Source organism: Kribbella sp. NPDC050820, from assembly GCF_040653975.1.
Lineage (GTDB): Bacteria > Actinomycetota > Actinomycetes > Propionibacteriales > Kribbellaceae > Kribbella.
In genome coordinates, this window is the sequence record NZ_JBFAHB010000069.1 from 1 (window position 1) to 50,205 (window position 50,205).

Here is a 50,205-nt window from a genome sequence, read left to right on the forward strand (position 1 = left end):
GTTCGGCCTGGTGCTGCTGGTCACGGCATGCATCGTGCTGGACGTGCTCGCCGGGCTCCGGCGGGACGATGCCCGCCGAGTGCCGCGCAGTAGGCGCAGCGTCCCCAGACACCCTCGCAGGCGTCCCGCCCACACCCTCTGGAAGGAACCCTCATGCGCCGCCTTACCCGCGCGCTGCTTCCGCTTGCCCTTGTCGCCGGGCTGTTGCCGGCCGCTCCGGCTGCCGCGTCTCGTGGTGACTTCGACATTCAGGCCCACCGCGGTGGCCTCGGGCTCACGGTGGAAAGCACGATCGCGTCGTTCTCGCACGGCCTCGAGCTGGGCGTCAGCACGCTCGAGCTCGACGTCCAGATCACCGAGGACGGCCACGCCGTCGTCACCCACGACCGCAGGATCTCCGGCACCAAGTGCAAGGACACCGCGCCCTACACCCCGGGCGACCCGGAGTACCCGTACGTCGGGAAGTTCATCAAGACCCTCACCCTGAAGCAGGTCAAGCAGCTCGACTGCGGTTCGCAGACGCTGCCGAACTACCCCGGCCAGCAGCCCGACCCGGGCGCCCAGATGCCGGAGCTGCGCGACGTCTTCGCGCTCGTGCACCGGTTCCACGCGTACGGCGTCAAGCTCAACATCGAGACCAAGGTCGAAGCCGGCGCGCCGTCCGAGACCGCGCCGCGCGAGCAGTTCGTGCAGGTCGTCGCACAGGAGGTCCGGACCGCCCGGATCGCCCGCCAGGTGACGATCCAGAGCTTCGACTGGGGCGCGCTGATGCGGATGCGCCAGGTCGCGCCCGAGCTGCCGCTGGTCGCCCTGACGAACTACGACTTCCTGCAGGTCGGCCAGCCCGGCAAGTCGCCGTGGCTGGGCGGCATCGACATCGACGACTTCGGCGGCGACCTGGTCAAGGCGACCAAGTCGTTCGGCGCGGCCGCGATCTCGCCGGTGCACGGCTTCCCGCAGGACGGCAAGATCACCGACCCGACGTACCGGCCGTACGTCACCGAGGAGATGGTGAAGTCGGCGCACGACGCCGGGATGAAGGTCGTGCCCTGGACGGTCGACGACCCGGCGACGATGGAGTCGCTGATCGACAAGGGTGTCGACGGCATCATCACCGACTACCCGGACCGGCTGCGTGAGGTCGCACGCTCCGAGGGCTTCCGGCTCCCCCGGTCGTACGACGCTCCCGCCGTACGCGCGCTGCCGGCGGCGCACGCGCACAACGACTACGAGCACCGGCGGCCGCTGCAGGACGCACTGGACCGTGGGTTCAACAGCGTCGAGGCGGACGTGTGGCTGATCGACGGTGAGCTGCGGGTCGCGCACGACCTCGAGGACGCCGTGCCCGGGCGGAACCTGGAGAGCCTGTACCTGAAGCCGCTGGCCGACCGGGTCCGGGAGAACCACGGGCAGGTGTACAAGCACGGGCGGGACTTCCAGCTGCTGATCGACATCAAGAGCGACGGGCCGTCGACGTACGCCGCCATCGACCGGGAGCTGACGAAGTACCGCGGCATCAGCACGGTGTTCATCAACGGTCGCGTGGTCAAGGGCGCAGTCACCTCGGTGATCAGCGGCAACCGCCCGCTCGACGTGCTGAAGGCGCAGAAGGTCCGGTACGCCGGGTACGACGGCCGGCTCGCCGACCTGCCGTCCGGGATGCCGGCGTCGCTGATGCCGCTGGTGAGCGACAACTGGACCAACCACTTCACCTGGACCGGCATCGGCCCGATGCCGGCCGCCGAGAAGACCAAGCTGCACGACATCGTCGTCCGGGCTCACCACGTCGGCTACCGGGTCCGCTTCTGGGCGACACCCGACATCCGCGGCGCGGCCCGCGAGGCGCTGTGGGGCGAGCTGGCGGCCGCAGGCGTCGACCACATCAACACCGACGACCTGCACGGACTCGAAGCGTTCCTGCGGACCTAGGGTTTGACTTCCGTGAGGGCGATGAGGTTTGCGCCCTCACGGAAGGCCCTGCGTTGGCGGACGGCTCCGTTGCCGGTGCTTAGTACCCGCTGGATGCCGTCCTCAACCATGTCTGCCGCGTCGAGCTCCTGCAGCGCCGGCTGTACGTGCTGCTGCAGCCGCTTCAGGACGTCAGGCATCGGCAGCGGCTCCGCCGTACGGACGTCGAGCCCGTCACCTGTCAACCCGTCCCGCGCGGCCAGCCAGTAGGCGGCGCGCAGTACCTCCGGCTCGAGCGACGGGCCCTGTGATCCGTCGTCGACGGCCGTCATCACCAAGGCGCGGACGAGGGTCGCCAGGAGCACAGTCTCGTCCACGGTGAGCGGGATGTCGCTGACCCGCACCTCGACCGTCGGCAGGTGTGTCGACGGCCGGATGTCCCAGTAGACCATCTGCTCGTCGATCAGCGTGCCGGCCGCCAGGTGCATCGCGACCAGTGCGTCGTAGTGCTCGATCGACTCGAAGTACGGCGGGGGCCCGGCGCACGGCCACCGCGACGTCATCAGCCATCGCCAGCTCGCGAAGCCGGTGTCCTGGTCCAGGTAGATCGGTGAGTTCGCGGTGAGTGCCAGCAGCACCGGAAGCCACGGCCGGACGTGGTTGCTCGCCCGGATCGCCGCCTCCTTGTCCGGTACGTCGACATGCACGTGGCAACCGCAGACACCCTGCTCCCGCGCCAGCAACCCCCACTTGTCGGCCAGCTCCTGGTAGCGCGGCTTCCGCGTGATCGACTGCGCAGCGCGTCCGTGCGGCGGCACGGCAATGGCCAGCAGGCGGCCGCCTTCCTCCGCTGCTGCCTTGGCGAGCTTGGTACGCATCTCGGTGAGGTGGCCGTGCAGCTCGTCGGCGGTCTCACAGACCGGGGAGTTGATCTCCACCATGGCTCTGGTCAGCTCGAGGGCGATGTCGAGGTCCTGGACGTCCGCTACGACCGCCTTGCTGCGTGGGAGGGGTTCACCGGTGGCGGAGACCAGCAGGAGCTCTTCCTCGACCCCGATCGAAGGGCGTTTCACCCGCCTCCGGTACCCATCGGCAAACGGCCGGCGGCTAGGCTCTGCGGCGTGAGTCTGCCGACTGTCATCGCGACCCGTTACGTGCTGCCGCTCCGGGAGGGCGGCTCGCTTCCTGGTGTTGTCGAGGGCAACGATCTCGGCACCTACGTGCTGAAGTTCCACGGCGCCGGCCAGGGCCCGAAGGCGCTGGTCGCGGAGGTGATCGTCGGCGAGCTGTTCCGTCGGCTGGGGCTGCGGGTGCCGGAGCTCAAGCTGATGCAGCTCGACCCCGCGATCGGCAAGTCCGAGCCCGACTTCGAGATCCAGGAGCTGCTGCTGCGCAGCGCCGGGCTGAACCTGGCTGTCGACTTCCTGCCCGGCTCCTTCGGGTACGACGGGTCGGCCGGAAACCCCGGCGACGAGGGGATGGCCCGGATCCTGTGGCTGGACGCGTTCGTCGCCAACGTCGACCGGTCCTGGCGCAACACCAACCTGCTGGTCTGGCACAAGAATCTCTGGCTGATCGACCACGGAGCCGCGTTGTACTTCCACCACTCCTGGATGCCCGCGGAGAAGTTCGCCGCACTCCCGTACGACGCCTCGGACCACGTGTTCTCGGTCGCGGCGCCCGACGTACCGGCGCTCGACGCCGAGCTGGCGGCGGCGATCACGCCCGAGCTGCTGACCGAGGTGATCGGGCTGGTGCCGGGCGAGTGGATCGACGACGGGGACCGGGAGCGCTACCTCGGCCACCTGCTCGCCCGGCTGGACAATCGCGCCGCCTGGCTGCCGGGAGGTGCCCGATGAACGCCGACCTCGTGCCTTTCGACTACGTGATCCTGCGGGCGGCGCCGCGGATCCACCGCGGTGAGTACATCAACGTCGGCGCGGTGCTGTACTGCCGGGCGCTGGACTTCCTCGGCGCGGCCTGGGACGTCGAACCGTCCCGGCTGAAGGCGCTCGACCCGGCGGTCGACGTCGACGTGGTCTGCGCGTCGCTGGACCACATCCGGGCGGTCTGCGCGGGCGATCCGGACGGCGGACCGGCCGCGGCGACCAAGATCGGCGAGCGATTCCGCTGGCTGGCGGCACCTCGCAGTACCGTCGTGCATCCCGGACCGATCCACAGCGGGCTCACCAACGATCCCGCTGCGGACCTGGACCGCCTGCTCGACTCCTTCGTGCGCTAGCCGAGCGCCTTCGAGACGGCCTCTCGCGCCTGGACGAATACCTGCTCCAGGTGCTCGGCGCCCTTGAAGGACTCGCCGTAGATCTTGTAGAGGTCCTCGGTGCCGGACGGGCGCGCGGCGAACCAGGCCGACTCGGTGGTGACCTTCAGTCCACCGATCGCGGCGCCGTTGCCCGGCGCGGTGGTCAGCCGGTCCACGATCGGTTCCCCAGCCAGCTCGGTCGCCGTGACCGCATCCGCCGAGAGCTTGGCCAGCTTGGCCTTATGGTCCCGCGTGGCCGGTGCGTCCACCCGCGAGTACGCCGATGCACCGAAGCGCTCGACCAGCTTCGCGTGGGCCTGTGAGGGCGTCTCACCGGTGACCGCAGTGATCTCACTCGCCAGCAGCGCGAGCAGGATGCCGTCCTTGTCGGTGGTCCAGACCGTCCCGTCGAAGCGCAGGAAGCTGGCCCCGGCCGACTCCTCGCCGCCGAAGCCGACCGACCCGTCGATGAGTCCGGGGACGAACCACTTGAAGCCGACCGGCACCTCCCACAGCCGCCGGTCCAGGTCCGCGACGACGCGGTCGATCAGCGACGACGACACCAGGGTCTTGCCGACCGCGACCTCTGGACCCCATTGCCGGTTCGTGAACAGGTACGAGATCGCGACCGCGAGGTAGTGGTTCGGGTTCATCAGCCCGGCGTCCGGGGTGACGATGCCGTGTCGGTCCGCGTCCGCGTCGTTGCCGGTGGCCACGTCGTACCGGTCCCGCTGCGCGACCAGCGAGGCCATCGCGTACGGCGAGGAGCAGTCCATCCGGATCTTGCCGTCGTGGTCCAGCGTCATGAACGACCAGGCCGGGTCGATCGCCGGGTTCACCACGGTCAGGTCGAGGCCGTGCCGGTCGGCGATCGCGGCCCAGTAGTCGACGCTGGCGCCGCCGAGCGGGTCGGCGCCGATCTTCACTCCGGCACTGCGGATCGCGTCGAGGTTCAGCACCGACGGCAGGTCGTCGACGTAGTGGCCGACGAAGTCGTACTCCCCCGCCGCCGACCGGGCCTGCTCGAACGGCTTGCGCCGTACCTCCCGGTTGCCACCGGCGATCAACTCGTTCGCCCGGGCCGCGATCCAGCCGGTCGCGTCGGAGTCGGCCGGACCGCCGTGCGGCGGGTTGTACTTGATGCCGCCGTCCCGCGGCGGGTTGTGCGACGGCGTGATCACGATGCCGTCCGCACCGGCTCCGGCGCCGCGGTTGAGCCGCAGGATCGCGTGCGAGACGCCAGGCGTCGGCGTGAGCCGGTCGGCGCTGTCGACCAGGGTCTGTACGTCGTTGCCGGCCAGCACCTCGAGCACAGTCCGCCAGGCCGGCTCGGACAGGCCGTGGCTGTCCCGGCCGACCAGCAGCGGCCCGGACGTGCCCTCACCGGCGCGGTACTCGCAGATCGCCTGGGTGATGGCCAGGATGTGCGCCTCGTTGAACGCAGCGTCCAGGCTCGAGCCGCGGTGTCCCGACGTACCGAAGACGACCTTCTGGGCGGGGTTGTCCACGTCCGGGGTGAGGTCGTCGTACGCCTTCAGCAGCGCGTCGACGTCGACGAGGTCCTCGGGCTGAGCGGGTTGGCCTGCGCGTGGGTGCATGGTGCCATGCAACAAGCCCGGGCCCGCGAGCACAACTCCAGCGGTCGCCTGCTCAGCTGGTGAACGGCGTCAGCAGCTGGTCGACCGGCGCGTAGTCGTCGGTCAGGACCGGCGCGTCGCCGACGAAACCGTCCAGGTCGGGTTTCAGCTCCATCGTCGGCCCGAGCCGGGACGCGATCGCCTGCTCGTCGATCGGCCGGTCCGAGGCGACCAGCACGAAGTTGCCGCCCTCGTCGTTCTTCCGGGCGATCACGCTGACGTGCGCGAACTCCTCCTGCAGGGTCCGGATCTCGGCCTTGGCGAACGCGGCCTCGCCGAAGTCGATGGCGTTCACCACGTACAGGCCGTCCGGGCGCAGCACCCGGCGGATGTCGGCGACCACCTCGCGCGTGGTCAGGTGCCACGGCACGGACACCCCGCTGAACGCGTCCATGATGATCAGGTCGTCGCTGTCCGTCGCCTCGGCGCGGATGCCGAGCCGGCCGTCGCGGACGGTGACGTCCAGCTCCGGCCCGGTCCGGACGCCGAGCTCCTGCTTGTCCAGCTCGACCACGGCGCCGTCGATCTCGTACACCTTGTTGTGGGTGCCCGGCCGGGTGGCGGTCAGGTACCGCGGCATGGTGAGGCCACCGCCGCCGATGTGCAGCGCGTCCAGCCGCCGGTCGTCCGGCCAGGTGGCGTTGATCGCGGCGGCGAAGTTCTTGATGTAGTCGAACTCCAGGTACGTCGGATCGTTCAGGTCGACGTACGAGTGCCGGAGCTGGTCCAGGTACAGCGTGCGCCCGCCCTCGCGGTTCGGGTCGGCCACCACCCGGGCGCAGTGGTACGCCGTCTCCACCTCACACGGCCGTGGCGCGACCAGGGTGAGCGTGGCGCCGATCAGCGCGAGGGCCACCGGCTTCACGGCCGTCCGAGCACCTCGCAGTACGACGGTCAACACCGCACCGGCGAGCACGAGCAGACCGCCCAGCGTGAGCACAATCGTGCTGATCGGGATCTTCGACACGAACACGAACCCGGTCAGCACCGTCCCCGCGATGCCACCGACGGTCGCGTACGCCGACAGACGGCCGACGACCGTTCCCGTCTGGGCCAGCGTCGCCAGCCGCAGCTTGGTCACCATCGGTGTCACGGCGGACAGCAGCGCGGCCGGTGCGAACAGGGCCACTGCGAGCACCAGGAACACCAGATCGGTCCCGCCGCTCAGCGACTCACCGGTCCAGCGCACTACCGGCAGGATCAGCATCACCAGAGCGCCGCCGATCAGCACCAGCGGCCCCAGCGTCTTGCGCGGAGACACTGTGTCCGCATATCGCCCACCCAGCGCGGCACCGGTCGCGATCGCGGCCAGCGCGACCCCGATGACCGCCGTGTTCGTCTCCAGCGTCAGTCCGATGTACGGCGCCACCAGCCGCAACGAGACGAGTTCCAGCACCATCACGGCCGCCGAACTGCCGAACGCCAACGCGATCGCCAGCCGCGACCCAACGTCACCCATGCTCACCGCGTCACCCTATCTGTCGATCTGAAGCGGGCCCGTTCGTCAGTCCTGTGAAGGAGGTAGTCATGGATCCTGCGACCAGCGCCGCCCTGTACGCCGGGACCCGGGAACGGGTGACTCACGCGGTGCGTTCCCTGAGCCCGGCCGACCTGGACCGCACTGTCCCAGCCTGCCCGGAGTGGACTGTGCGTGACCTGGTCTCCCATCTGACCGGTGTGGCGACGGACTTCGCCACCGGCAACCTCGACGGGGCGCCGGAACCGCCCTGGACAGCCGTGCAGGTCGAAGCGCGCCGGCGGCTGCCGATCGACGCCGTACTCGAGGAGTGGGCGGCCAGCGGGCCGGCGCTCGAGGAGGTGATCCTGGCGGGGACGAGCGAGCACCCGCTGGTCTGCAACCCGTGGGCTGACGCGGGGACGCACGAGGCGGACCTGCACGGCGTCCTGGGGTTCGGGCGGCCGCCGCGTGACCTCTGGCTGGCGACGCTCGATTGGGCGCTGTCCGAGTCGGATCCGTCGGACTTTGCCTTCGGGACCCTGTCGATGGAGACACCCGACGCCACGTACGAGCTCGGCCGCGGTACTCCCGTCGCGGCGGTGCGCACGTCGACGTACGAGCTCTTCCGGGGTGTTTTCGGGCGCCGCAGCGTCGAGCAGATCCGGTCGTGGACGTGGTCGACGCCTGAGTACGCCGAGGCGTGGAGCCGGCAACTCCCTCGGCTGCCGCAGGCCGCGCGGCCGTTGTCGGATTGACCCTGACGTAGCGTCAGGCTCGACGATCGCAGGCATGAACACGTACACCAGTCCTGTTCCGATCCCGGCCCTCGACGCGACCGCTCCCGAGGTCTACCGGGAGATCTACGGCATGCCGATGTTCGTCACCATCCCGGCCGCGGAGCTCGCGGTGTCCAAGGACTTCTGGATCCGGGGGCTCGGGTTCATCGACCTGTTCTCGGCGCCCGGTGGGCAGGTGACCCACCTGCGCCGATGGGCGTTCCAGGACGTCCTCCTGGTGCCTGGGGTGCCGGCTCCGGCTGCTTCGGCGCAGGCCATCAACTTCGCGGCCGTCCTCAGCCAACTCGACGAGATCGCCGCCCGGTGCTCGGAGTTGGTCCCTGGCTGCGTTGAAGGCCCCGAGGTGAAGCCGTGGAACTCGGTCGAGCTGACCGTGACCACGCCGGAGAACGCCCGAGTCACCATGACGGCGGCCCGACCGCTCGACCCGGCGAGCCCGCAGGCCGAGAACCTCCGCAAGATCGGGATCCCGCATCCCGCTGACAAACTGAGGGCGTGACTTCGGACGAGTTGACGGTCGGCCAGGCGGCCGCCCTGGTCGGTGTCAGCGTGCGGACGCTGCACCACTGGGACGCGGTCGGCCTGGTCCGGCCGAGCGGACGCACGCCGGCCGACTACCGGGTCTACTCGGGCGACGACATCGCCCGGATCCATCAGGTGCTCGTGTACCGGGAGCTCGGCCTGCCGCTCGCCGAGATCGGCCGGTTGCTCGACGACCCGGCTGCAGATGCTCGCGAGCATCTGCGTCGGCAGCGTGCTCAGCTCACCTCCCAGATCATCCATCTGGAGTCGATGGTGCACGCGGTGGACCGGATGCTGGCGGCGACGTCGTCCGGTATCAAGCTGTCGCCCGAGGAGCAGGTCGAGATCTTCGGCACCGACTGGCGGCCGGAGTGGGTGCAGGAGGCCAAGGACCGCTGGGGCGACACCAAGCAGTGGGCGCAGTACGTCGAGCGGACGAGCGCACTCGCTCCGGACGAGTGGCGCGAGGTGGCTGCGTCCACGGAGGCGCTGAACGCTGAACTGGCGGCGGCTGTGGTGGCGGGCGTCGTACCTGGTTCAGCTGAGGCCAACGCCCTGGCCGAGCGCCACCGCGAGTCCTTCGCGCGCTACTTCGACTGCACGCACTCGATGCATGCCTGCCTGGCCCGGACGTTCGTCACCGAGCCCGGCTACCGCACCTACTTCGAATCCCTCGCTCCCGGCCTGACCGACTGGCTGCACGCCACGATCTTCGCCAACACCGCAGCCCACGGCGTGGATCCGGCGTCCGCGACCTGGAACTAGAGAGCGTCCAGCTTGGCGATCAGGGTCTTCGGGGCGATCTGCCGGTAGGCGCTCTCGACCAGGTCCTCGAGGTGGTCCCAGTCCACGCCGTCGACGTCGAGGTAGACCCCGAGCCAGCCACGATGACCGACGTACGGCGGCCTGAAGAAGTGCTCCGGGTCCCCCTCGACCAGCGACTCCTGCACCCCGGGCGGCGCCGCGCACCAGAACCCGACGCGGTCGTCGTGGTGCTGGTTCGCGAACATCACGAACACCTTCTTGTCCCGCACGAACCACGTCGGCTCCCCGTGGCTCGGCCGCTCCGTCGTCTCCGGCAGCGCGAGACACAGTCCCCGCAGCCGCTCGAGCGCCTCCATGCGTCCTCCCTCAGTGGCGTGGGCCCGGTGAGACCACACCGGCTTCGTACGCGTAGACCACGGCCTGCGCGCGGTCCCGCAGGTCCAGCTTGGTCAGGATGTTGCTTACATGCGTCTTCACGGTCTGCTCGGCCAGCACGAGCTCCGCAGCGACCTGCCGATTCGACAGCCCGCGCGCGACCAGCCGCAGTACGTCGGTCTCACGCGGCGTCAGGTGGACCGGAGTGATCGGCACGACGGGCTGGACGCGAGCGAAGTCCTCCACCAGCCGACGCGTCACGGACGGCGCCAGCAAGGCATCTCCAGCAGCGACGACCCGGACCGCGTTGGCCAGCTCGTCCGGAGTCGAGTGCTTCAGCAGAAACCCACTAGCGCCGGCACGCAAGGCCGCATACACGTAGTCATCGAGATCGAACGTCGTGAGCATGACGACCCGTGCGGTCCCGTTCTCCAGGATGCGACGGGTCGCGGCGAGGCCGTCCATCACGGGCATGCGGACGTCCATCAGGATCACGTCGGGACCCAGCTCGGCCGCCAGCGCCACCGCCTCGGCGCCGTCACCGGCCTGACCGACGACCTCGAGATCGGGCTGCGCGTTCAGCAACGCCGTGAACCCGGCCCGCACCATTTCCTGGTCATCAACCACGAGCACCCGGATCGCCACTCGCCACCTCCTCCACCGGTATGACCGCCTCCACCAGATAACCGCCCTCGGGGGTCGGCCCGTTGCTCACACTCCCATCCAGCAGTGCCACCCGCTCCCGCATCCCGACCAGGCCCTGCCCGCTGCCGGGCTGCCCTGCGGACTGCCCTGGACCGTTTCGAACTGTCAGCTTCAGCGCGTGGTCGTCCCGCCGCACCGTCACTTGCACCACTGACTTGGGCGCATGACGTACTGCGTTGCTGAGTGCCTCCTGCACGATCCGGTACGCCGCCAACTCCACAGCCGGATCCAGTCCGCTCGGCACGCCCTCGTCGAGGCGCACATCCGCTCCCGCTCGCCTCGTGGTCGCGACGAGCTCGGGGAGCTGCTCCAGGCCCGGCTGCGGCCCCAGCTCGTGCGTTGGCGGCTCATGATCGCGCAGCAGCTGCAGCACTCGCCGCATCTCGGTCAGCGAAGCCCGCGCCGCATCAGCGATCTCCACGAACTCCGCTCGTACGTCGTCCTGCAGGTCCGGGAGTCGGTGCGGCGCACTGTCCGCCCGGACGACCACGACAGACAAGTGGTGTGCGACCACGTCGTGGAGCTCGCGCGCGATGCGTGCCCGCTCCTGCAGCCGGGCGCGCTCGGCCCGCTCCTCCTTGCTGATGACCTCCTGCTCCGCCAGCCGGCGACGCGTCTCGTTCCTGGACCGCAGCAGGTCGGCAACGACGACCGCGACCGCTGACAGGCCGGCCATGACGAGCAGAGAGCCCCAGCTGCCTCTGTCCGGTGCAAGCGCGAGAGCACCGGCGCCGACGGCTTGCGTGGCGACCCACCACGCCACCAGCTCGCGTCGGCTCAGTCCGCGGGCGCCGGCGATTGCGAGGACGAACGCCGTACCAAAGGCTGCTGTCGTCCCCCACGGCCACGGCTCGCTCGGTGGGTCGGGCACTGTGAGCCCCGCGGTGATCGCACTGACGAGCAGGGAGACGACGATGGCCGCTCGGGGGCGCAGCCAGACCAGCGCCAGCCCTAGGCCGCGCGCCAGAGCCAGTCCGGCTACGGCACTCATCGGGACGCGGTAGTGCTGGTAGAGGTCCAGGGCGGTCAGGAACACCAAGGCGGCGACCGCCAGCCCGGCGACCCACCTCCATCGTCGGTTCACCCTCCGGACCCTAGTCCGCGCGGTGTCACAGCTGCTGAATCCAAGCCCAGATCAGCCCCATCCCCGCACCACCCACCGCAATCGTTGCCGGCAGCACCCATCTCCCGGCCGGCCCGTACAGCCGCCGCGCCGAGGCCACGTGCAGCCGGTGAATCCCCCGAAAGGCCAACATCAAGCCAACGATGATCGGCACCGAAACCGCCGCATGCACCGCCCAGGCCCCCGCTTTGGTAGGCCCACCCCAGGTCCCCGCCCCGTACGGCCCGTCGGTCACCACGCCGTAGAACACGCCTCTGACCACCGCCATCCCCAGCAACAGCACCAGGAACCAACTCACCACCCCCAACACCGCCGTAACCACCCCATGCCCGAACACGACCCCCGGCCTCACGGGGACCACCTCGTCGCCTGCCTTCAACTGCTTCTGCCGTTCGGGCTCCGTGCGGTGCTCCCCCAGCACGGCGTCGGCCATCGTCTGTGCGCCGACGATCACCAGGCGAACGTCGTACCAGATCGATTGCACCCAGCGAATGGGGAATGTGCTGCGCCCGGATACCGGTCTGCCCGCTGCGGTTCGCCGCGGGGTGATTGTGTCCGTCATGTCTTCTCCTCAGCTCTCAGGTCCTGAGATCGAGGCTAGAAATCAGCGGCTCGCGGGACATCCGGCCACGGAGCCAACCGGCACCCCGTACCCCGGTAGGGGCTGCTCCGTGATCGAACTGTGATCCACGTCACAGTGACCACCGTCCGTGTCACAGCGTTACACGGTCAGTGCCGGACGGCGTGCACTGGCTCAGTGCACTCCTGGGTGCCCGACGGCGCAAGCGGCCACGCCGCGCCCAACAGGAGGTTCGGACCCACATGCGCATTCGGAACCTGGTGGCGATCGCCACGCTGCTCCCGGCTGTGATGTTGGCCGGCTGCGGCAACGACGGGTCGTCCGACGTCGCCGCCTCCAGCCCGGGCGCCAAGAAGGCGTCGAAGAACGGGCTCACCGAGCAGGTCGGCAGCGCCGGCCAGGCCGACCCGGTCGTGAACGCCTACTACGAGTACCGCGTCGCCCTCGACGTGATGATGCGCAGCGGCGGCAGCAAGACCAAGCAACTCGCGCCCGTGATGACGCCGAACCTGTTCCAGGCGATCAGCGCCCAAGCGAAGCACTACCGCACCAAGAAGCTCCACAACACCGGCGCCACCAGGGTCCTGTGGGCCAAGCGCACCCTCGCCTCCAGCGGCGTCATCGTCAGCGCCTGCTACGACACCACCCTGGCGCGCACCGTCGACTCCAAGGGCCGAGCCGTCCTTCCCGCCACCACGCCGACCCGCTGGCTCGACGAGATGCGCGTCGAGCAACACCAGTCCCGCTGGCTGGTCGACGGCGGCCGCACCACCCCGAACGGCTGCTAACTCACGCGTGCCGGACCATCTGGTGCAGTAGGGCCTCGACCGCGTCACGAAGGTCGGCGTCGTGCTCCGGCCCGGACCAGACGACGACACACCCCTTGTCACCCAACCTGCTCGCAACCAACTCGCGAGCCGGCGTCGGGTCTCCCTGGTTGAGTACGACGACCAGCCGCCGGCCGTCACGCTGCAGCCGATCCAGCAGCGGCGGCAGCGTCGACCCGCGGAACACCCCGGGGTCGCTCTTCACCTTCGTCTCGACCATCACGCCGCGCCCGCGCACCACCAGCAGGAAGTCGGCCCGGTCCCGGGTGAACTCGCGGTCGTGGTAGATCCGCGCCTTCGGCCACAGCCGCTGCAACGCGAGGTCGACCTCGGCGTCGTACCGCGCCGCCAGCCGGCTCACCCGCGAACTCGTCCCGCGCGGCCGGAACGCCTCCGGCGTACGGCGTCCGGCCCGGCGCCGCCCGAACAGCGGCGCCAACCAGCGCGCGAACCTCGTGTCGATCATCGGCGGACCCCTCGACCTAGCCGGCACTCAACCCCAGTGTCCCCACCCCGGCACAGCGCCCAACCACTCCCACCCCGATCGTGATCCCACCGCCACAAACCCACAAAGAAGAGCCCCGCGGATGACTCTTGGTCACCCACGGGGCCCTCTAACTCCACCCGCTCGACACCCGGCGTCACAACGGCTGCCCCGCCAGTCGACGCGGCCGCCCGGCCTCGGCGGCTCAGCTGTTCTTGATCGCCGAGACCTCGATCTCCAGCGTGACCTTCTCGCTGACCAGCACGCCGCCGGTCTCCAGCGCCGCGTTCCAGTTGACGCCGAAGTCCTTGCGGTTGATCACCACCGAACCCTCGAGCCCGACCCGCTGGTTGCCGAACGGGTCCGTCGCCGAGCCGGTGTACTCGAACGGGATGTCCAGCGACTTGGTCACGCCGCGCACGGTCAGGTCCCCGGTGACCGTGAAGTTGGCGTCGCCGTCCTGCTTGACCGCGGTCGACACGAACGAGATCTCGGCGTGGTTGTCCATGTCGAGGAAGTCGTTGCTGCGCAGGTGGTCGTCGCGCTGGCTGTTGCGGGTGTCGATGCTCTTGGCCTGGATCGTCACCTGCCCGGACGAGTTGGCCGGGTTCTCGCCGTCCAGGTGCAGTGCACCCTCGAACTCGTCGAACGACCCCCGTACCTTGGTCACCATCGCGTGCCGCGCGACGAACCCGACCCGGCTGTGCGCGGTGTCGATCGTGTAGTCACCGGACAGAGCGGCGTACTCACTGGCCATCTACAGTTCCTCCAGAGAACTAATTAGTTGAAGGTTGCATAGTCCAGTGTTCACCTAATGCGTCGGGTTGTCCACCCCCGGTGCTTGGCCGTTGCCAGGAGCAACCAGCTGGATATTCGGTTGCAGGTGCGGCGGCGCGGCAGGTGTGATGGGTGGCCGAAGGATCGGAGGACCGTCGTGCAACCGCTCAGCGCCGAGGAGATCAGGCGCTCGTTCGTCAACTCGTCCAAGAGCCTGGTCAAGGCGATGACCCTGCCCCGCGGGTTCACCGAGCTGCCCTGGGACTCACTCGACTACCTCGGCTGGCGCGACCCGAAGGCGCCCAACCGCGCCTACCTCGTCGTACGGCGGGACAGTGGAGTGATCGGGGTCGCGCTGAACACCCAGGCGACCGGCAAGCCGCGCCGCGGGACCGGGCTGTGCGACCTCTGCAACACCGCGCACCAGGTCACCGACGTGGCGCTGTTCGCGGCCCGGCGCGCCGGTTCGGCCGGCCGGGACGGCAACACCGTCGGGCTGTACATCTGCGCCGACCTGGCCTGCTCGCTGTACCTGCGCGGGCTTCGCGAGCTCGAGGTGCCGCAGGGGGAAACCGCCTCCCCCGAGATCCGCGCGGAGCGGCTCAGCGCGCGAGTTGAAGGATTCGTAAATCGCGTCCTCGCTTGAGGGCTGGGAGTGGGTACCTGGAACTACGCTGGAGTCAGCGGCAAGTCCACACGGGCGAAGAAGGAGAGCGAGTCGCGATGACCGAGTTCAGAATCACGCACGAGATCCACGAGGTTCACCCGGACATCCGCGAGCGGCTCACCGCCACGACGATCGAGGCCATCAACGAGTCCAGCGCCCGCTCCCCCGAAGACGCCGCCCTGGTGCTGCGCCACAAGCTCGGCGAGATCGGCGTCCACATGAGCGAAGCAGCCTGCCTGGCCGCCATCGAACGCATTCGCTCCGGTAAGCAACTCCGCTTCGAGATCGAACGCGAAACAGTCGACGAAGCGGACTGATCCGCTCCCCGCGTCTCGCCCTGCGCGACCGCAGGCCTAGCCGGCGTGCGGCGCGAGGTCTGCGGCGGTGAGGAGTGCGTGCAGGGTGAGGCCGGCGTCGGTGAGGGGTGCCGGCGTGGTGTCGTTGCGGTTGATGACGCAGACGGCGTGTGCGATGTCGGCGCCCCGTGCCCGCAGCTCCTCGGTGGACAGCACGATCTGACCGCCGGTGGTGACGACGTCCTCGACGATGGTCACCCGTCGCCCCGCCGTCTCAGCCCCCTCGGCAAGCCGACGCGTCCCGTACGCCTTCGCTTCCTTCCGCACAAACGCACAAGGCAACCCGGTACGACGCCCCAGCGCCGTCACCACCGGGATCCCACCCATCTCCAACCCGGCCAGCACCTCGGTGTCCGCCGGCACCAGCGGCACCATCGCCTCCGCGATCGCGTCCAGCAACACTGGATCCGCCTCGAACCGGTACTTGTCGAAGTACTCCGTAGCGACCTGCCCCGACCGCAGCACGAACTCCCCGGTCAGATGAGCACTCGCATGAACCCGCCGCGCCAACTCCCCAATCTCCACACTGCGGACCCTACCCAGGCCCTTGGGCCGGTTCAGGCGGGGCGGCGCTCGGGGGCCTCGGTCGGGGTGGTGGGGAGGAGGCGGCGGAAGTCTTCGATGGAGATGATCGGGATGTTGTAGTCGCGGGCGGCCCGGGCCTTGACGGAGAGGCTGTCCACGTCGGCGGCGACGACGAACGTGGTGTCGGGACGGACCGCTTCCTGGGGAGCAAAGCCGGCGGCGACGGCGCGGTCCCACCACACCTCGCGCGGCTCGATCATGTCGCCGGTGAACACCATCGTGCTCCCCGGCGGGAACCCCCGCGCGCCAGGACGAGCGGGCACGACGTACCGCCCCGAGCTCGCCCGCAGCAGCGCGTCGTCCACGTCGGACACCCGATGCCCGAGCATCACCGCGACCCGGTCGAGATCGCTGCGCTGGTCCGCGGTGATCTCGCCGTCGCCCCACGACACCGCCGCCAGCGCGGAGACGTAGTACCGATGCAGCTCCTGCACCTCGGACCGTGCCAACCCGAGCTCGGTCGCGACCTGGACGAGCTGGTCGGCGTCGGCCGCGGTGATCTCGCGGTCCGCAAGGATCCCGTCGAGCAGCGCAAGGTACGAGTCGGCCTGCGGTGGCTCCGGGACCCGCGGCAGCTGATCCACGATCCGGCTCATCCACCCATGCCGCCCGCCCGCATGCACCGGCCGCACCGTCGGCGTGAACTCCACTCCCGGCAACGCCGGCCACGGCAGCCGCCGGATCTCCTCAAAGGCCCACTGCCACGGCGGCGGCGACGGAAAGGCCTGCAAGTACCGCCCGAACAGCTCGGCCGTCGCACGCGTGTCCGCCAGCGCCGAGTGCCAGCCCTCGATCGAGATCCCGGCCGCCGCGCAGCACGCGCCGAGCGTCCGCTTCGCTCCCGGATACAGGTAACCGGCCAGCGCCATCGTGCACATCGACCGCTCGGTGATCAGCGGTACGGCGACCCCGAGCCGCCCGAACTCCGCCCGCAGGAACCCCAGGTCGAACTCGACGTTGTGCCCGACAACCATCCGCCCGGCCAGCAATCCGCCGAGCTCCCGCGCGACGTCACCGAACTCCGGCGCGGCCAGCACGTCGGCAGTGAGAATCCCGTGAATGTGTTGCGGACCGAGGTCGCGCTGCGGGTTCAGCAACGTCACCCACTCGTGCTCCACCTGCCCACGCGCATCGAGCAGAACTACGGCGATCTCGATCACCCGGTGCCGATAAGTGGGCAGCAGGCCGGTCGTCTCGGTGTCGATGACGGCATACATCCGTGGCGCCTCCTCCGGCTCGGTTACCGACCCGGAACAACCCAATCACACAGCGCCGACAGTTTTCAGCCCGCCGGAATCTCGACCGCGATCTCCTCGCCCAGCCGGGCGCCGTGCGACAGCTTGAGATCGTCACCGCTCCAGAACCGCCCCGGGTCGTACCAGTTCGGCCGGCGCCCGTGCAGCAGCCCCATCGCCTCATAGGTCACCGCCACGACCTCGGCGCAGTACGCCGACTCCAGCTCGAGCTCCCGCGTCCCGCGCCGGAACGCCGGCACCCGCCCTCGCACCCATCTCGACGCCAACCGGGCCGTCGACGGGAACGGCGTACCGTCCAACCGCGCGACGGTCTGCAGTACGGCGTCCTCCATCTCCCGCGTCACGGGATGGTCCAACTGGCGCAGCCACGCGCGCTGACCGTACTTCCGCGCCCACACCAGCACCGCGTCACGCAGATCGTGCAACTGGACGCCGCGGTGGTGCGTGCCGGTCCACACGTCCGGCAGCGACCGGCCCAGCTCGGCGTGCCACATCAGCGGCGGCAGGTCCTCGACGACGATCGCCATCCCGACGTGGTTGACCGGGCTGTTCGTGGTCAGCTGGATCGCCCGGTCGGCCGGGCTGGCGCCGCGGAACAGCCAAATGTCACCTGTTCGTGTCAGTTCCGTAGCGTCATCCAGTGAAATCCGGGTCTCCACATCGCTAGGTTAGTCGCCATGAAGGTATGGAAGGTCGTAGGACTTGCGGGGCTCGTCGGCGTGGCCGCAACGGGCGTGGTGATCGCGCGGGGCGAGCGCAAGCGCCGCGCCTACACGCCCGAAGAGGTGCGCGACCGCCTCAAGACCCGGGTCAAGGAAGCAGCAAACGCTTAGTTCCCGCAACGACGTCGGTCGGCCGGGCGGTCGGGCGTGGGACGCCGTAACTCGGTGGTACGGCGGTCGCCACTGCGCGCCCGGCCGCGTCCATGTCAGGACCAGCTCAGGACCGTTGCAGCAGGCAACGCCTGTCAAAGGTTGTGGAGAGCAACCTCTTTCAGGCGGCCGGACGTGATCGTCGCCGTCTGATATGTGCAGTACGGCTGCCGGCGCCGGTCCGTCGGCGATCCCGGGTTCAGCAACCGCAGCCCGCCGGGGCTCGTCGTGTCCCACGGGATGTGGCTGTGCCCGAACACCAGCACATCCACGCCCGCGTACGCCTTCTCGCACCGCTCCTCGCGCCCCTTGGCCGACCCGGTCTCGTGCACCACCGCGAGCGACAGGCCGTCGAGCGTCACCCGGGCAACCTCAGGCAGCCGCGATCGCAGCTCCGGACCGTCGTTGTTACCCCAGCACCCGATCAGCCGCGCAGCCCGAGCCTCCAGCTCGTCCAGCAGCGCCACGCTGACCCAGTCCCCGGCGTGAATCACCACATCGGCCTGCTCGATCGCCTCCCACACCGGCTCCGGCAGCTTCTTCGCCCGCACCGGCAGATGAGTGTCCGAGATCAGTACCAGCCACATGCCACCACTCTAAGGTCGTGTCTGGTGCTCCCGCGCCGTCGCGAGCAGGTGCTCGGTGCGGTGCATCGCCGTGCTGGAGTGAAGGCCTCGATGCGGATCCATCGTGGCCTTTGCTCCAGTGCGGCGAGGTGCCGTGCCGAGTGCCGCGCAGTAGGCGCGGGAGCACCAGAGACGGCCTACGCCTCCAGTGACTGGATCAACTCCTGCTCCTTGGTTGGGCTGAGGCCGGCTTTGCGTTCGCGGTCCAGGCCGAGCTCGCGCTCCCAGGCGAGCACGTCCTCCAGGAACGACTGCCGGGACCGGTGGGTCAGACCGGCTGCCCGAGCCGCCGCCCCGCTGCGACTCGACCAGCCTTCGTACCCCGGTGCGGTCAGCCACATCGCCAGCGAGTCCGGCCCCATGTACTGCTCGACCTTCTGGTCCTCCAGCCACTCCCGCGACGCGAGCACCACCGGCCCGGTGTGCCCGCCCACCTGGCGCACCAACTCGATCCACTCCCCGAACGGCACCACCGGACCATGTGTGTCGAAGGTCCCCGTTGTGCCCTCCGTCGCGCAGTCCAGCAACCAGGACGCCAGGTCCCGCACGTCGACGACCGCCGTGGAGAGCTCCGGCGTGTCCGGCACCAGCATCGGCTGCTCCGGCGCCCGCGCCGCCCGAGCCACCCACGCACCGGAGCGATCGCTCTTGTCCCCCGGCCCACCGATCAACCCGGCCCGCGCGATCACCAGCCGGTCCCCGACCGCCTCGATCGACGCCGCCTCGCACGCCGCCTTCGCCTCGCCGTACAACTCCCGGTCGACCACGTCCAGCTCGGTCGGATCCCGCAGTACGGCGGACTCGTCGGCGCCCGGCGTGTCGTACTTCTCGTAGACGTTGACCGACGACACATACGTCCAGTGCTTCGCCCGAGCGCCGAAGGCCGCCAGCGCTCCCCGCACGAAGCCGGGCTGCCACGACACCTCGAACACCGCATCCCAGTCGCGGTCGGGCACAGCGTCGTACGCATCCGGCCGGCTGCGATCGGCCGCGACCAGAGTCGCTCCGTCGGCCACCCCGCCGCTCTCGCCCCGCGCCACGCAGGTGACCGAATGCCCACGCGCCAACGCCTGGGTCGCGATCTCACGACCCAGCCAAGCGGTCCCGCCGAGTATCAGAATCTCCACGCCCGCAAGCCAATCAGGCGCCACCGACAAAACCCAGGCTGCTCTGCTGACGGCAGAACCGAACGCTTCGTGATGCCGCGAGGGCATGCGGTCACCGCCGTACCCGAACCCTTGCGGTCACGCCGATCGGGGCGCAGTGTCGAGGCAGGGACCGCCGAAAGTGGGGGCCATGGGCAAGGGGGAGAAATGGCTGCTTTCGTTCAGATCATCGAGTACCGGACGCAGAAGCCGGACGAGATCGCCGCGCTCAACGACGAGTTCCGCAAGACCCGCGAGGGCTCCGGTGAGGGCTCGGCGCCGACCATCGCGATGACGTGCGCCGACCGGGACGAGCCGGGCCGGTACTTCGCGATCGTCCAGTTCGGGTCGTACGACGAGGCGATGGCGAACTCGAACCGCGCCGACACCTCCGAGTTCGCCGCCAAGATGATGGAACTGTGCGACGGGCCGGCCAAGTACTACAACCTGGACGTGACACAGGCGATGGAGTGACCCGCTGATCCCTCGGGCCCAGTCGCATCGCGAGTCCGGCTGGGCCCGAGCCACGCCCGGGTGGTCGCCGTACTGGTGCCTTGGGCAACGGGGTGGTTTCGGTCGGCCGGTGCCGGAAGGGAGGAGTCGGCACCGGCCACCCGATTCAGACCGGGTCCGCGGCGCCGGACCCGGTCCGGCTCATCGGAACACCCGGTACGACGACCAGCCGGCCGGCGGCGCACCGCCGTACGAACCGCTGCTGCCGTCGCTGTGCAGGGGATCGGGGTCCTGTGGCTCGGGGGCGGAGTGCAGATCCGGCCAAGGTCTCGGTGGAAGAGACTCCCGCGGCGGCAGTCTCAGGTCGGGGTCCGGCCCCTGCTCCGGGTCGAGCCACTCGACCTCGGTGGCGCCGCCGTGGCCGTGGATGGCGACCACGGACTCGATACCGTCCCAGACTGTGGTGGTCGGATAGTCGCCGTACCAGCGGAGCGCGACCGCTCCGTCGGTGAACTGGACGCCCTCGGCGACGGGGCCGGTGCCGCTGACACCGGAGACGTCATGATGGCGGATCAGCCGGAAGCGACGGGCCGTCATTTCGGGGCTACCTCCCAGAGCCGTTCGCCCGGCAGCGTGCGGTCCGGGCCGGGGTCGGCGTCGGGGATCGGGTCACTGGTCACGCGCAGGCCGGCGAACCGGCGCGCCATGGCTGCTGCGTAGCGTTCGGCCAGGTCGGCCTCCGCCCGGTAGTCCGCGACGACGTGGTCCCCGAACCACACCAGTACGCGGCGACGTTGAGGAACAGGATCGGACATCAGTGCACCCGCCTACCCGGCCGGCGCGTTCCCATCAGCGACATCGAAGAACAACCGTCCATACCAATCACTTCCACTTCCCTGTGGGGATGGGTTCAAGGAAGTGACGCCCCCCACAACACTTCATGACGCACTTCGGCGGAACTTCCCCAAACCACACAGAGGTGATTCAGGCAACGACCCAAGGGCGCCAGGAGTCGACGTCGGCGGCGTCCGGCGTGATTCGTTCGTCGAAGGTGTGGGTGCCCACGCCGGGCAGGTGCGCTGCGACGAGCGTGTCGAGGTTGTGGACCAGGAGCATCGGAAGGTCCGGGCGCGAGGTGACGAGCTTGTCGAAAATCAACCGCGCTTCAGCGTGCAGGATGGCTTCCCTGCGCCCGCCCCGGACCTGGATCTCGATCGCATAGGGATCGAGCGCCTGGACGTCCTCGGGCTCCGGATCCACCTCGACGTACCCGTTCGGCTGAGCCACCACCCCGAGCCACTCGTCCACAGTCGTCGCCCGAACCCGCATGCGAACGGCGGCACCGTCCACGCTCCCGCCCTCACACCCGGCGACCTCACGCAGCCACCGAGCCACCTGCCCCGGCGACTCCGCGGTGGCCACGAAGACACAGTCGACGACAGACACGTCAGGCGACGACCCATGGGCGCCAGACGGTGTCATCCGGGATGTCGAGTGTCGTACCGGGCGGGAAGGAGTGCACGCCGGCGCCGGGCAGGTACGTCGCGACGATCATGGACAGGTCGTGGCTGAGGACCAGCGCGACGCCGGGGCGGCCTTCCGCCAGTTCGTCGAACACCGCGCGTGCCTCCCGTGACTGCAACTCCTCGTCCCTCTTGCCCGCGAGGCGGACCTCGACCACTCCCGTGTAGCGGTCGATCGCCGAGACATCCTCGGGCTCAGGATCGGCCTCGCCGTACGTGTTCGGCTCGGTCAACCGTCGTGGCCAGCGGCACGTCCGAGGCGAAGAAGATGTCGTCGTCCGTCGACACCAGCGCACCCGGCTCAGCCGATGACCCAGGGGCGCCAGGTGTCGATGTCGGGGGCGTCCGGGCTGATGGGCTGATCGAAGGTGTGGGTGCCCACTCCCGGCAGGTGCGCTGCCACCAAGGTGTCCAGGTTGTGTACGAGGAGCATGGCGACATCGGGCCTTGACTCGACCAGTTCACCGAAGACCGCCTGGGTCTCGCGCAACTGCAGTTTCTCGTCCTTGCGCCCCGCCAGTCGAACCTGCACATCGATCGGGTACGGATCGAGCGCCTGGACGTCCTCCGGCTCCGGATCGACCTCGCTGTACCCGTTCGGCGCGACCAGCAGAATGAGATCACCCTCGGCCGTCCGCGCCTGGCCCCGGAACATGTACTCCCCGGTCTGCAGGTCCTCAGGATGCAGCGGTTCCAGACCGATCGCCCCGGCCAGCCACTGCGCGAACTGATCGACAGGTTCAGCCGCAGCCAGAAACACGTTGTCGCTGGTGGACATCACTGCTCCTTCGTGTAGGTGACCATCCGCCCGTCACCGAGGATGACATGAACAACGTCTGCGACGGTCTTGCCAGGCTGACCAAGAGCCCGCCGGTATCCGCGGTCCGCGATCGCCTCCGACAGCCCGACGTTCCGTCCGTCGATGACGACCTCACCGCGCGGGCGGTCCTGCGTCGCCTGGCCGGTGCCTTCGAGCATGTTGCGCTTCACCGCTGAGTGAGTGCCCTCGCGAAGCGTCTTGAACTCGATGATCACTCCCTCCTCGGTGCCACTCCTGCGAACCGCCGAGTCCGGATTCTTCCTGTTGCGAGTGGTGTGGTCGGGACGTCGTGCGTCGACGCGCCACCCCTGTCGCTCGAGCACCTTCGCGATCTCCTGCTCCTTGCCGTCGAAGATGCCGTCCGGATCGTGGATCCCAGGGGCGAAGTCGTCGCCGAGGGGGCGGAGGTCGAAGGCTGGGTCGAAGTCGAGGGTGGGGTTGATGTCTACGGCGATCGGGTCGGGATTGTCTTCGGGGTAGTCGAAGGTGGCTTCGATCTGGGTCGGGGTGATCGTGAGCTCGGCGTGGTCCCAGGTTTCGGCTGCGGAGTCGGCCATGGTGGCCAGGAGGTTCTTGATGGGTTCGGTGAGGTCTACCTCGATCTGGAAGTCCTGGCGGAGGTGGTCCTCGCGTTTCTGGTCTTCCTTTTCGTTGCGTTCCTCGATGGTGAGCTCGCCGGTTTCGGTGACGGTGATCTCGACCTCGAGCTCTTCGGGGTCCTCGCGCTGCTCTTCGTCCTTCTCGCGTTGTTTGCGGAACTTCTCGAAGGCTTTGCGGGCGACGGTGACGAGTGGGGACTCGTCGTCGTCCTGCTCGGGGAGTTCGATGTCGTCGTAGCGGGCGGTGAGGCGTTTCGGGCGGCCCTGGGAATCCCGTTCGGAAACGTCGTCCCGGCCGCGGGTGGCCTTGTTGCGGTCGGCGGAGTCGCTGGAGGGCCGGTTCGTACTGCGGGAGTCGCCGACGAGGCGCTCAGCCCAGGCGCGCGCCTTCGGGGGCGCCATCGACAGGTAGTGGGCCGCGGCTTCGCATGCGCGGGCGGCCGCGTCGAGTTGCTGGGCAGCGACCGTGGCGCGGCCGTGGGAGGCGGCTATCGCGGTCGCGGCGTTCTCACGGCAGCGGTCCGCGGTGCGCTGCAGGTGCTGAACCACCTGCGGCACCTCGTCGAGGCAGTCGACCAGACCTCGGGCGACTCGCTGCAGGTCCGAAACCATTTAGATCTGGTCGGCGTAGCTCTTGCATCCGGCCGAGGCGATCTCCAGCGCCTCGGCGGCCTGTTCGACAGCCTTACCGGCGGCGTCCAGGATCTCCGAGATGTCCCGGTCGACGCCGGTCGCCGTACCGGCGATCAGGCTCTCCACCTGCTGGCTGTGCTGGGTGAAGCGGAGCTTGAACCCGGCCAGGCCGCCGGCGGCCTGCTTGGCCTCCATCGACACCTGGTGCAGCTGTTCCTTGAGCCGCTGTACGTCGGACACATCAACCCTCTCCCTCAACCACGCTTCTTCGGCAGCACGATCGCCGTACCGGACACGATCACGGGTACCAGGATCGCCAGCCACCAGGGCAGTCCGGCCGCCATCACCGCGACGACCACGACTGCACCTCCCCAGCCCCACCAGCGCGCGCCGGGCAGCCGCGGCAGCCCCAGCACCCGCGACGCAGCCAGCATCGTGACCGCAGCGATGGCTGCTGCCTCGACGCCGGCCAGGAACGACCGCGTGACCACCCACACCACCACGAACCCGACCAGTGTCAGTGCTGCGCTGATGGTACGGCGCTTGCGCCGCTCCTGCTCCGCCCGGGCGTCAGCGCGGACCTGCTCGAGCTGGTCGACCGCCTCACCGAGCTGCTTGGTGATCCGGGTCGCCGCCGACTCCAGATCAGTCAGCGCACGGATGTCCGGGAACGCGATGTTGACCCGCTTGCCCTCCGCGGGCAGTCCGGCCCGCTGCAGGCTGGCCGCAGCCTGCTCGGCCAGCGCGTTCAGCCGGGCCTCCACCTTGCGGCCGCGCTCGGCCATAGCGTCGGCCTCGGCGAGTGCAGTGGCCTCTGCCTTCGACTTGTGGGCAGTCACCCGGTCCTGCGCCTGCTGGGCGTCCGCCCGGGCTCCTGCGACCTGTCGGAGCGCCCGTGCGTACTCAGCCCACTGCTGCTCTTCCGTCTTCATCGCCGTACCAACTCCACCGCGCGGTCCACCTCGTCGGACCGCAGTGCGGCAAACGGTACGACGACCTGTGCCTCCGGGTGCAGGCCGTCCCACAGCAGTGCCCGGTGCGGTTCAGACGCCCAGCGCACCAGCGGACCGCAGACTGCGCGCACGCCGTCCTGCGGGTGCTTGAGGAAGAGGTGGGTCGCGACGTTGGCCCGCCCGTACCCGAGCTGCTCGGTGCAGACGTGCAGCCGGTTCCACCAGCCGAAGGTGATGAGCCCCTGCGACGGCCCGTCCCGGACGATGTCCTGCAGCGCGTTCGCAGGGCTCTCGAAGAACCCCTCCGCATGCACCTGCATCTTCGGTACCCCGTGGAACCCAAACCCGAGTAGATAGGTCTCCCCACCGATCTGCCCGTTCCGCACCTGGTCCCGCAGCGCGAACAACCGTGGCGCGATGTCGTCATGCTTGTCGACTGTCTCGACCTCGCACCCCAGCTGCCGCAGCGCCTGGATCAACGCCCCCTTGCCATCAGCAACAGCAGGCGACGAGTTGGTGCCGTCGACGAACACGAACCGCGGCGGGTCCACCGCAGCGGCAGCCGCAGACAACGCAAGCCCACTCAGTACGCCGATGGCGTCAGCCGGACCGTCACCCAGCACCAGTACGCCGGCCCCTGGCTCGGGACGCACCTCCACCTGCACCGGCGCCTCAGTCACTGCGATCGGCAGCCCCGTCCATGGCCGCCCCAGCTCAGGCTTGACCGCAGCAGCAGTGTCCGCCAGCCGCGCCGGCTCGGCCAGGTGGAAGATGCGCGGCGGATGCGCCGCCTCCCCCGCCCGCGTCCACAGCTCGCGCCGCAGCTCGTCCAGCACCGGCTTGTCGGCGAAGCTCACCAGTACGTGCTGGTTGTCGTCCGGCGAGCCGAAGTTCGCGTTCAGCACCGCCTCACCGCGGAACTGCAGCTCCGCCGCCGCCGTGTTCCCGCTCCGCAGGATCGCCTGCGCGTCGGCCGGCGTCGTCTTCAGCGCGATCCGGTACGGCACCTGTCCGAAGATCGAGTCCCGCTTGGTCGACAGCCGCTTGACGCCCTCGATCGTCTGCGTCGCCAGTACGACGTGAACGCCGTACGCGCGTCCCAGCCGGACGAGCCGCTCCAGCAACTTGGCCGCCTCGTCAGCAAGCTCGTCGTCGTCCTCCAGCAGCACCTGGAACTCGTCGAGTACGACGAGCAGGCGCGGCGGCCGATCAGGGCCGGCTGCAAGCTCCGCGATGTCGGCAACGTTGCCATGCGCCTTGAAGATCTCGCTGCGCCGCGCCAGCTCGTCCGACAGGTGCCGCAGTACGGCGAGACCGAACGCGCGGTCGCTGTGGATCCCGAGCACGCGCACTTGCGGCAGCCAGTGCTCCCGCTCCGCCGCTGGACCGAGTGCGGAGAACTCGACACCGTGCTTGAAGTCGAGCAGGTACATCTCCAGGTCGGCCGGGGCGTACCGTGCGGCCAGACCGTGGATCATCACCAGCAGCAGGTTCGACTTGCCCTGGCCGACGGCGCCACCGACGAGCACATGCGGCAGCGCGGGGTTGCCGCTGCGCAACCGCACCAGCGCCGGCGTCCGGTCGTCGTACCCGATCACTGTGCTCAGCTCGTCCTTGACCGGTTGCCACCAGGTCGAGCGGTCCGGCAGCGTCCGGTCGAAGTCGATCGTCGGCAGTACGGCGATGTCGGCCAGCTCGGCCACCACGTCACAGATGCCCGCGGCAACGTTCGCGTCGAATTGCGGGTCGAGTTTCGCCGGTACGCCGGGAAGCTGAGCGACCTCCACCTTCTCGCCGGCGATCGCGATCGGGGTCAGCATGTCGAGCAGCTGCTTGGTGTCGACGTCGTTCTCCGGTGTCATCGACGGGTCGTGGTGGACCAGGAAGCAGATGCCCCGCTCGCCACCGGTCGCGGCCAGCCGGAGCAGGTCGCGCTGGGCGAGCGTGTCGATGCCTGCCGGGTAGTCGAACAAGATGACCAGCCGATAGGGGTCAGTGACTCGGCCCGTCTCCCGGATGAGGTCCTCGAACCGCTCGTGCCCCAGTTGTGCCTGCCTGCTGGCGCGCAGCGACGAGACATCGACCAGTCCGGACAGCACTGTGTGCAGCTGCTCGGCGGTGTGCGTTGCCCTGGGCACCAATTGCGGGTACTTCGTGGTCAGGTGACCGAGCAGGCCCATCGTCCCGGTCAGCCGCGGGTCGAACGCGTCTATCCGGAGCCGGAAGGGTTCGGCGGCCGCTACCAGGCGCAGTGCGACGCTCTGCAGCAGCCTGCGGGCGGACTCGTGGCGGTCGGCGGTCACACGCCACCCGTTCGTCCGCAGCAGTGGCGCAGCGACCGGCGTACCAGGGTCTAGCTCGCCCACTCGCACGTACGACGGGATGCCCGCGCCGACGAGTTGCCGCGAGCGCCAGCGTGCGTCGTTGGGCGGTATGGACGCCAGCCCGGGCGCCAGCTTGTCCGCCAGCAGACGCGCGGTCGGCTCGGCACTGGCCAGTGCCTCGGCGGTCTTGGCGTCCACCAGGGCCCGTGACTCGCGTCGGGCGACCGCAGTCTGTTCCTGTAGCTGACGATGCAGCTGCACGGCTCGCTGGTGCTCACCGTACGTCAGTTGTCGGGCGTCCTCCAGCAGCTGCCCCAGCGCGTGTTGGAGACCGCGGATCCGGGCCTCCAGGAGCTCCGGTGAAACCGGTCCGGGCGTACTTCCCCCGTCAGGCTTCTCCGTCACGAGCACCGTCCTTCCACTTCTGCCCCGCGACACCACTTGCCTGGAGTAACCATGTCACACCACCAGACCCAGTGGTCACTCCAGGCATACCTAGTCTCACCAGCTAGTCCGGTGCGACTATCTCGAGCTCGTAGCCGTCCTCGTTGTGCAGGAAGGCGGCGTAATGCTGCGGGCCGCCGGCGTACGGGTGCCGGTCGGCGAACATCAGTGTCCAGCCGTGCCCGGCCGCCTCCGCGACGATCGCGTCGACCTCCGCCCGGCCGGCCGCGGTCACGGCGAGGTGGTTCATCCCAGGGCGGAGCCGGTCGTGCTCCGCCGCCGACATCGCCGGGCTCTGCTCGACGACCAGGTAGCAGCCGTCCGGGGCGATCCAGGTCATCCCGCCGGGCCAGCCGTCACCGTCCTTCCAGCCCAACCGGTTGAGGACCCAGCCCCAGCTGTTCAGCGCCTTGGACAGGTCTGGGACCCAGAGCTCGATGTGATGCACCGCGGCGACCATCGGAGCATTATCGGTGCTCGTCGAAATGGCTCGTCACCACCACCGAGACCAGCCCGGTCAGCACCAGCCAGACCAGCGCCGCGACCAGCCACGGCCACCACTGCCGGCCCTGCGCGGCCTCAGCCACCGCCTTGCCGAACAGACCGCCGGCGGGCGCGAAGACGAGCACGAGCAGCACCCGCGCGATCGACGTCTCCCTGGTCATTTCTTCATTGTGGGAGCGGATCGTCCAGCCTGCAGAAACCTTGGCGTTTCGCGCCCCGTCATCTTTCTGTCCGTGGCAGGGTTTAGCGTCTGCGGTGGAACTTGGACAGATCGGGGGTTTGAGGTGAGCGGGACCCGGATCGAGACGACCGCCTACGGAGCGGCCGCTCTGGAACGCCTGCAGGCCGTCGTCGCGCGGCTGAAGGCCGACGATCCGATGAAGCCTGTCACCTTGCTCCTGCCCAACAACCTTGCCGGAGTCGTCGCCCGCCGCCACCTCGCCGTGTCAGGGATCGCAGGGCTCTACCTGGCAACGCTGGAGCGCCTAGCCGAGCAGTTGGCCGCGGGTGTGCTGTCACCGCGCCGCCCCGCGACCCGGCCGATCGTCGCAGCGACCTGGCGGACGGCGCTGTCCAAGGCGCCCGGCATCTTCCAGGAAGTCGCCGAGCACCCGTCAACCATCCAAGCGCTTGCCTCAGCCCACGAGGAGCTCCGCGACCTCACCGATCCAGCCCTCGAGAGCGTCGCCGGCGCATCCGTGCTCGGCCCCGACCTGGTCCGCCTGCACCGCCACGTGACGACGGAGCTCGCCCCAGAGTGGTACGACGAGACCGACCTGCTCCGCGCGGCCGCGGCACGGATCACCACCGACCCTGGCCTGGTCGCTGAGCTCGGCGCCCTTGTCCTCTACCTCCCGCAGGAGCTCACCCAGACCCAGGCAGCGTTCGTCGAGGCGTTGGGGTCCGCGGCGGCCGATCTCACGGTCATCGTCGGGCTCACCGACGTACGGCGGGCCGACCGAGCGGTCCGCCGTTCGCTGGAACGGATCGGGATCGATCTGCCGTCGTCGATCTCGAAGAACTACCCGGTCGCGACCGAGGTGCTCAACGCGTCCGACGCCGACGACGAGGTGCGCTGCGTCGTCCGGGACGTGGTCGCCTCGCTGCAGAAGACTCCGGCCCACCGGATCGCGGTCCTCTATTCGGCCGCAACGCCGTACGCGCGGCTTCTGCACGAGCACCTGGCCGCCGCCCGGATCGAGGTCAATGGACCCGGCACCCGGCCGGTGCACGAGCGCGCGATCGCCCGGACGTTGCTCGAGGTGCTCGCCCTCGTCGACCAGGACCTGCCCCGCGCCGACGTCTTCCGCGCGCTCGCGAATGCGCCGACGCGTGACTTCACCGGCGAGCGCATCCCGGTGCCGCAGTGGGAGCGGATGTCCCGCGTCGCCGGCGTGGTCCGTGGCGACGATTGGGACGCCCGGCTCGCGCGGTACGCCGAGGCCGAGCGCCGTACGGCGAACCAGGAGGAGGCAGCCGAGGACCCACGACCGGCAGCTGTGCGGCGTGCGCAGTACAACGCAGCCAACGCAGAACGCTTGCATGCGTTTGCTTCCGAGCTCCGCCGCCGGCTTGGTGGTATCGCCGCGCTGGAGACGTGGTCGGAGCTTGCCGGTGGTGTGCTGCAGCTCTTCAACGACCTGCTTGGTGACTACTCGTCCCTGCCGGTCGAGGAGCAGTACGCCGCGGTCGCGGTCGAGGGGTCGTTGAAGGGGCTGTCGACGCTGGACGAGCTGGGCACGCCGGCGAGCCTGACGGTGCTGCGCGATGTGCTGGATCTCGAGCTGCAGCAGTCGCTTCCTCGGGTCGGGACGTTCGGGACCGGTGTTCTGGTGGCGCCGTTGTCGGCGAGCGTCGGGTTGTCGGCCGACATCGTGTACGTCGTCGGGCTGTCGGAGGATCTTTATCCGGGGCGGGTACACGAAGACGCGCTGCTCCCCCATCGGGTCCGCGAGGCGGCGGCGCCCGAGTTGGCGTCGTTCCGGGACCGGTTGGACGAGAAGCAACGGCATTTGCTGGTGGCGTTCTCAGCGGGTTCGCGGAAGGTGGTGGCGTCGTTCCCGCGCGGCGATCTGCGGCGTTCGTCGCGGCGACTTCCGACTCGGTGGTTGCTGGGCACGATGCGGTCGTTGACCGGGGATCACGCGCTCGCCGCGACCGAGTGGGACCAGGCTTCGTACGGCGATCGGCTGCAGACGTCGGCGTCGTACGCGGGATCATTGACGACGGCAACCATGCCGGCGACCGAGCAGGAGTGGCAGGTCCGGGCGGTGTCGGCCCGGTTGTGGCTCGACGACGAGGTCGTGGTTCGGGCGCGGGAGCTGTTGCGTGGGCGGGCGAGCAACGCGTTCACGCGCTTCGACGGGGATCTGTCCGGGGTGTCGGGACTACCGGAGTACGCAGTGGAGGACCGGGTCGCGTCGCCGACGTTGCTGGAGGCGTATGCAACGTGCCCGCACGCGTACTTCGTCGAGCGGTTGCTTCAGGTGGAGCCGCTGGAGGCGCCGGAGGATCTGCTCGTGATCTCGCCTATCCAGGTGGGGAACCTGATCCACAACAGCCTGGACGCTTTCGTGTCACGGCTCGCGGGTTCGCTGCCGTCGTACGGCGAGCCGTGGTCGGCCGAGCAGCGGTCGTTGCTGCTGGCAATCGGTGCGGATCGGGCCGATCAGTTCGAGGCGGAGGGTTTGACCGGGCATCCGCGGTTGTGGCAGCGGGAGCGGTTGCGGATCCTCGGCGACCTGATGGTGCTGCTGAACGACGACGACCACTGGCGGGCCGACCGGGATGCGTCGGTGGTCGCTTCGGAGCTGCGGTTCGGGTTCGACGGCGAGCCGGCGGTGGAGATCCCGGTGCCGTCGGGGCGGGTGCTGCTGCGCGGCAGCGCGGACAAGGTCGACCTCGGGCGGGACGGGACGATCTACGTGACCGACGTGAAGACCGGCGGCTTCTCGCGGTATGAGGCGATCGAGTCCGACCCGGTGGCGGGTGGGACGAAGCTCCAACTGCCTGTCTACGCGTACGCCGCGCGCGCCCGGCTCGGTGAACCATCGACACCGGTCGAGGCGTCGTACTGGTTCGTCCGGCGCGGCGGCAAGCGGATCCCGGTGCCGCTGACTCCCGACGTCGAGGCCCGGTACGTCGAGACGCTCGACGTGATCGTGTCGTCGATCGCGGCCGGGTACTTCCCACCGAAGGCGCCCGAGGTGCCGGACTTCCTCTGGGTGCAGTGCCCTTACTGCAACCCGGACGGGATCGGGCACAGCGAGGTGCGAGCGCGATGGGACCGGAAACGGCTTGATCCGACACTGTCCCGCCTGGTCCGGTTGATCGACCCGACTGCGCTCGCGGAGGCCGGCAATGAGTGAGTTCTTGCTGGACAGCGCGGCGCGGGAGCGGATCCAGTCCGACACGTCGGCGACGTTGTTCGTCGAGGCGGGCGCCGGGTCGGGGAAGACGCACGCGCTGGTCGACCGGGTGACGACGTTGGTGCTGCGCGACGGCGTACCCCTGCGGACGATCGCGGCCGTGACGTTCACCGAGAAGGCCGGGGCGGAGCTCCGCGACCGATTGCGGGTCGAGTTCGAGAAGGCGCGGAAGGGGCCGGCCGGGAAGCTGGCGGATGCGGCGCTGGACGACCTGGACTCGGCGTCGATCGGGACGTTGCACGCGTTCGCGCAGCAGCTCCTGCTCGCGCATCCGATCGAGGCCGGGCTGCCGCCGCTCATCGACGTACTGGACGAGGTGGGTTCGTCCGTCGCGTTCGAGGAGCGCTGGGCGGAGTTGCAGCAGCTGTTGCTCGACGACGACTCGATCGCGGAACCGCTGCTGCTGGCGATGGCGGTCGGGGTCGAGCTGAAGCACCTGCGGTCGCTGGCGCGGCTGTTCGGGAACGACTGGGACCTGATCGCCGAGCGGGTGCTGGTCGATCCGCCCGAGCTGGTCGCGATGCCGGATCTCACCGGGCTGGTCGCGGCGGCCGCGCAGATCGGTGCCGTTGCGGAGTCGTGCCTCGATGCCGAGGATCGCCTGCTGCCGAGGGTGCAGCAGATCCGTGAGCTCGGGGTGATGCTGGACGCCGCGACCGACCAGGAGACGCAGCTGGCGATCCTGCAGACGCTGCGCGGGCTGAAGGTCGGCCGGATCGGGCGCAAGGAGAACTGGCCGGACATCAACCGGGTGCGCGGCGACTGCACCGAGGTGGTCGAGGTCGCCGGATCGCTCGTCGAGCTGCTGCTGGACGCTTGCCTCCGGCATCTTTCGCACTGGATTGCGGAGCGGGTGCTGGAGTCGGCGGAGCTGCGGCGGGCGGAGGGGCGGCTGGAGTTCCACGACTTGCTGGTGCTGGCGCGTGACCTGCTTCGGCGGGACGCGTCGGTGCGGTCGGCGTTGCAGGAGCGGTTCGAGCGGCTATTGCTGGACGAGTTCCAGGACACGGATCCGATCCAGATCGAGCTGGCGGTGCGGATCGCCGGTGGTGCCGAGGCGTCGGCTGAGGACTGGCGTGACGTGGAGGTGCCGGAAGGACGGCTGTTCGTGGTCGGGGACCCGAAGCAGTCCATCTACCGGTTCCGGCGGGCGAACATCGCGACGTACCTGACGGCCCAGGACCTGCTCGGCGAGACGGTCGCGTTGACCACCAACTTCCGCACGGTGTCGCCGGTCCTCGACTGGATCAACGCGGTGTTCGGGTCGTTGATCCAACCCCAGGAGGCGGCCCAGCCGTCGTACCAGGCGCTCGCTCCTCATCGCGCCGGCCCGTCCGCGGATTCTCCCCGGGTCCCTTCTCCGCAACCAGCTGACGTCAGCGGGGACCAGCTCTCGCTGCTCGGCGACCTGTTCGACTCCGCCGACGAGCCTGCTCTCGCGACGGTGCTTCCCTTCCGGCGCACCACCTCCGACGACGACACCCCTGTCGCCGGCTTTGACTCCTACGACGAGCAACTGTCCGGCCCTGCCGTCACCGTCCTCGGCGCCGAGCCGCACGCCGACCTCCCCCGCGCACAGGCGTCCGTCCTCCGCGAGCGCGAGGCGGTCGACGTCGCGGCGACCATCGAACAGGTGTTGACCAACGGCTGGCTGGTGTACGACGAGCGCACCCGTGGCTGGCGTCCAGCGGAAGCCGGCGACATCGCCGTACTCGTCCCTGCCCGCACCTCACTCCCCTTCCTGGAAGACGCCCTCGACCGCGCTGACATCCCGTACCGCGCCGAGGCCAGCTCGCTCGTCTACCAGACCGCGGAGGTCCGCGACCTCCTTGCGTGCGCACGCGCCCTTGGCGACCCGAGCGACCAACTCGCGCTCGTCACCACCCTGCGCTCGCCGCTCTTCGGCTGTGGCGACGACGATCTCTACGTCTGGAAACGATCGGGTGGCTCGTTCACCCTGACCGCGCCGGTGCCTGACTCATTGCTCACTCATCCGGTCGGCGAGGCGATGGAGTGGCTCCGCCGGACGTTCTACGCCGCCCGCTGGATGACCCCGAGTGAGGTGCTGGCGAAGATCGTCGCCGATCGCCGGATGCTCGAGGTCGCCGCGATCGGGGCGCGGGCGCGGGACGCGTGGCGCCGGGTCCGGTTCGTGGTCGATCAGGCGCGGGCGTGGTCCGAGGTGGAGCACGGCGGCCTCCGTTCGTACCTGGCGTGGGCCGCGCACCAAGGTGAGGAGGCGTCGCGAGTCGCGGAGGCCGTCCTCCCCGAGACCGATGCGGACGCCGTACGCGTGATGACGATCCATGCCGCGAAGGGCCTGGAGTTCCCGATCGTCATCCTGTCCGGCATGACGGCCGCGCCGAACCGGCAGCGCGGTGTCCAGGTGCTGTGGCCGCCGGACGGCGGGTACGCGGTCAAGCTGAAGTCGTCCGTGCAGACCGAGGACTTCGACCTCGTCCAGCCGGTCGACGAGCAGATGGACGACTTCGAACGCCGCCGCCTGCTGTACGTCGCCGCCACCCGGGCGCGCGACCACCTGGTCGTGTCGCTGCACCGGTCCGGCAACCGACGCCACTCCAGCAATGCCGAGCTCCTCGCGTCGGCCGGCGGCGTCGAGGCACCGCACGTCACGCTCTTCGACAGCCCAGCTCCGGTCGAGCGCGAGCCCCGGTCGTCGGCCGACGTCACCCCGCCAATCGCCCGTACCGATTGGGAGAACCGCGTCGCCGCCGCCCGATCCGCCAGCCGCCAGCGCTCGGCCCAGAGTGCGTCCGGTCTGGAAGGGACGGGGCCGGACGTCGCGTTAGCTGACGTCGACCCCGGCACGGCCAAGGCAGCCCGCGACCTCGAGCTCCCACCGTGGTCGAAGGGCCGCTACGGTACGGCGATCGGTCGTGCCGTGCACGGCGTCATGCAGGTCGTCGATCTGAGCACCGGCGCCGGCCTCGACGCCGCCGTCGCTGCGCAGTGCCTCGCCGAGGGCGTCCTCGAGTACGCCGACGTCGTGGCCGCGCTGGCGCGATCCGCATTGGCGGCCGACGTGGTGAAGCGGGCCGCCGTACGCGAGCACTGGCGTGAGTCGTACGTCGGCAGTCTGCAACCGGACGGGACGATCCTCGAGGGCTTCGTCGACCTCATCTACCGCGAGGACGACGGCCGTCTCGTCATCGTCGACTACAAGACGGACGCCGTACCCGCGGCCGCGCTGGACAGCCGAGTCGCGTACTACGCGCCTCAACTCCAGGCCTACGCAGCCACGATCCCGAACTCCGGGACACCGGTGCTGCTGTTCCTGAACCCGGCCGGCGCGGTTGAACGTTTGCTCTAGGCAGCGAGATTGACGGCCAACGCGGCAATCACCAGGCTCGAACCGAGGGCGCTCAGCAGCCTGCCTCGGTGTCCGGTCAGCACTCGTCCGAGCAACGCACCACCGCCGGCGAGCAGCAGTTGCCAACTAGCCGACGCCGCGAACGCCGCTGCGACGAACACGGCCCGCTCGACCGCAGTCATCGAGTTGGACCCGCCCAGCACGAGGGCGGCGAAGTAGATCACCGTCATCGGGCTCAAAAGGGTCATGCCGAGCAGGCCGCCGTACGCCTTCAATGCACTGACCGGCATCTCCTGCTCGATCCCGGTCAGTCGATGCGCCCGATATCGCCGTACCGCTCTCGTTGCGCCGCTCACCGCGAACGCGAGAAGCACCGCGACCGACGCCCATCGCAACGGGACGACGACGGACTCGATCACGGGCGCCAACGCCGTGCCCGCGACCGCAGCCACCAACGCGTAGATCCCGTCCGCCGACGCGATCCCCAACGCCGCACAAGCGCCGACCCGCCACGAACTCCGCTCCGTCAACGCCACCAGATAGGTCCCCACGGGCCCGACCGGCATGGCAATCCCATACCCCGCCAGCAACCCGGCGACCAGCACCCCGATCACAACACGACCGGGTTCGCCCTCCAACCACGACCGGCCTGCTGACCCCGAGCCGCCCCTCCGGCAGCACGGTTCATCAGCAACACTTCACGGGTCGTCTCCATACCCGCATCATCAGCGCCCGTCCCAGACCCAGCAACCCAGTTAGCTCGTGCATACCGCATCTGGCCTGACGACGTACCACCAGATCAGCGCCTTGTTCGACGACGACCCGACGCACCACGAATCCGAAGCCTCCTGGCATGCCTCCCTCGCCACGTCTCCCGTCCGCATCCAGTGGGCCCCCGCCGCACGTCCCTACCCCCTCCCCTCCCAAATAGCCGCCACCACCTAGCCCCCGCGTACACCGGAGAAGGCTCCGGTGGCGATCGGTCAGGAATCGAGAAGCCCCCGCGGCGGGCCCGCTCATAGCGTTGCCACCAGAGAAACCACCACGAACTCTGGAGAGGCACCGATGACGACCAACCAGCAGACCGCGAAGCGCAAGCCTGGCACCCCCGGCCCGTTCTCCCGCTGGATCCAGCGGACGATGAACGCCCGTACCTCCCGCAAGATCCACGCCGGCCGCGACAAGATGATGGGCATGGACGTACTCGTCCTCCAGACCATCGGCCGCCGCAGCGGCGAACCCCGCGAAGTCCCGCTGGCCTGGTTCCCCGACGGCGACAACGCCTGGCTGGTGGTCGCCTCCGGCGGCGGCAGCCAGCACCCCGACTGGCACGCCAACCTGATGGCCCACCCCACCCAAGCCACCATCACCTTCGCCGGCGGCACCCCCCTCCCCGTCACCCCCACCCCCCTCGAAGGCCCGACCCGCACCGAAGCCTGGCACCGCATCACCACAGCCCAGCCCCGCTGGGCCAAGTACCAAGCCAAGACCCCCCGCCAATACCCCATCATCCGCCTAGCCCCCCGCTGACCTCACCCACCGACCACCACCAGAAAGAACCCCCATGTGCACCCCAGGCCACGCCGGCCCACCCCACCGCGCCACCGACCAAACTGCCCCGGCAACTCCTGCCGACGATCTCCCGCACCCCCAGCCCAGCACCGCCATCGCCGCAGAGAACCCCGCCGCGGCCAACCCACTATCCCCGCCCACCGCCCCCACCCAGCACCAACCAAGCCACGCCACGTGACAGCCAACTCCCGCCCCCGCTCAGCACGCGTTCTCCGCGATCGCGAGCCTGAGCGTCGGCCTGGTCCCCTGGGCCTACAACGCACTCCCACCCAGCCGTACGCCGACACCACAGCAGTCTCCCTCGACCAATCCCCGGTCGGCGTCGTCATCTCGTGCGACGCGACGCGACGCAAACGCCGTACGGCGTCACACTCGACGCCAGTCAGACACCCAGGCAACGACCACCGCCCACCCGCCGTCGGGCGCTCCGCCACGGACCGAGAGGGCGGCCCGGTCAGTCCGGCCACATGCCGGTGGCGTCCGCGAGGCCGCTCGCGTGGTTTCTGAGCGCTACGAGGATCTCGTCGATGGCTCGAGCAACAGGACGGTCCGGATCCAACGGCAGTCGAAGTCGCCGGCATCGGTCATCCACGCGAGGACTCCCCCAGCCATACAGACAGGATCGAACAGACCGGGCGGATCACAGAACGGAATTCCCTCCGCTCCGACCCAAGCCACACAGCAACCCCAGTCGATCATCGCACGCAACGTCCGACGCACTGCGGACACGAACTCATGACCGGTGGGCCAGATACTGACAGGCACGTCCCACCTCATGACCTCCCACGTCACGCCGTACAGCATGAACTCGCTGACCTCGGGCGCCCCCACCCACGCGTCAGAAGGAAACATGCTCGAGTGTCAGCCACAACGCGTGGTCAGCCCGTACGTCGTCAGGCCCGGGACTTCCTCACCATCGGCCACGACTCTCAACACGTCCTGAGCACGAGACGCACTCAGCGAATCCCCCAACATCTCGAGCTGATTCGGCGATGGCACGAACGAAGACGCAGGCGCACTCCCATACCCGCGATCATCTTCGTCTCATTCACCCCGATCACCAGCTCAACCACAGCGCCCATCAGCCTCCGCACTCCCCGCGATGCTCGTCGAACGACAGCGCCTCCCAGCCCTGGAATGGTTGGTCATTCAGCAGTCAAGCCACACAGACGTCGGCCCCAAGTCGGCGACGCGCCGGAATCTGCCAGGACATCAAGACGCCAGCGAACGCACGGTGGCCCGGAATGTCTGCGCGAGGCCGCCGAGTGTCTGATGCTCAGCAGGCCTCGCTCAACCGTCCTCGATTCCTGCTCACCGACTCAGAGCTCTTCGACTGCGGTGGCTCCGGCGGCCTTCAGTAGCCAACGCAGCGCGCCGTACGGCGCGGGCGACCCGTCTGTCTCCAGAAAGATCCGGAGATCACGAGAGTCAATCACTTCGGCGCCAAGCCAGTACCAGGTGCGTTGAGCAGGCTCCAGCCACCATAACCAGTCCGAGAGCGCCCAGCGCTTTGCCTCCGTAGCAGCCGCTTGCTCATCCGGCGGTAATGCTCTCCACCAACTCAACCACTCCCGAGCTTCCTCCACCGTCCGCTCCGGTCCACAGGCATCCACGAACCAGCCAGGTAGTTGGCTCCGCCACACGTCCAGAGTCGGCCAGTCTTCCCCTCCGAGCTCGAGGACCCTCAGCAGAACCGACCGGCAGCGCGCGAGGACCGACTCGCTGTCCGAGGATCTGACCGAGAGCTCAAGCCCGACCCCCAACGACGCCGGGGAATGGCCTACGCCCTCCAGATAACGGCGTTCTACATCGCGATTCAACAGATGATCCTTCCGCTCCCAGGTTGTATCTGTTGGATCAACTCCGGGACGTGACACTGTCTGAGTCCGAATTGATCCCTGGCTTTGGTCGCGTCGACAAGCAGCGGCGCATCCGGAGCAAGCCGTGCTTCGCTCTCGGGGACAGCCGATCGACGCAGAGAGTCAACGTATGACTGCGGGACCTCGAATGCCTTCATCTGAGTGTCGCCGTATCCCTGTGCGTGTCGTCTTTGGTAGTAGCTGAGCGCACGATCTTTGTCGCCGAAGTTGAGGAACAGCATCCCGTTACCTCTGACGCTGACATCCCCGGACTGCCCGATCCTCAGCCGCTGATTGCCAGATCCTTCGACACGATAGACCGTCACCATCCCCGGACCGGCACGTTCGGCCAGTCCTGCGGCAGGGAGCCGGCTCGCGACGACGCCAACGGCAAGCTGAGCCGTCAGCGCGGCGCAGTTGCCCTTCACAACACACGCCTGGGCGTCCAGGACTCCGGCGGTGCCGGCGGAGGCTAGGCCGGTGGCGGCGGAGACTTGCATGAGGATGGGGACGGCGGGGGCGCAGGGGCGGGCGAGGGTGCAGATGACGGCGCCGGTGAGGGCGGCGGTGGAGGCCCAGCCGGTGAGGTGGGAGACGTCGGTGAGGGTGCCTTCTATGTCGGACAGGCCTTGGAGGTCGGTGGATTTGAGGGGATTGCCGGAGGTGTAGGCGTAGGGATTGGGGGATCCGCCTTGGTCGGGGGTGAGGAAGGTTCCGGTGGAGGGGTTGTACTCGCGTTGGCCGAGTAGGTAGTTGCCGTTGGGGAGTTTGAGGCCGCCGATATAGCCCGGGCCGGCTGACGTGGAGCCGTTGGTGGGGGTGCGCGGGAGGCCGTACGGGTCGTAGGTGTGGTGGGTGGGGGTTGGGGTGGCGGTCGTGAGGACGGTGCCGGTGGGGGTCGTGGTCAGTGGGGTGAGGGATGGGCCTGCCGCTGTCGCCAGCAGGCCTTTGCCGTAGAGGTAGCGGGCGGTGTTGGTGGCGAGGATCTGGGGTGAGAGCGGGTCCCAGAGGTAGCTGGTGGTTTGGGAGCCGGTGGTGGAGGTGGCCCGGCGGCCGTCGCCGGTGTGGGTGTAGGTGGTCTTTCCCGTGGCAGTGGTTGAGGTGATGGGTTTGCCTGCGGCGGACCAGGTGTAAGTCGTGGTTCCGTCGGAGGTCAGGTTGCCGTCGGGGTCATAGGTGGAGACCTGGGACCTCGGCGGGTCGAGCGGGTACGTCGCGGGCGCGGTGATGGATGCGAGGAGTTCGCTGCCGGGGCCGTACAACGACCAGGTGCTCCCGGTGGGGCGTTGCTCCCAGGTGCGGTTGCCGATGGGGTCGTAGTCGTAGCGGATGAAGTCCTGGGCGTCGTCGGTGCACTCGTCGACGCGGTAGCAGACGCCGGTCAGGCGGTTCAGGACGTCATAGGTGTACGACGACTTGCCCGCAACCGAATCGTCGGAGCGGATCACGTTGTCGGCGGCGTCGTACGACGAGGTGATCGACCGGACCGGGCCGCCACCACGAACCACCGTCAGCGAGGTTGTTCGGTCTCGCAGGTCGAGTGCGCGGGTCTCGACGAGTCCGCCCGGGAGCGTAGTCGTGATCGTGCCGCGCGGGTCGTAGCGGTACGACGCCAGCGGCTTCCCGTCGACCGAGGCCGACGAGAGACGGTCGACTACATCCCACGTGTAGCTCTCGGTACGCCCGGCTGCGGTACGCCCGATGAGGTTGCCAACCGCATCCCACCGATAGGCAACCGAACCGGCTGACGTCAGTTGGTCGAAGGCGTCGTACCCGAAGCGGGTCGTGCCGAGTGCGTCGGTCATCGAGGTACGGCGGCCGACTGCATCCCACGCGAAGCTGACGGTCGGGGTCTTGTCGGAATACGCGATCTTGGTCACCGCGCCACGCGGATCCAAGGTGAACGACGCGGACTTCCCCGACGGCAAAGTCGTGCGGATCAGCCGACCGGCCTTGTCATAGCTGAAGCGCCACGTGCGACCACCGAACGTCGTGTCGACCGTCCGCCCGGCGGCGTCGTACGAGAAGGTCTGCTCCCGGCCGCTCGCGTCCACACGTTTGGTCAGGCGCCCGGACGCGTCGAAGGTGGCGGTGGCCTCCGGCAACGATGGTCGGGTGACGCCGACCAGGGTGCCGGTGTCGTCGTACCGAAACCGGGTGGTGTTGCCGCGGCCGTCGACCATGGTCGCCAACCGGCCTTGGCCGTCGTACGTCTGCCGCGTCGTGACGTCCAGCGGTCCACGTTGCTCGAGCGGCTGGTCATCCGGCGTGTAGGTGTAGGTGCTGACGCCGCCCCGCGGTGAGGTCGCCTTCGTCAGTCGACCCCAGCCGTCCACCTCATAGCGAGCGACTCGCCCGGCCGGATCGGTCACGCTGACGAGGTCGCCATCCTCGGAGTACGCGAACCGCGTGACCCGCCCGAGCGGATCCCGTGATTGCGTCACCAGACCTCGGCCGTCGTACGCGACCGTCGACGTCCGGCCGGCGTACGTCGCCCCGACCGAGTTGCCACGCGCGTCGTAGGAGTACGTCGTACTGCGGCCGAGCGGATCGATCGTCGCGACCACGTCGTTGAAGCCGTTGTAGGACCGGCGGGTGACGTTGCCGCCGGCATCCGCCGACGAGACGACCCGGCCGAGGGCTTCGTAGGTGTGGCGTGCGCCGTGACCGAGGCTGTCGAAGACGCGGATGAGGTTGCCGGCCGAGTCGTAGTGGAAGGTGACCGTGGCGCCGGTCGGGTCGACCTGGCGGACGAGCCAGTTGCGCTCGTACTCATTGATCCACTTCCCGCCGGTCGGGTCGGTCATCGTCGACGTACCGCGGATGCCGGCAGGGTCCCAGGACCAGGTCGACTTGCCACCCTTCGCGTCCGTCTGGGCGACGACCCGCCCGTCACCGTCGTACTCGGTCACGAAGGACGGCTTTGCCGAGTCTCCGACCGTCTCCGACTGCAGGCGACCGTCGACGTACGCGTACCGCGTCCGCACGCCACCATGCGACGTCACGCCGGTCAGCCGCCCATCGTCGTACTCATAGCGCACGGTCCGCGGCTCGACGCCCGGCCCCGACAGCCGGACCGACGTGATCAGGCCGACTTCGTTGTAGTCGTACGACAACGAGCGCCGGCCGTTCGTCACCGTTGCCACGCGGCCGGAGACGCGCTCGACCGCCACACCCTGACCGTTCCGGTCGAGGATCGACACCAGCTCGCCAGCCGGCGAGAACCGCATCCGCAACTGGTCGAAACTCGTCAGCAAGTACTCGTTGCCGACTCGCGCCAGGCCGAACCGCGCAACGCCGCGCTCGACGACGAACCCGGTCCCCTGCCGCTCGAAGCCGATCTCCCGTCCGTCCGACGCCACGTACCGCGCGCCACGCGCGTCGAGCGTCAGCCGATCCGAGTACGACGGACGCCAGCCGCGACCGAGTGGACTGGCAGCCGAGTCGTTGGAGTTGTAGGTCCGCGCCACCGTCAGCGGGACGCCAAGTCCGTTCACGGAGGCATCTGATTCGGAAGCGACCAGGGCGCCGGTCAGCGAGTTGACCGGGTCGGACTGCAGCGCGAACGGACCGAAGAGACCGCGCGCCTGCAGGTCCGGCAGGACGAACCCGGGGGCACCTGCGTAGATCATCACGTTGCCGCTCGCCGAGCCCTTGCCGTTGGTCAGCGATGCGCTCAGCAAGCCCGGCGAGCTCGTCAGCGCACAGTCGACCGGCACCGTGATCGACCAGCTCAGTGACTGGGTCCGCGCGGGCTTGGGCGCCGGACGGTTCTCGCACGGCCAGGCGGTCGCCTTCCAGGTGCGCAGGTCGGCGAGCTGGATGGTGCAGATGTTTCCTGACGGCGCGAAGGTTCGCGCCGTGAAGGTGAACTTCTGCCCGGTACCTGAGTGGGCGAAGCCGCCGTCGTGCGCGATCTGCGGGCCCTTGGTCAGGAGCTCGCCGCTCGCGGTCACCGCGACGTCGACGTGGACACACGTGCCCGGTGGTGCGGCGTGCGCGACTGGGGCAGGCTGAACCGCCAGGAGCACACCGACCAGCAAGGCGAGCAATCGCCGGACAGGGTTCATGGTCGCCTCCGCTCGGTTGATCTCCTGTCACTGAGAGTTTACGGAGATCGGAGGCTCTCCGGAGCGGATGATTACCGGCTGTGGATAACGGGAAGTGACCCTGGCGTGTGGGTGAGCGGGGTGTCGCCTACGATCTGCGAAAGCGTGTCAGGGAAACGTTCGGATGACGGTCTGTCTGCTGGCGGGTCTGCCACCAAGAGTGTGAGGGTGTGGCTCATGAACATCGGTACTCGGAAGATCGTCGTCGACGAGGCGATTGCGCAGTTACGGCTGTACGCCGAGACGAACGGCGCCGTGCTGCAGTACTACGACGGTCTGCCGGGGATGACGTGCGTCGGAGGGTCCGACCCGAACCGGATCACGCTCGAGGACCTGGCCCGGACGATGGTGATCGGCGCCGACCTGCGCGCGATGGACATCCCGTGGCTGCTCGAGGTGGAGGCGGAGAAGGAGCTCGCCGCGATCCCGGTGGACGCGCGGCTGGAGGACGCGGCGCCGGGCAGTGAGCTGTTCGAGGCGGCGATGGCGCTGGACGAGAAGTTCACCGGCCACCGCGGGTTCGGGCACGCGAAGAAGTCGAAGCTGCTGCACCTGAAGCGGCCGTTCCTCTACCCGGTGACCGACAGCTTCATCCGGATGACCTACGGCTCGGCGTCGGCCGGCGCCGAGTTCCTGACCGCGGTGCACAACGACCTGGTCAACCCGGCCAACGTCCGCGACTTCAAGCTGCTGCAGGTCCGGCTGATCGCCGAGCCGGCGACGTCGGCCGCGCGGCTGCTCGGTGAGGTGCCGACCCTCCGCCTCCTCGACATCCTCGCCTCCCTCCTCGGCGAGGCCAAATAGGGGCTAAATGACCCCGAGCCGCGCCAGCGGCTCCACCAGCTCCCGCTCCTCGTAGGACAGGTGCGAGAGCAGCGTGTCGTCCAGCAGGTCCACGGCCGACCGCAGGCCGTCGATGCTGCCTGACCCGTCCACCAGCGCGACCAGAGCCTTGTCCACGCCTTCCAGTACGTCGTGGATGATCCGGTGCTCCTCCTCCAGCCGGTCCACGACGGGCGCCAGCGCCGGATCGGCCCGCCGCAAGTGCAGGAACAGCGACGTGTCCTCCAGCGTGTGGTGAGTGGTCACCAGCCGGCAGTACGACTCGCAGTACGTCCCCAGCGTCCAGTTGTTCTGCCGCATGGTCATCGTGTTGATGTGCGACCGCGCCTGCCCGACACCGATCGAGCCGGCGGCCACCTGCTCGACCAAGTCCCTGATCTGCTCGAGCTCAGCACGCAGATGGTCGTGTACGTCGATCAGGTGCTGACCAGACTGCAGCTGGTACGGCGTATACGTCCGCTCCGGGTCCAATGCCGGCCCGGTCGGCCGCTCCGACTCATCCAGCACCTGTACGGCGCTTCGTCGTACGGCAGGAGCTGGAGTCGGCAGCACGGCAAACGCACCGGAATCGGGAGCAGCACGCTCAACGACCGCACCGGAGCGAGCAGCGGACACGGCCTCGCGGACACCACTGGCAACCTCAGCGAACCGGCGGATGTCGTCAGGGTTGTCGGAGCCCAGGATGTAGGTGCTCATGCCCTCGCCCAGCGTCAGTTCGGCGAGCTGGTCGATCCACAGCTCCTCCGGACCTTGCAGGAACCCGCCACCACGACCGTCGAACCGCCCAGACAGGTTGTAGAGCCGCCGCACCGACGCAGGGTCGCGCCCGGCCTCCACAGCGGCCTCGTCGATGATCTTGTTCATCGCGGCGAGCTGGTCCGGTCCGGCGTACGCGCTGCTTGGCAGCCAGCCGTCGGCAAGGCGCCCTGTGACCGCGAGCATGCGCGGCTTGTAGGCGCCGAGCCAGATCTCGACGTCGTGCGCAGGCTGCGGACCACGCTTGGCGCCGGCGAGGGTGTAGTGCTTGCCCGGCAGCCGGATGCCGCCGCCCTCCGGCGTCCACACCTCACGCATGATCGCGATGGCTTCTTCCAGCGCGCCGATGCTCTGCCCGGCGGTCAGTTGAGGACCCGCGTTCGCAGCGACCGCCTCCAGGAAGCCGCCGGCTCCGAGCCCCAGCTCGACCCGGCCACCGCTGATCAGGTCCAAGGTGGCGACGCTGCGGGCGAGGACGACCGGGTGCCGCAGCGGGAGGTTGGCGACGTTCGTCGCGACCTTGATGCGCTGGGTCTGGGCGGCGACGACGGACAGCAGGGTCCAGGCGTCCATCAGGCGCGGCTGGTACGGGTGGTCCTGGAAGGTGACCAGGTCGAGGCCGACCTGCTCGGTCAGTTGCGCCAGCGCGATCACCCGGGCCGGGCTGTCGACCGCCGGGGTCAGGAACGTGCCGAAGACCAGCTCGTGGCCGTAGTCCATGGTTCACCTTTCAGCGTCTGAGTGACCACCAAACTACTTCGGCGCACAAATAATCTCAAGCGCAGAATATCTACAAGAGATCAGAGCAGACGAAAGGCTTGCTCCGGGGACAGGGTGGTCCCGGCGGCGTGGGCGAGCTCGTACTCCTCGTCCCCCAGCACCGCGCGGGCTGCCGACGCAGAACGGTCGTAGTCGCCGGACTCGGCAGGGGCGACCAGGAAGCCCTCGGCAGCGCGGGTCGCGTCCACCGAGCCCAGCAGCTGTGCAGCAACACGTTTGTCCGGCAGGCAGGCGGCGATGCCCTCCAGCGACCAGCACATGCCGCGCACCGACTCGTACTCCTCAGAGATGCGGAAGGCCTCGAGGTGCAGCTCGAGCGCCGTCGACGGCTCGCCACGCAGCTCCACGACGTACGCGAGCTCCGTCAACACCATCGACAAGTAGAGGACCGGGTCCTTCTGCTGGCGTGCTGCATCCACCAGCGCGCGCAGACGCGTCTCTGCCTCGTCCAGTGCACCGGTACGGCGGGCCGCGTAAGCCAACACGATCTCCGCAAGGGCCTGCGTCGACCGCTGGTCCTGCTCGGTCGCCAGGCGCAGCGCACGCTCGCCATGCGCTCTAGCAGCGTCGTAGTCGCCCTGCCTGATCTCAGTCCAGCCCAGCATCCCCAATGAGCCAGCGAGCTCCGGCCAGAGCCCAAGCTCGTCAGCCAGCTGCGCACCTTCGCGCTGCAACTGCGCTGCCTTGTCGAAGTCGCCGACGAACTCTGCATGCGCACTGAGCCAACTGGTCGCCTGCAGAACACCCCACCGGTCCCCCAGCGTCCGGAAGATGCGTGCACTCTCGGATGCATCCGCATGCAGCGCGGCGGCGTCAGACCGCACATGTGCATGCTTGGCGCGCGCCGCCAGCACGGCTGCGACACCCCACTGGTCGCCGTCCGCCTCGAAGGTCTTCAACGCGACCTCCAGCAGCGCCTGGCAGGTCACCAGGTCGCCGACATCGCTGCCAGCAAAGGCGATCCACCACTGCGCACGAGCATCTGCCGCCTCAAGCCACCGATCCCGCTCCGCGGCAGCAGCACTGTCGCCCTGCACGTACATGAACCCGACTCGCCAAGCACCAGCCCGCTTTGAGCCCGGCACTGCCGCCAGCGACCGCAGCGCCTCAGCGATCCGCCCACGCAGGTACCAGTACCAGGCCAGTGCGTCCACCAACCGCTCAGCCAACTCAACCTGGTCGGTGGCGACAGCACGGTCCAACGCAGACCGCAGGTTGGCCGCGTCCTCGTCCAGCAGCTGCAACCACCTACCCTGCGCACCGCCGTACAGCTGCGGCCGAGCCTCCTCGGCGAAGGACGTGTAGTACTCCAGATGCCGTTGCTGCACGGACTCCAGCTCGTCCGCGGCACGCAGCTTCTCCACGCAGTACGCCGCCACAGACTCCAGCAGCCGGTACCGCGGCCCTTCCACGCCCTGCACCGGTACGACTAGCGACCGGTCCACCAACCGGATCAGTACATCGAGTACGTCGAAGCCGCACACCACCGACGCAGCCTCTGCCGTGCACCCATCCGCATGTACGGCGAGCCGCCGCAACACAGCCTGCTCGTCCGGGCTGAGCAGCTCCCAGCTCCAGTCGATCATCGCGAGCAGCGTCTGCTGCCGCGGCGCAGCCCCACGGTGCCCGGTCGCCAGCAATCGGAAGCGATCGTCCAGCCGCGCAACCAGTCCACGGACACCAAGAGCGCGTACGCGCGTCGCCGCAAGCTCCAGCGCAAGCGGAATGCCGTCCAGCCGTCTGCAGAGCACGGACACGTCAGCAGCGTTCTCATCGGTCAGAGTGAAATCACGCGATGCTGCCGAAGCCCGGGCAACGAACAACTGCACCGCGCTTCGCTCGCTCAGCACCTCGAGCCCGTCATCTCGCGACGGCACGTCAAGCGTCGGCACACTCCACACGACCTCGCCGGCCAGACCCAGCGGCTCGCGACTCGTCGCCAACACTCGCAAGCCCGGAGCAGCTGCCAGCAAGCGATCCGTCAGGTCAGCGACCTCGGACACCACCTGCTCGCAGTTGTCGAGCACCAGCAAGCGAGAGCCCATCACGGCCGCCAGCCGCTCCACCACGGTCTCAAACGGTCCGGCAATGTCCCGCACGTCCAGTGCAGCCTGCACAGCGTCAGTCAGCGAGTTACTCACCGACAGCGCAGCAGGGGTCACCGCCGCAAGCTCGACGAAGACAACACCGTCAGAGAACCGGTCAGCCACTTCAGCGGCCGCGCCCAGAGAGAGCCGGGTCTTACCCACTCCCCCTGGGCCGGTCAGCGTGACCAGCCGCGATGCGGCCAGGCACGCGCTGACGTCGGCCAACGCCTCGGACCGGCCGATCAGCTCGGTCAACTGCGCAGGCAGGTTGGAGCGCCGGCTGGGAAGCTCCTGCGTGAGGATCGACTGGTGGAGCGCGACCAGCTCCGGACTGGGATCCAGCCCCAGCTCGTCGGCCAGCAAGCGTCGCAGCTCCTCGTAGCTGTCCAGCGCCTCAGTCTGTCGACCGCTCCGGTAGAGAGCACGCATGTGACTCGCACGCAGCCGCTCACGCAGCGGGTGCTCAGCAACCAGCGCAGCCAGCTCATCCACCGGCGCATCGGCCCAGGTCTCGACCGCATTGAGCCGCTGCTCGTCCAGCCGGGCCACAGCCGTCTCCACAAACGCCTCGTCCGCGAAGTCGGCGTACGCCGGACCACGCCACAACGCGAGCGCCTCGCCCAGCCGTCCCGCGCCAACTCGGTCCGCGAAGGTCAGAGCGTCGTACGACGAGCTGTCGACGGTCAGTGAGTAGCCGGCCGGGCCGGACTTCACCAATGCGCGACTGCCGGGCTCGGCGTCCTCGAAGGCGCGGCGGAGCTGCGACACCTTGGCGGAGAGCGTGCCGGCCGGATTGCCGGGGAGCTGTGAGCCCCAGAGGTCGTCGATGAGGCGGTCGGCGGGGACCGGGCGGCCCTCGTGGACGAGGAGGTCGGCCAGCAGGGCACGGACCTTCAGGCCCTGGATCGTGACGGGCTCCCCCGCGTCCGTCCAGGCAGTGACCGGCCCGAGCACCCCGAAACGCATGGCCGCACCCTAACCGCCGGACCGGTCTTACGGCGCCACCCCGGTCGACCGGAAAGAAACCGTAAACGGGTTCCGGCAGAGTCTGGGTCATCAGAAAGGAGGCAGCAGATGCGACTGGCAGTGATCATCGGCAGCACCCGCAACGGACGCTTCGGACCGACCGTGGCCCACTGGCTCGCCCAGCAGGCCGGCAAGCAGTTCGAGGTGGACCTGATCGACCTGGCCACCGCGAACCTGCCGACCACACTGCCCGACACCGACGACGAGACCCCCGCCGAGGTCGCCGTACTGGCTCCGCGGCTCGCCACCGCAGACGCGTTCGCCGTGGTGACCCCGGAGTACAACTGCAGCTTCCCGGCACCGCTGAAGACCGCACTGGACTGGTACTACGAGGAGTGGCACGCCAAGCCGGTCGCGATCGTCAGCTACGGCCGGGAGACCGGCGGACTGAACGCGACAGCGCAGTTGCGACAGGTCTTCTCCGAGCTCCAGGCCGTCACCATCCGTCACACGGTCGCACTGCCCTGCTACTGGGAGCAGTTCACCGCCGACGGCGACTGGCCGCGAGCGTCGGCCGGCTACGAGGCCCAGGCCAAGCTCATGCTCGACCAGCTCGTCTGGTGGGCCCGAGCACTCCTGGATGCACGCACCGCACGTCCCTACCAACAGTAAGGAAAGAACAATGAGGAAGCTGATCGAGACCACCTTCATGACCACCAACGGCGTCATTGACAACCCGCAGGACTTCTCCCCGCCGTACTGGGACGACGAGCACGCCGCCTACTCCCAGGGCCTGATGGAAGGCGTCGAGGCCCAAGTGCTCGGCCGGGTCACCTACGAAGGCTTCGCCGAGGCCTGGTCGCAGCGCAGCGGCGACCCGTTCACGGACAACTTCAACGCGATGCCGAAGTACGTCGCCACGCGCACCCTGACCGAGTTCACCTGGAACGCCCGCCCGCTCGAGGGTGACGCGGCCGAGGCGGTCAAGCGACTCAAGGCCGAGGACGGCGGCGACCTGATCAAGTACGGCACGGGTGAGTTCTCGAAGACGCTGCTGGAGCACAAGCTCGTCGACGAGTACCACTTCTGGATCTTTCCGGTCCTGGCCAGTGGGGCGAAGCTGTTCGACGGCGTCGACGTCGCCATCACCCACCTGGAACTGCTCGGCACCACCACCTTCAAGTCCGGCATCGTCGTCCACAAGCTGGCCCCGAAGGCCTGACTCCCTCCGCGTCCAGCCGGCCACCCGCAGTCCCGGGTGCGCCGGCTGGACGCTTGTCTGCGTTTGGTGTGGGTACCGGCTGTGCCTCGGGGATGTGAGGCGGCGCTGGAGACCGCCTGCCGAAGGTCCTCGCGATCGGGTTCTCCGGATCGCTCGGACTGCTCAAGTGACTGGAGGTCTGATGGATACCGCCCTGACAGTCGTCATCGTCGCCGTGGTGGTGCTCGCGGCGGCCGCGCTGCTGTTCATGTACCAGCGCAGGCGCTCGGGTGAGCTGCGGCAGCGGTTCGGCCCGGAGTACGAGCACACACTCGAGGAGTCGGGTGACCGGCGGAGCACCGAACGCGAGCTGCGCGAGCGCGAGCGCCGGGTGTCGAAGCTGGACATCACTCCGTTGAGCCATGAGGCGGCCGAGCACTACCGCGCCGAGTGGGCGCACGTGCAGCAGAGCTTCGTCGACCAGCCCGCAGCCGCGGTCGCCGACGCCGACCAACTGGTCGTGCGGATGATGCGCGAGGCCGGCTACCCGGTCGACGAGTTCGACCAGCGGGTCAGCGACATCTCGGTGGAGCACCCGGAGGTCGCAGCGCACTACCGCGACGCGCACCGGGTCGCGGTGGCCCAGGCCAAGGGCGAGACCGACACCGAGGAACTACGCCAGGCCGTCACCGCCTACCGCCATCTGGTCGAGGCACTGCTGGCCGACAGCACGCCCTCAACAGACGTGAAGGAGCAAGCATGAGTGCACAGGACAACCGCACGCCGGATCTCCGCGACGACGACGTCATGACGCAGAACACGCGTGACGACGACATCGGTACGACGAGCACACACATGGACGACATGCGTACGCCGGACGCGCGTCACGACGACATGGATCCGACGGACACCCGCGAAGGCGACGCGAGCATGACAAGCGAGCGAGACGCGAGCATGACGAGCGGGCGCGGCACGGAGTGGACAGCGGTCGACGGCACTCAGCCGTTGCTGGCCGAGGACCGGGTGGTCGATTTCAGGACGCGCTGGGAGGTCATCCAGCAGGGCTTCGTCGACGACCCACGCCAGTCGGTGAGCGAAGCCGACCAACTCGTCGACGACGTGCTCAAGCGCCTGTCGATGAGCTTCGAGGAACAGCACCAGGGCCTCGAGAAGCAGTGGTCCGACGGTGAGCCCTCGACCGAAGACCTGCGCTCCGCGCTGCAGAAGTACCGCGCCTTCTTCCAGCGCCTGCTGGCCATGTAGGACGGACGCGCGCCGGTACGGCGAACCG

At 68.9% G+C, this 50,205-nt stretch carries 48 protein-coding genes; 19 read left to right on the forward strand and 29 right to left on the reverse strand.

The window, feature by feature from the left end; all coding sequences use genetic code 11:
* Positions 1–153: 153 nt before the first annotated feature.
* Entirely contained in the window at positions 154–1,929 is a 1,776-nt protein-coding gene (locus tag AB0H36_RS38025) for a glycerophosphodiester phosphodiesterase family protein (RefSeq protein WP_360535075.1), read from the forward strand.
* Here AB0H36_RS38025 and AB0H36_RS38030 read toward each other — a convergent pair.
* Positions 1,926–2,981 (reverse strand): glutamate--cysteine ligase, encoded by a 1,056-nt coding sequence (locus AB0H36_RS38030; protein ID WP_360535077.1) that lies wholly within the window; start codon positions 2,979–2,981, stop codon positions 1,926–1,928. The two genes, AB0H36_RS38025 and AB0H36_RS38030, sit on opposite strands and share 4 nt — an antisense overlap.
* 48 nt (positions 2,982–3,029) lie before the next feature.
* Here AB0H36_RS38030 and AB0H36_RS38035 point away from each other — a divergent pair, with 48 nt between their 5' ends.
* Positions 3,030–3,767: a HipA family kinase gene (locus AB0H36_RS38035; protein WP_360535079.1), complete on the forward strand. Its 738-nt coding sequence runs from the start codon at positions 3,030–3,032 to the stop codon at positions 3,765–3,767.
* A complete protein-coding gene (locus AB0H36_RS38040; protein ID WP_360535081.1) occupies positions 3,764–4,150 on the forward strand; it encodes a DUF3037 domain-containing protein in 387 nt (128 codons plus the stop codon). Before AB0H36_RS38035 ends, AB0H36_RS38040 begins: the two co-directional genes overlap by 4 nt.
* On the opposite strand, the gene pgm is transcribed toward AB0H36_RS38040, so the two are convergent.
* Positions 4,147–5,769 carry a phosphoglucomutase (alpha-D-glucose-1,6-bisphosphate-dependent) gene (gene pgm / locus AB0H36_RS38045; protein ID WP_360535083.1) on the reverse strand — a complete coding sequence of 541 codons (1,623 nt, stop codon included), beginning with the start codon at positions 5,767–5,769 and terminating at the stop codon, positions 4,147–4,149. The genes AB0H36_RS38040 and pgm overlap by 4 nt on opposite strands.
* 52 nt (positions 5,770–5,821) lie before the next feature.
* Positions 5,822–7,267, reverse strand: a complete 1,446-nt coding sequence (locus AB0H36_RS38050) for a fused MFS/spermidine synthase (RefSeq protein WP_360535085.1) — start codon at positions 7,265–7,267, stop codon at positions 5,822–5,824.
* Between the two features lie 68 nt (positions 7,268–7,335).
* Here AB0H36_RS38050 and AB0H36_RS38055 point away from each other — a divergent pair, with 68 nt between their 5' ends.
* The 3 genes from AB0H36_RS38055 to AB0H36_RS38065 are packed head-to-tail and all read left to right on the forward strand — an operon-like array spanning position 7,336 to position 9,351.
* A complete protein-coding gene (locus tag AB0H36_RS38055) occupies positions 7,336–8,022 on the forward strand; it encodes a maleylpyruvate isomerase N-terminal domain-containing protein (RefSeq protein ID WP_360535087.1) in 687 nt (228 codons plus the stop codon).
* A 34-nt stretch (positions 8,023–8,056) separates the two neighbouring features.
* Positions 8,057–8,563 (forward strand): VOC family protein, encoded by a 507-nt coding sequence (locus AB0H36_RS38060; protein ID WP_360535089.1) that lies wholly within the window; start codon positions 8,057–8,059, stop codon positions 8,561–8,563.
* Positions 8,560–9,351: a MerR family transcriptional regulator gene (locus AB0H36_RS38065; RefSeq protein WP_360535091.1), complete on the forward strand. Its 792-nt coding sequence runs from the start codon at positions 8,560–8,562 to the stop codon at positions 9,349–9,351. Before AB0H36_RS38060 ends, AB0H36_RS38065 begins: the two co-directional genes overlap by 4 nt.
* Here AB0H36_RS38065 and AB0H36_RS38070 read toward each other — a convergent pair.
* Genes AB0H36_RS38070 through AB0H36_RS38085 form a run of 4 tightly spaced genes read right to left on the reverse strand, consistent with a single transcriptional unit; the run spans position 9,348 to position 12,116 of the window.
* Positions 9,348–9,707 carry an MmcQ/YjbR family DNA-binding protein gene (locus AB0H36_RS38070; protein ID WP_360535093.1) on the reverse strand — a complete coding sequence of 120 codons (360 nt, stop codon included), beginning with the start codon at positions 9,705–9,707 and terminating at the stop codon, positions 9,348–9,350. The two genes, AB0H36_RS38065 and AB0H36_RS38070, sit on opposite strands and share 4 nt — an antisense overlap.
* A 10-nt stretch (positions 9,708–9,717) precedes the next feature.
* Positions 9,718–10,371, reverse strand: coding sequence for a response regulator transcription factor (locus AB0H36_RS38075; protein ID WP_360535095.1), 654 nt, complete (start codon positions 10,369–10,371; stop codon positions 9,718–9,720).
* Positions 10,346–11,515: a sensor histidine kinase gene (locus AB0H36_RS38080; protein ID WP_360535097.1), complete on the reverse strand. Its 1,170-nt coding sequence runs from the start codon at positions 11,513–11,515 to the stop codon at positions 10,346–10,348. The genes AB0H36_RS38075 and AB0H36_RS38080 overlap by 26 nt, the downstream gene beginning before the upstream one ends.
* A gap of 25 nt (positions 11,516–11,540) precedes the next feature.
* Positions 11,541–12,116 (reverse strand): hypothetical protein, encoded by a 576-nt coding sequence (locus AB0H36_RS38085; RefSeq protein ID WP_360535099.1) that lies wholly within the window; start codon positions 12,114–12,116, stop codon positions 11,541–11,543.
* A gap of 260 nt (positions 12,117–12,376) precedes the next feature.
* On the opposite strand from AB0H36_RS38085, the gene AB0H36_RS38090 reads away from it, so the two are divergent.
* A complete protein-coding gene (locus AB0H36_RS38090; RefSeq protein WP_360535101.1) occupies positions 12,377–12,922 on the forward strand; it encodes a hypothetical protein in 546 nt (181 codons plus the stop codon).
* A gap of 1 nt (position 12,923) precedes the next feature.
* On the opposite strand, the gene AB0H36_RS38095 is transcribed toward AB0H36_RS38090, so the two are convergent.
* Both AB0H36_RS38095 and AB0H36_RS38100 read right to left on the reverse strand, forming a co-directional pair.
* Positions 12,924–13,427 (reverse strand): hypothetical protein, encoded by a 504-nt coding sequence (locus tag AB0H36_RS38095; protein ID WP_360535103.1) that lies wholly within the window; start codon positions 13,425–13,427, stop codon positions 12,924–12,926.
* A gap of 223 nt (positions 13,428–13,650) precedes the next feature.
* A complete protein-coding gene (locus AB0H36_RS38100; protein WP_360535105.1) occupies positions 13,651–14,202 on the reverse strand; it encodes a YceI family protein in 552 nt (183 codons plus the stop codon).
* A 177-nt stretch (positions 14,203–14,379) separates the two neighbouring features.
* Between AB0H36_RS38100 and AB0H36_RS38105 the strand changes: the two genes are divergently transcribed.
* Both AB0H36_RS38105 and AB0H36_RS38110 read left to right on the forward strand, forming a co-directional pair.
* Entirely contained in the window at positions 14,380–14,868 is a 489-nt protein-coding gene (locus AB0H36_RS38105) for an FBP domain-containing protein (RefSeq protein ID WP_360535107.1), read from the forward strand.
* Positions 14,869–14,945: 77 nt separating this feature from the next.
* Positions 14,946–15,206: a hypothetical protein gene (locus AB0H36_RS38110; RefSeq protein ID WP_360535109.1), complete on the forward strand. Its 261-nt coding sequence runs from the start codon at positions 14,946–14,948 to the stop codon at positions 15,204–15,206.
* 36 nt (positions 15,207–15,242) lie between these two features.
* Here the strand turns inward: AB0H36_RS38110 and pyrE are convergent, their stop codons facing one another.
* From pyrE to AB0H36_RS38125, 3 genes are all read right to left on the reverse strand, one after another.
* Positions 15,243–15,770 carry an orotate phosphoribosyltransferase gene (gene pyrE / locus AB0H36_RS38115; protein ID WP_360535111.1) on the reverse strand — a complete coding sequence of 176 codons (528 nt, stop codon included), beginning with the start codon at positions 15,768–15,770 and terminating at the stop codon, positions 15,243–15,245.
* A gap of 32 nt (positions 15,771–15,802) precedes the next feature.
* Positions 15,803–17,047: an exonuclease domain-containing protein gene (locus AB0H36_RS38120; RefSeq protein WP_360535113.1), complete on the reverse strand. Its 1,245-nt coding sequence runs from the start codon at positions 17,045–17,047 to the stop codon at positions 15,803–15,805.
* Positions 17,048–17,112: 65 nt separating this feature from the next.
* Positions 17,113–17,745, reverse strand: coding sequence for a hypothetical protein (locus tag AB0H36_RS38125; RefSeq protein ID WP_360535115.1), 633 nt, complete (start codon positions 17,743–17,745; stop codon positions 17,113–17,115).
* An 18-nt stretch (positions 17,746–17,763) separates the two neighbouring features.
* On the opposite strand from AB0H36_RS38125, the gene AB0H36_RS38130 reads away from it, so the two are divergent.
* Complete coding sequence (locus AB0H36_RS38130; protein ID WP_165546543.1) at positions 17,764–17,919, forward strand: hypothetical protein; 156 nt, start codon at positions 17,764–17,766, stop codon at positions 17,917–17,919.
* Between the two features lie 134 nt (positions 17,920–18,053).
* On the opposite strand, the gene AB0H36_RS38135 is transcribed toward AB0H36_RS38130, so the two are convergent.
* Together AB0H36_RS38135 and AB0H36_RS38140 are read right to left on the reverse strand one after the other, a co-directional pair.
* Complete coding sequence (locus AB0H36_RS38135; protein ID WP_360535117.1) at positions 18,054–18,545, reverse strand: metallophosphoesterase; 492 nt, start codon at positions 18,543–18,545, stop codon at positions 18,054–18,056.
* A 176-nt stretch (positions 18,546–18,721) separates the two neighbouring features.
* Complete coding sequence (locus AB0H36_RS38140; RefSeq protein WP_360535119.1) at positions 18,722–19,711, reverse strand: oxidoreductase; 990 nt, start codon at positions 19,709–19,711, stop codon at positions 18,722–18,724.
* A 186-nt stretch (positions 19,712–19,897) separates the two neighbouring features.
* On the opposite strand from AB0H36_RS38140, the gene AB0H36_RS38145 reads away from it, so the two are divergent.
* Positions 19,898–20,203: a hypothetical protein gene (locus tag AB0H36_RS38145; protein WP_360535121.1), complete on the forward strand. Its 306-nt coding sequence runs from the start codon at positions 19,898–19,900 to the stop codon at positions 20,201–20,203.
* A gap of 180 nt (positions 20,204–20,383) precedes the next feature.
* Here the strand turns inward: AB0H36_RS38145 and AB0H36_RS38150 are convergent, their stop codons facing one another.
* The 11 genes from AB0H36_RS38150 to AB0H36_RS38200 all read right to left on the reverse strand — a co-directional run bounded on the left by AB0H36_RS38150 (position 20,384) and on the right by AB0H36_RS38200 (position 28,143).
* On the reverse strand, positions 20,384–20,779 hold the full coding sequence (locus AB0H36_RS38150) for a hypothetical protein (protein ID WP_360535123.1): 396 nt from the start codon (positions 20,777–20,779) through the stop codon (positions 20,384–20,386).
* Positions 20,776–20,997 carry a hypothetical protein gene (locus tag AB0H36_RS38155; RefSeq protein ID WP_360535125.1) on the reverse strand — a complete coding sequence of 74 codons (222 nt, stop codon included), beginning with the start codon at positions 20,995–20,997 and terminating at the stop codon, positions 20,776–20,778. Before AB0H36_RS38155 ends, AB0H36_RS38150 begins: the two co-directional genes overlap by 4 nt.
* Positions 20,998–21,166: 169 nt before the next feature.
* Positions 21,167–21,604, reverse strand: coding sequence for a hypothetical protein (locus tag AB0H36_RS38160; protein WP_360535127.1), 438 nt, complete (start codon positions 21,602–21,604; stop codon positions 21,167–21,169).
* Between the two features lie 25 nt (positions 21,605–21,629).
* Positions 21,630–21,938 carry a hypothetical protein gene (locus AB0H36_RS38165; RefSeq protein WP_360535129.1) on the reverse strand — a complete coding sequence of 103 codons (309 nt, stop codon included), beginning with the start codon at positions 21,936–21,938 and terminating at the stop codon, positions 21,630–21,632.
* Positions 21,939–22,006: 68 nt separating this feature from the next.
* Positions 22,007–22,483: a hypothetical protein gene (locus tag AB0H36_RS38170; protein WP_360535131.1), complete on the reverse strand. Its 477-nt coding sequence runs from the start codon at positions 22,481–22,483 to the stop codon at positions 22,007–22,009.
* Positions 22,483–23,736 carry a hypothetical protein gene (locus AB0H36_RS38175; protein ID WP_360535133.1) on the reverse strand — a complete coding sequence of 418 codons (1,254 nt, stop codon included), beginning with the start codon at positions 23,734–23,736 and terminating at the stop codon, positions 22,483–22,485. The genes AB0H36_RS38170 and AB0H36_RS38175 overlap by 1 nt, the downstream gene beginning before the upstream one ends.
* Positions 23,737–24,015 (reverse strand): hypothetical protein, encoded by a 279-nt coding sequence (locus AB0H36_RS38180; protein ID WP_360535135.1) that lies wholly within the window; start codon positions 24,013–24,015, stop codon positions 23,737–23,739. It lies immediately after the preceding gene.
* Complete coding sequence (locus tag AB0H36_RS38185) at positions 24,012–24,689, reverse strand: hypothetical protein (RefSeq protein ID WP_360535137.1); 678 nt, start codon at positions 24,687–24,689, stop codon at positions 24,012–24,014. Before AB0H36_RS38185 ends, AB0H36_RS38180 begins: the two co-directional genes overlap by 4 nt.
* A complete protein-coding gene (locus AB0H36_RS38190) occupies positions 24,686–27,439 on the reverse strand; it encodes an FtsK/SpoIIIE domain-containing protein (RefSeq protein ID WP_360535139.1) in 2,754 nt (917 codons plus the stop codon). Before AB0H36_RS38190 ends, AB0H36_RS38185 begins: the two co-directional genes overlap by 4 nt.
* Positions 27,440–27,542: 103 nt before the next feature.
* Complete coding sequence (locus AB0H36_RS38195; protein WP_360535141.1) at positions 27,543–27,938, reverse strand: VOC family protein; 396 nt, start codon at positions 27,936–27,938, stop codon at positions 27,543–27,545.
* Between the two features lie 7 nt (positions 27,939–27,945).
* Entirely contained in the window at positions 27,946–28,143 is a 198-nt protein-coding gene (locus AB0H36_RS38200; RefSeq protein WP_360535143.1) for a hypothetical protein, read from the reverse strand.
* A gap of 123 nt (positions 28,144–28,266) precedes the next feature.
* On the opposite strand from AB0H36_RS38200, the gene AB0H36_RS38205 reads away from it, so the two are divergent.
* Together AB0H36_RS38205 and AB0H36_RS38210 are read left to right on the forward strand one after the other, a co-directional pair.
* Positions 28,267–31,350: a PD-(D/E)XK nuclease family protein gene (locus tag AB0H36_RS38205; RefSeq protein ID WP_360535145.1), complete on the forward strand. Its 3,084-nt coding sequence runs from the start codon at positions 28,267–28,269 to the stop codon at positions 31,348–31,350.
* Positions 31,343–34,741, forward strand: coding sequence for a UvrD-helicase domain-containing protein (locus tag AB0H36_RS38210; protein ID WP_360535147.1), 3,399 nt, complete (start codon positions 31,343–31,345; stop codon positions 34,739–34,741). Before AB0H36_RS38205 ends, AB0H36_RS38210 begins: the two co-directional genes overlap by 8 nt.
* On the opposite strand, the gene AB0H36_RS38215 is transcribed toward AB0H36_RS38210, so the two are convergent.
* Positions 34,738–35,355 carry a LysE family transporter gene (locus tag AB0H36_RS38215; protein ID WP_360535149.1) on the reverse strand — a complete coding sequence of 206 codons (618 nt, stop codon included), beginning with the start codon at positions 35,353–35,355 and terminating at the stop codon, positions 34,738–34,740. The genes AB0H36_RS38210 and AB0H36_RS38215 overlap by 4 nt on opposite strands.
* A 451-nt stretch (positions 35,356–35,806) precedes the next feature.
* On the opposite strand from AB0H36_RS38215, the gene AB0H36_RS38220 reads away from it, so the two are divergent.
* Positions 35,807–36,271 (forward strand): nitroreductase family deazaflavin-dependent oxidoreductase, encoded by a 465-nt coding sequence (locus tag AB0H36_RS38220; protein WP_360535151.1) that lies wholly within the window; start codon positions 35,807–35,809, stop codon positions 36,269–36,271.
* A gap of 1,858 nt (positions 36,272–38,129) precedes the next feature.
* Here AB0H36_RS38220 and AB0H36_RS38225 read toward each other — a convergent pair.
* Positions 38,130–42,242: a DUF6531 domain-containing protein gene (locus AB0H36_RS38225; RefSeq protein ID WP_360535153.1), complete on the reverse strand. Its 4,113-nt coding sequence runs from the start codon at positions 42,240–42,242 to the stop codon at positions 38,130–38,132.
* A 216-nt stretch (positions 42,243–42,458) separates the two neighbouring features.
* Between AB0H36_RS38225 and AB0H36_RS38230 the strand changes: the two genes are divergently transcribed.
* On the forward strand, positions 42,459–43,085 hold the full coding sequence (locus tag AB0H36_RS38230; RefSeq protein WP_360535155.1) for a DUF6308 family protein: 627 nt from the start codon (positions 42,459–42,461) through the stop codon (positions 43,083–43,085).
* A gap of 3 nt (positions 43,086–43,088) precedes the next feature.
* Here the strand turns inward: AB0H36_RS38230 and AB0H36_RS38235 are convergent, their stop codons facing one another.
* Both AB0H36_RS38235 and AB0H36_RS38240 read right to left on the reverse strand, forming a co-directional pair.
* Positions 43,089–44,600: an LLM class flavin-dependent oxidoreductase gene (locus tag AB0H36_RS38235; RefSeq protein WP_360535157.1), complete on the reverse strand. Its 1,512-nt coding sequence runs from the start codon at positions 44,598–44,600 to the stop codon at positions 43,089–43,091.
* 80 nt (positions 44,601–44,680) lie between these two features.
* A complete protein-coding gene (locus tag AB0H36_RS38240; protein WP_360535159.1) occupies positions 44,681–47,713 on the reverse strand; it encodes a BTAD domain-containing putative transcriptional regulator in 3,033 nt (1,010 codons plus the stop codon).
* A gap of 108 nt (positions 47,714–47,821) precedes the next feature.
* On the opposite strand from AB0H36_RS38240, the gene AB0H36_RS38245 reads away from it, so the two are divergent.
* From AB0H36_RS38245 to AB0H36_RS38260, 4 genes are all read left to right on the forward strand, one after another.
* Complete coding sequence (locus AB0H36_RS38245) at positions 47,822–48,385, forward strand: NAD(P)H-dependent oxidoreductase (RefSeq protein WP_360535161.1); 564 nt, start codon at positions 47,822–47,824, stop codon at positions 48,383–48,385.
* A 10-nt stretch (positions 48,386–48,395) separates the two neighbouring features.
* Entirely contained in the window at positions 48,396–48,935 is a 540-nt protein-coding gene (locus AB0H36_RS38250) for a dihydrofolate reductase family protein (RefSeq protein WP_360535163.1), read from the forward strand.
* A 181-nt stretch (positions 48,936–49,116) separates the two neighbouring features.
* The gene (locus AB0H36_RS38255; RefSeq protein WP_360535165.1) at positions 49,117–49,677 is read left to right on the forward strand and encodes a hypothetical protein; all 561 of its coding nucleotides are present in this window, start codon (positions 49,117–49,119) and stop codon (positions 49,675–49,677) included.
* Entirely contained in the window at positions 49,674–50,177 is a 504-nt protein-coding gene (locus AB0H36_RS38260) for a hypothetical protein (protein WP_360535167.1), read from the forward strand. The genes AB0H36_RS38255 and AB0H36_RS38260 overlap by 4 nt, the downstream gene beginning before the upstream one ends.
* Positions 50,178–50,205 lie beyond the last annotated feature (28 nt).

What these genes read in the sequence shown, in the direction of transcription:
- AB0H36_RS38025 (WP_360535075.1), top strand. Translation starts at nt 154, where the DNA reads ATGCGCCGCCTTACCCGCGCGCTGCTTCCGCTTGCCCTTGTCGCCGGG.
- AB0H36_RS38040 (WP_360535081.1), top strand. Translation starts at nt 3,764, where the DNA reads ATGAACGCCGACCTCGTGCCTTTCGACTACGTGATCCTGCGGGCGGCG.
- pgm (WP_360535083.1), bottom strand. Translation starts at nt 5,769, where the DNA reads ATGCACCCACGCGCAGGCCAACCCGCTCAGCCCGAGGACCTCGTCGAC.
- AB0H36_RS38050 (WP_360535085.1), bottom strand. Translation starts at nt 7,267, where the DNA reads ATGGGTGACGTTGGGTCGCGGCTGGCGATCGCGTTGGCGTTCGGCAGT.
- AB0H36_RS38055 (WP_360535087.1), top strand. Translation starts at nt 7,336, where the DNA reads ATGGATCCTGCGACCAGCGCCGCCCTGTACGCCGGGACCCGGGAACGG.
- AB0H36_RS38060 (WP_360535089.1), top strand. Translation starts at nt 8,057, where the DNA reads ATGAACACGTACACCAGTCCTGTTCCGATCCCGGCCCTCGACGCGACC.
- AB0H36_RS38070 (WP_360535093.1), bottom strand. Translation starts at nt 9,707, where the DNA reads ATGGAGGCGCTCGAGCGGCTGCGGGGACTGTGTCTCGCGCTGCCGGAG.
- AB0H36_RS38085 (WP_360535099.1), bottom strand. Translation starts at nt 12,116, where the DNA reads ATGACGGACACAATCACCCCGCGGCGAACCGCAGCGGGCAGACCGGTA.
- AB0H36_RS38090 (WP_360535101.1), top strand. Translation starts at nt 12,377, where the DNA reads ATGCGCATTCGGAACCTGGTGGCGATCGCCACGCTGCTCCCGGCTGTG.
- AB0H36_RS38095 (WP_360535103.1), bottom strand. Translation starts at nt 13,427, where the DNA reads ATGATCGACACGAGGTTCGCGCGCTGGTTGGCGCCGCTGTTCGGGCGG.
- AB0H36_RS38100 (WP_360535105.1), bottom strand. Translation starts at nt 14,202, where the DNA reads ATGGCCAGTGAGTACGCCGCTCTGTCCGGTGACTACACGATCGACACC.
- AB0H36_RS38110 (WP_360535109.1), top strand. Translation starts at nt 14,946, where the DNA reads ATGACCGAGTTCAGAATCACGCACGAGATCCACGAGGTTCACCCGGAC.
- AB0H36_RS38120 (WP_360535113.1), bottom strand. Translation starts at nt 17,047, where the DNA reads ATGTATGCCGTCATCGACACCGAGACGACCGGCCTGCTGCCCACTTAT.
- AB0H36_RS38130 (WP_165546543.1), top strand. Translation starts at nt 17,764, where the DNA reads ATGAAGGTATGGAAGGTCGTAGGACTTGCGGGGCTCGTCGGCGTGGCC.
- AB0H36_RS38135 (WP_360535117.1), bottom strand. Translation starts at nt 18,545, where the DNA reads ATGTGGCTGGTACTGATCTCGGACACTCATCTGCCGGTGCGGGCGAAG.
- AB0H36_RS38145 (WP_360535121.1), top strand. Translation starts at nt 19,898, where the DNA reads ATGGCTGCTTTCGTTCAGATCATCGAGTACCGGACGCAGAAGCCGGAC.
- AB0H36_RS38150 (WP_360535123.1), bottom strand. Translation starts at nt 20,779, where the DNA reads ATGACGGCCCGTCGCTTCCGGCTGATCCGCCATCATGACGTCTCCGGT.
- AB0H36_RS38155 (WP_360535125.1), bottom strand. Translation starts at nt 20,997, where the DNA reads ATGTCCGATCCTGTTCCTCAACGTCGCCGCGTACTGGTGTGGTTCGGG.
- AB0H36_RS38170 (WP_360535131.1), bottom strand. Translation starts at nt 22,483, where the DNA reads ATGTCCACCAGCGACAACGTGTTTCTGGCTGCGGCTGAACCTGTCGAT.
- AB0H36_RS38175 (WP_360535133.1), bottom strand. Translation starts at nt 23,736, where the DNA reads ATGGTTTCGGACCTGCAGCGAGTCGCCCGAGGTCTGGTCGACTGCCTC.
- AB0H36_RS38185 (WP_360535137.1), bottom strand. Translation starts at nt 24,689, where the DNA reads ATGAAGACGGAAGAGCAGCAGTGGGCTGAGTACGCACGGGCGCTCCGA.
- AB0H36_RS38195 (WP_360535141.1), bottom strand. Translation starts at nt 27,938, where the DNA reads ATGGTCGCCGCGGTGCATCACATCGAGCTCTGGGTCCCAGACCTGTCC.
- AB0H36_RS38200 (WP_360535143.1), bottom strand. Translation starts at nt 28,143, where the DNA reads ATGACCAGGGAGACGTCGATCGCGCGGGTGCTGCTCGTGCTCGTCTTC.
- AB0H36_RS38210 (WP_360535147.1), top strand. Translation starts at nt 31,343, where the DNA reads ATGAGTGAGTTCTTGCTGGACAGCGCGGCGCGGGAGCGGATCCAGTCC.
- AB0H36_RS38220 (WP_360535151.1), top strand. Translation starts at nt 35,807, where the DNA reads ATGACGACCAACCAGCAGACCGCGAAGCGCAAGCCTGGCACCCCCGGC.
- AB0H36_RS38225 (WP_360535153.1), bottom strand. Translation starts at nt 42,242, where the DNA reads ATGAACCCTGTCCGGCGATTGCTCGCCTTGCTGGTCGGTGTGCTCCTG.
- AB0H36_RS38230 (WP_360535155.1), top strand. Translation starts at nt 42,459, where the DNA reads ATGAACATCGGTACTCGGAAGATCGTCGTCGACGAGGCGATTGCGCAG.
- AB0H36_RS38235 (WP_360535157.1), bottom strand. Translation starts at nt 44,600, where the DNA reads ATGGACTACGGCCACGAGCTGGTCTTCGGCACGTTCCTGACCCCGGCG.
- AB0H36_RS38240 (WP_360535159.1), bottom strand. Translation starts at nt 47,713, where the DNA reads ATGCGTTTCGGGGTGCTCGGGCCGGTCACTGCCTGGACGGACGCGGGG.
- AB0H36_RS38245 (WP_360535161.1), top strand. Translation starts at nt 47,822, where the DNA reads ATGCGACTGGCAGTGATCATCGGCAGCACCCGCAACGGACGCTTCGGA.
- AB0H36_RS38250 (WP_360535163.1), top strand. Translation starts at nt 48,396, where the DNA reads ATGAGGAAGCTGATCGAGACCACCTTCATGACCACCAACGGCGTCATT.
- AB0H36_RS38255 (WP_360535165.1), top strand. Translation starts at nt 49,117, where the DNA reads ATGGATACCGCCCTGACAGTCGTCATCGTCGCCGTGGTGGTGCTCGCG.
- AB0H36_RS38260 (WP_360535167.1), top strand. Translation starts at nt 49,674, where the DNA reads ATGAGTGCACAGGACAACCGCACGCCGGATCTCCGCGACGACGACGTC.